56 protein-coding genes, 5 tRNA genes, 1 other RNA gene and 1 pseudogene (2 of these 63 only partly in view) are annotated in these 54808 nt (G+C 72.7%); 24 read left to right on the top strand and 39 right to left on the bottom strand.

Annotation, left to right across the window (positions count from 1 at the left end):
* The 8 genes from AB0O21_RS19585 to AB0O21_RS19550 form a co-directional block, all read right to left on the bottom strand.
* Positions 1–399: the 5' end (the start) of an RNA polymerase sigma factor SigF gene (locus AB0O21_RS19585; protein ID WP_365172434.1), read on the bottom strand. The gene continues 405 nt to the left of window position 1, outside the view; the window shows 399 of its 804 coding nt (coding positions 1–399); the start codon lies at positions 397–399; its stop codon lies off the left edge, out of view.
* A 339-nt stretch (positions 400–738) separates the two neighbouring features.
* The gene (locus AB0O21_RS19580; protein ID WP_365172386.1) at positions 739–900 is read right to left on the bottom strand and encodes a hypothetical protein; all 162 of its coding nucleotides are present in this window, start codon (positions 898–900) and stop codon (positions 739–741) included.
* Positions 901–1270: 370 nt separating this feature from the next.
* Positions 1271–1600: a hypothetical protein gene (locus AB0O21_RS19575; protein WP_365172385.1), complete on the bottom strand. Its 330-nt coding sequence runs from the start codon at positions 1598–1600 to the stop codon at positions 1271–1273.
* A gap of 175 nt (positions 1601–1775) precedes the next feature.
* A tRNA-Ser gene (locus tag AB0O21_RS19570) sits at positions 1776–1860 on the bottom strand.
* A 58-nt stretch (positions 1861–1918) separates the two neighbouring features.
* Positions 1919–2398, bottom strand: a complete 480-nt coding sequence (tadA, locus tag AB0O21_RS19565; RefSeq protein ID WP_365172433.1) for a tRNA adenosine(34) deaminase TadA — start codon at positions 2396–2398, stop codon at positions 1919–1921.
* An 8-nt stretch (positions 2399–2406) separates the two neighbouring features.
* A complete protein-coding gene (locus AB0O21_RS19560) occupies positions 2407–2955 on the bottom strand; it encodes a hypothetical protein (protein WP_365172384.1) in 549 nt (182 codons plus the stop codon).
* Between the two features lie 321 nt (positions 2956–3276).
* Positions 3277–3465 carry a hypothetical protein gene (locus AB0O21_RS19555; protein ID WP_365172383.1) on the bottom strand — a complete coding sequence of 63 codons (189 nt, stop codon included), beginning with the start codon at positions 3463–3465 and terminating at the stop codon, positions 3277–3279.
* Positions 3466–3557: 92 nt separating this feature from the next.
* Positions 3558–4499 (bottom strand): universal stress protein, encoded by a 942-nt coding sequence (locus AB0O21_RS19550; protein WP_365172382.1) that lies wholly within the window; start codon positions 4497–4499, stop codon positions 3558–3560.
* A gap of 170 nt (positions 4500–4669) precedes the next feature.
* Between AB0O21_RS19550 and upp the strand changes: the two genes are divergently transcribed.
* Positions 4670–5305 (top strand): uracil phosphoribosyltransferase, encoded by a 636-nt coding sequence (gene upp / locus AB0O21_RS19545; protein WP_329381989.1) that lies wholly within the window; start codon positions 4670–4672, stop codon positions 5303–5305.
* 13 nt (positions 5306–5318) lie between these two features.
* Here upp and AB0O21_RS19540 read toward each other — a convergent pair whose 3' ends face one another.
* Both AB0O21_RS19540 and AB0O21_RS19535 read right to left on the bottom strand, forming a co-directional pair.
* Positions 5319–5975: a LytR C-terminal domain-containing protein gene (locus AB0O21_RS19540; protein WP_365172381.1), complete on the bottom strand. Its 657-nt coding sequence runs from the start codon at positions 5973–5975 to the stop codon at positions 5319–5321.
* 107 nt (positions 5976–6082) lie between these two features.
* Positions 6083–6379: a type II toxin-antitoxin system VapB family antitoxin gene (locus AB0O21_RS19535; RefSeq protein WP_008740979.1), complete on the bottom strand. Its 297-nt coding sequence runs from the start codon at positions 6377–6379 to the stop codon at positions 6083–6085.
* 88 nt (positions 6380–6467) lie between these two features.
* Here AB0O21_RS19535 and AB0O21_RS19530 point away from each other — a divergent pair, with 88 nt between their 5' ends.
* Positions 6468–8105: a helicase HerA-like domain-containing protein gene (locus AB0O21_RS19530; protein WP_365172380.1), complete on the top strand. Its 1638-nt coding sequence runs from the start codon at positions 6468–6470 to the stop codon at positions 8103–8105.
* A 77-nt stretch (positions 8106–8182) separates the two neighbouring features.
* A complete protein-coding gene (opcA, locus tag AB0O21_RS19525) occupies positions 8183–9115 on the top strand; it encodes a glucose-6-phosphate dehydrogenase assembly protein OpcA (RefSeq protein WP_365172379.1) in 933 nt (310 codons plus the stop codon).
* Here opcA and AB0O21_RS19520 read toward each other — a convergent pair.
* On the bottom strand, positions 9064–9537 hold the full coding sequence (locus AB0O21_RS19520; RefSeq protein WP_365172378.1) for a cupin domain-containing protein: 474 nt from the start codon (positions 9535–9537) through the stop codon (positions 9064–9066). The two genes, opcA and AB0O21_RS19520, sit on opposite strands and share 52 nt — an antisense overlap.
* Positions 9538–9679: 142 nt before the next feature.
* Complete coding sequence (locus AB0O21_RS19515; protein ID WP_365172377.1) at positions 9680–10282, bottom strand: HhH-GPD-type base excision DNA repair protein; 603 nt, start codon at positions 10280–10282, stop codon at positions 9680–9682.
* 105 nt (positions 10283–10387) lie between these two features.
* Here AB0O21_RS19515 and AB0O21_RS19510 point away from each other — a divergent pair, with 105 nt between their 5' ends.
* A complete protein-coding gene (locus AB0O21_RS19510; protein ID WP_365172376.1) occupies positions 10388–11188 on the top strand; it encodes a VOC family protein in 801 nt (266 codons plus the stop codon).
* Between the two features lie 75 nt (positions 11189–11263).
* Here AB0O21_RS19510 and AB0O21_RS19505 read toward each other — a convergent pair whose 3' ends face one another.
* From AB0O21_RS19505 to AB0O21_RS19495, 3 genes are all read right to left on the bottom strand, one after another.
* Positions 11264–11491 (bottom strand): hypothetical protein, encoded by a 228-nt coding sequence (locus AB0O21_RS19505; protein WP_365172375.1) that lies wholly within the window; start codon positions 11489–11491, stop codon positions 11264–11266.
* A 95-nt stretch (positions 11492–11586) separates the two neighbouring features.
* The gene (locus AB0O21_RS19500; RefSeq protein ID WP_365172374.1) at positions 11587–12405 is read right to left on the bottom strand and encodes an inositol monophosphatase family protein; all 819 of its coding nucleotides are present in this window, start codon (positions 12403–12405) and stop codon (positions 11587–11589) included.
* Positions 12406–12451: 46 nt separating this feature from the next.
* A complete protein-coding gene (locus AB0O21_RS19495; RefSeq protein ID WP_365172373.1) occupies positions 12452–13384 on the bottom strand; it encodes a helix-turn-helix domain-containing protein in 933 nt (310 codons plus the stop codon).
* A 371-nt stretch (positions 13385–13755) separates the two neighbouring features.
* On the opposite strand from AB0O21_RS19495, the gene AB0O21_RS19490 reads away from it, so the two are divergent.
* Complete coding sequence (locus AB0O21_RS19490) at positions 13756–14229, top strand: carboxymuconolactone decarboxylase family protein (protein WP_365172372.1); 474 nt, start codon at positions 13756–13758, stop codon at positions 14227–14229.
* Positions 14230–14444: 215 nt separating this feature from the next.
* Here AB0O21_RS19490 and AB0O21_RS19485 read toward each other — a convergent pair whose 3' ends face one another.
* The 4 genes from AB0O21_RS19485 to AB0O21_RS19470 all read right to left on the bottom strand — a co-directional run bounded on the left by AB0O21_RS19485 (position 14445) and on the right by AB0O21_RS19470 (position 16099).
* Positions 14445–14723, bottom strand: coding sequence for a hypothetical protein (locus AB0O21_RS19485; RefSeq protein WP_365172371.1), 279 nt, complete (start codon positions 14721–14723; stop codon positions 14445–14447).
* Positions 14724–14800: 77 nt separating this feature from the next.
* The gene (locus tag AB0O21_RS19480; protein ID WP_365172370.1) at positions 14801–15424 is read right to left on the bottom strand and encodes a DinB family protein; all 624 of its coding nucleotides are present in this window, start codon (positions 15422–15424) and stop codon (positions 14801–14803) included.
* 14 nt (positions 15425–15438) lie between these two features.
* Positions 15439–15888, bottom strand: coding sequence for a hypothetical protein (locus AB0O21_RS19475; protein WP_365172369.1), 450 nt, complete (start codon positions 15886–15888; stop codon positions 15439–15441).
* A gap of 10 nt (positions 15889–15898) precedes the next feature.
* Positions 15899–16099, bottom strand: coding sequence for a hypothetical protein (locus AB0O21_RS19470; RefSeq protein ID WP_365172368.1), 201 nt, complete (start codon positions 16097–16099; stop codon positions 15899–15901).
* A gap of 56 nt (positions 16100–16155) precedes the next feature.
* Here AB0O21_RS19470 and AB0O21_RS19465 point away from each other — a divergent pair.
* The 4 genes and pseudogenes from AB0O21_RS19465 (at position 16156) to AB0O21_RS19450 (ending at position 18234) form a co-directional block, all read left to right on the top strand.
* Positions 16156–16997 (top strand): annotated as a pseudogene (locus AB0O21_RS19465) (helix-turn-helix transcriptional regulator).
* The gene (locus AB0O21_RS19460) at positions 16994–17188 is read left to right on the top strand and encodes a DUF397 domain-containing protein (RefSeq protein WP_365172367.1); all 195 of its coding nucleotides are present in this window, start codon (positions 16994–16996) and stop codon (positions 17186–17188) included. The pseudogene AB0O21_RS19465 and the gene AB0O21_RS19460 overlap by 4 nt, the downstream one beginning before the upstream one ends.
* A 142-nt stretch (positions 17189–17330) precedes the next feature.
* Positions 17331–17750, top strand: a complete 420-nt coding sequence (locus AB0O21_RS19455; protein WP_365172366.1) for a TOBE domain-containing protein — start codon at positions 17331–17333, stop codon at positions 17748–17750.
* A 136-nt stretch (positions 17751–17886) separates the two neighbouring features.
* Positions 17887–18234 carry a DoxX family protein gene (locus AB0O21_RS19450; protein ID WP_365172365.1) on the top strand — a complete coding sequence of 116 codons (348 nt, stop codon included), beginning with the start codon at positions 17887–17889 and terminating at the stop codon, positions 18232–18234.
* Here AB0O21_RS19450 and AB0O21_RS19445 read toward each other — a convergent pair.
* Together AB0O21_RS19445 and aspT are read right to left on the bottom strand one after the other, a co-directional pair.
* Positions 18224–18937, bottom strand: a complete 714-nt coding sequence (locus AB0O21_RS19445; protein ID WP_365172364.1) for a hypothetical protein — start codon at positions 18935–18937, stop codon at positions 18224–18226. The two genes, AB0O21_RS19450 and AB0O21_RS19445, sit on opposite strands and share 11 nt — an antisense overlap.
* A gap of 110 nt (positions 18938–19047) precedes the next feature.
* On the bottom strand, positions 19048–20754 hold the full coding sequence (aspT, locus tag AB0O21_RS19440) for an aspartate-alanine antiporter (protein ID WP_365172363.1): 1707 nt from the start codon (positions 20752–20754) through the stop codon (positions 19048–19050).
* Positions 20755–20907: 153 nt separating this feature from the next.
* On the opposite strand from aspT, the gene AB0O21_RS19435 reads away from it, so the two are divergent.
* Positions 20908–23805: an FAD-linked oxidase C-terminal domain-containing protein gene (locus tag AB0O21_RS19435; RefSeq protein ID WP_365172362.1), complete on the top strand. Its 2898-nt coding sequence runs from the start codon at positions 20908–20910 to the stop codon at positions 23803–23805.
* Here AB0O21_RS19435 and AB0O21_RS19430 read toward each other — a convergent pair.
* Genes AB0O21_RS19430 through AB0O21_RS19420 form a run of 3 tightly spaced genes read right to left on the bottom strand, consistent with a single transcriptional unit; the run spans position 23802 to position 26494 of the window.
* A complete protein-coding gene (locus AB0O21_RS19430; RefSeq protein WP_365172361.1) occupies positions 23802–24212 on the bottom strand; it encodes a MarR family transcriptional regulator in 411 nt (136 codons plus the stop codon). The two genes, AB0O21_RS19435 and AB0O21_RS19430, sit on opposite strands and share 4 nt — an antisense overlap.
* Positions 24209–25636 (bottom strand): MFS transporter, encoded by a 1428-nt coding sequence (locus AB0O21_RS19425; RefSeq protein WP_365172360.1) that lies wholly within the window; start codon positions 25634–25636, stop codon positions 24209–24211. The genes AB0O21_RS19430 and AB0O21_RS19425 overlap by 4 nt, the downstream gene beginning before the upstream one ends.
* Positions 25637–25651: 15 nt before the next feature.
* Positions 25652–26494 (bottom strand): NAD(P)H-binding protein, encoded by an 843-nt coding sequence (locus tag AB0O21_RS19420; RefSeq protein WP_365172359.1) that lies wholly within the window; start codon positions 26492–26494, stop codon positions 25652–25654.
* A 117-nt stretch (positions 26495–26611) separates the two neighbouring features.
* Between AB0O21_RS19420 and AB0O21_RS19415 the strand changes: the two genes are divergently transcribed.
* From AB0O21_RS19415 to AB0O21_RS19405, 3 genes are all read left to right on the top strand, one after another.
* Positions 26612–27094: a MarR family winged helix-turn-helix transcriptional regulator gene (locus tag AB0O21_RS19415; RefSeq protein WP_365172358.1), complete on the top strand. Its 483-nt coding sequence runs from the start codon at positions 26612–26614 to the stop codon at positions 27092–27094.
* A 113-nt stretch (positions 27095–27207) separates the two neighbouring features.
* A complete protein-coding gene (locus AB0O21_RS19410) occupies positions 27208–27366 on the top strand; it encodes a DUF5993 family protein (RefSeq protein ID WP_365172357.1) in 159 nt (52 codons plus the stop codon).
* Positions 27367–27379: 13 nt separating this feature from the next.
* Complete coding sequence (locus AB0O21_RS19405; RefSeq protein ID WP_365172356.1) at positions 27380–28021, top strand: disulfide bond formation protein B; 642 nt, start codon at positions 27380–27382, stop codon at positions 28019–28021.
* 10 nt (positions 28022–28031) lie between these two features.
* Here the strand turns inward: AB0O21_RS19405 and AB0O21_RS19400 are convergent, their stop codons facing one another.
* From AB0O21_RS19400 to AB0O21_RS19375, 6 genes are all read right to left on the bottom strand, one after another.
* Positions 28032–28802 (bottom strand): alpha/beta hydrolase, encoded by a 771-nt coding sequence (locus tag AB0O21_RS19400; RefSeq protein ID WP_365172355.1) that lies wholly within the window; start codon positions 28800–28802, stop codon positions 28032–28034.
* Between the two features lie 19 nt (positions 28803–28821).
* On the bottom strand, positions 28822–29775 hold the full coding sequence (locus AB0O21_RS19395) for a sigma-70 family RNA polymerase sigma factor (protein ID WP_365172354.1): 954 nt from the start codon (positions 29773–29775) through the stop codon (positions 28822–28824).
* A gap of 43 nt (positions 29776–29818) precedes the next feature.
* Positions 29819–33196: a molybdopterin-dependent oxidoreductase gene (locus AB0O21_RS19390; RefSeq protein ID WP_365172353.1), complete on the bottom strand. Its 3378-nt coding sequence runs from the start codon at positions 33194–33196 to the stop codon at positions 29819–29821.
* Positions 33197–33350: 154 nt separating this feature from the next.
* On the bottom strand, positions 33351–33662 hold the full coding sequence (locus AB0O21_RS19385; RefSeq protein WP_365172352.1) for an antibiotic biosynthesis monooxygenase: 312 nt from the start codon (positions 33660–33662) through the stop codon (positions 33351–33353).
* A 122-nt stretch (positions 33663–33784) separates the two neighbouring features.
* Entirely contained in the window at positions 33785–34432 is a 648-nt protein-coding gene (locus AB0O21_RS19380) for a LysE family translocator (protein WP_365172351.1), read from the bottom strand.
* The gene (locus AB0O21_RS19375) at positions 34429–35967 is read right to left on the bottom strand and encodes a DUF885 family protein (RefSeq protein WP_365172350.1); all 1539 of its coding nucleotides are present in this window, start codon (positions 35965–35967) and stop codon (positions 34429–34431) included. The genes AB0O21_RS19380 and AB0O21_RS19375 overlap by 4 nt, the downstream gene beginning before the upstream one ends.
* Positions 35968–36020: 53 nt before the next feature.
* On the opposite strand from AB0O21_RS19375, the gene AB0O21_RS19370 reads away from it, so the two are divergent.
* Positions 36021–37481 carry a PLP-dependent aminotransferase family protein gene (locus AB0O21_RS19370; protein ID WP_365172349.1) on the top strand — a complete coding sequence of 487 codons (1461 nt, stop codon included), beginning with the start codon at positions 36021–36023 and terminating at the stop codon, positions 37479–37481.
* A gap of 68 nt (positions 37482–37549) precedes the next feature.
* Here AB0O21_RS19370 and AB0O21_RS19365 read toward each other — a convergent pair.
* Positions 37550–37637 (bottom strand) — tRNA-Ser (locus AB0O21_RS19365).
* Between the two features lie 108 nt (positions 37638–37745).
* On the opposite strand from AB0O21_RS19365, the gene ffs reads away from it, so the two are divergent.
* From ffs to AB0O21_RS19335, 6 genes are all read left to right on the top strand, one after another.
* Positions 37746–37844, top strand: an RNA gene (gene ffs, locus AB0O21_RS19360) — signal recognition particle sRNA small type.
* A gap of 64 nt (positions 37845–37908) precedes the next feature.
* Entirely contained in the window at positions 37909–40173 is a 2265-nt protein-coding gene (locus AB0O21_RS19355) for a DNA polymerase III subunit gamma and tau (RefSeq protein WP_365172348.1), read from the top strand.
* Between the two features lie 60 nt (positions 40174–40233).
* Positions 40234–41487 carry a phosphoribosylamine--glycine ligase gene (purD, locus tag AB0O21_RS19350; RefSeq protein WP_365172347.1) on the top strand — a complete coding sequence of 418 codons (1254 nt, stop codon included), beginning with the start codon at positions 40234–40236 and terminating at the stop codon, positions 41485–41487.
* Positions 41488–41786: 299 nt separating this feature from the next.
* Positions 41787–43556 carry a hypothetical protein gene (locus AB0O21_RS19345; protein WP_365172346.1) on the top strand — a complete coding sequence of 590 codons (1770 nt, stop codon included), beginning with the start codon at positions 41787–41789 and terminating at the stop codon, positions 43554–43556.
* A gap of 161 nt (positions 43557–43717) precedes the next feature.
* A complete protein-coding gene (locus tag AB0O21_RS19340; protein WP_365172345.1) occupies positions 43718–45205 on the top strand; it encodes a N,N-dimethylformamidase beta subunit family domain-containing protein in 1488 nt (495 codons plus the stop codon).
* Positions 45206–45319: 114 nt separating this feature from the next.
* Positions 45320–46225 carry a phosphoribosylaminoimidazolesuccinocarboxamide synthase gene (locus tag AB0O21_RS19335; RefSeq protein WP_365172344.1) on the top strand — a complete coding sequence of 302 codons (906 nt, stop codon included), beginning with the start codon at positions 45320–45322 and terminating at the stop codon, positions 46223–46225.
* A gap of 46 nt (positions 46226–46271) precedes the next feature.
* On the opposite strand, the gene AB0O21_RS19330 is transcribed toward AB0O21_RS19335, so the two are convergent.
* From AB0O21_RS19330 to AB0O21_RS19295, 8 genes are all read right to left on the bottom strand, one after another.
* Positions 46272–46344: transfer RNA gene (locus AB0O21_RS19330), tRNA-Gly, on the bottom strand.
* Positions 46345–46367: 23 nt separating this feature from the next.
* Positions 46368–46979, bottom strand: coding sequence for a response regulator transcription factor (locus AB0O21_RS19325; RefSeq protein WP_365172343.1), 612 nt, complete (start codon positions 46977–46979; stop codon positions 46368–46370).
* The gene (locus tag AB0O21_RS19320) at positions 46976–48211 is read right to left on the bottom strand and encodes a histidine kinase (RefSeq protein ID WP_365172342.1); all 1236 of its coding nucleotides are present in this window, start codon (positions 48209–48211) and stop codon (positions 46976–46978) included. The genes AB0O21_RS19325 and AB0O21_RS19320 overlap by 4 nt, the downstream gene beginning before the upstream one ends.
* 21 nt (positions 48212–48232) lie before the next feature.
* Positions 48233–48997, bottom strand: coding sequence for an ABC transporter permease (locus AB0O21_RS19315; protein ID WP_365172341.1), 765 nt, complete (start codon positions 48995–48997; stop codon positions 48233–48235).
* Between the two features lie 14 nt (positions 48998–49011).
* Complete coding sequence (locus AB0O21_RS19310; RefSeq protein ID WP_365172340.1) at positions 49012–49932, bottom strand: ABC transporter ATP-binding protein; 921 nt, start codon at positions 49930–49932, stop codon at positions 49012–49014.
* Positions 49933–50088: 156 nt separating this feature from the next.
* Positions 50089–50161, bottom strand: a tRNA-Gly gene (locus tag AB0O21_RS19305).
* Between the two features lie 72 nt (positions 50162–50233).
* Positions 50234–50305: transfer RNA gene (locus tag AB0O21_RS19300), tRNA-Gly, on the bottom strand.
* Positions 50306–50393: 88 nt separating this feature from the next.
* Positions 50394–50711 (bottom strand): Lsr2 family protein, encoded by a 318-nt coding sequence (locus AB0O21_RS19295; RefSeq protein WP_365172339.1) that lies wholly within the window; start codon positions 50709–50711, stop codon positions 50394–50396.
* A 327-nt stretch (positions 50712–51038) separates the two neighbouring features.
* On the opposite strand from AB0O21_RS19295, the gene purS reads away from it, so the two are divergent.
* The 4 genes from purS to AB0O21_RS19275 all read left to right on the top strand — a co-directional run.
* Complete coding sequence (gene purS, locus AB0O21_RS19290; protein WP_365172338.1) at positions 51039–51284, top strand: phosphoribosylformylglycinamidine synthase subunit PurS; 246 nt, start codon at positions 51039–51041, stop codon at positions 51282–51284.
* A gap of 2 nt (positions 51285–51286) precedes the next feature.
* Positions 51287–51967 (top strand): phosphoribosylformylglycinamidine synthase subunit PurQ, encoded by a 681-nt coding sequence (purQ, locus tag AB0O21_RS19285; protein WP_361753490.1) that lies wholly within the window; start codon positions 51287–51289, stop codon positions 51965–51967.
* Positions 51964–54213 carry a phosphoribosylformylglycinamidine synthase subunit PurL gene (purL, locus tag AB0O21_RS19280; RefSeq protein ID WP_365172337.1) on the top strand — a complete coding sequence of 750 codons (2250 nt, stop codon included), beginning with the start codon at positions 51964–51966 and terminating at the stop codon, positions 54211–54213. The genes purQ and purL overlap by 4 nt, the downstream gene beginning before the upstream one ends.
* A gap of 91 nt (positions 54214–54304) precedes the next feature.
* Positions 54305–54808 carry the 5' portion of a hypothetical protein gene (locus AB0O21_RS19275; protein WP_365172336.1) on the top strand. The gene runs 72 nt beyond the window's last position, so only the first 504 of its 576 coding nucleotides appear in the window; the start codon lies at positions 54305–54307; the stop codon falls past the right edge of the window.

The following is a 54808-nucleotide window of genomic DNA, read 5'->3' as shown; positions in this document are numbered from 1 at the left end:
GGCGTTGACCTGCACCCACAGCTCGTGGAGGCGGCGCGGGACGTGCACGGTGCGGACGTTGTCGCGGAAGTACCGCTTGATCTCGCCCACGACGGTCGGCATCGCGAAGGTCGGGAACTGCACGCCGCGGTCCGGGTCGAAGCGGTCGATGGCGTTGATCAGGCCGATGGTGCCGACCTGGACCACGTCCTCCATCGGCTCGTTGCGGCTGCGGAAGCGGGCGGCCGCGTAGCGGACGAGGGGGAGGTTGGCCTCGATGAGGGCCCCGCGCACCCGGTTGTGCTCGCTGGTGCCCGGTTCCAGGCCCTTCAGCTGCCCGAAGAGGACCTGGGTGAGGGCCCGGGTGTCCGCGCCCCGGCTCTGCGTCCGCTGGGCGCCGGGTGTGGGCGCGGCCGTCACCGGGGTGGCCGCCGGCGCCGGTGCCGGGGGTTCGTCCTGCTGTGGCGGGACCTGGGGGTCCTGGTGGGCCTCCTGCGGAGGGTCCTGCTGGGGTGGCACCTGAGGCGCTGTACTGGCCGGCACGGTCACGCCACCCCTTCAGTCAACTTCAGTCAACTCATCCGTCAAAAGCGGTCATAGCATCACAAGAGATGTGCACTGTGTGCAAGCACCGTATATCGCCGTGTTGAGGGCAAGTTGGGCATATCGTGGCATTCCATCCGGCGGCGGGTACGCAAAAAGCCCCCCACCCGTAGGAGTGGGGGGCCGGAAGTCCGGAAACCGCTTCAGCGTACGGGTTCAGCGCACCAGTTCGGTCATGAACTCGCCGATACCGGAGGCGGCGTCCGATATCCCCTGGAAGCCGATCTCCACGATCTCGGCCGCCCTCTTCGGCTGGGTGATGATGACGAAGAGGACGAACACGGTCAGGGCGCTCGTGATGAGCTTCTTGGTGTCCACGGGCGCGCGGCCTCCCCAACCGGTCCTTGTGAGTCGGGTGAGTCTAACCGGTCAGGATTGGGCACTCACCTGTCCTTTAAGGACCAATGACCCGGTGGGACGGGTCCTTTGCCGCTGGGTCGGTCATCGCGTGGGGCGCATGCTTGTTGTGAGCCCACCGGTTCTGGCAGGAAATCGGTGGGTGAGGGACAGGACCTCACTGCGGGGTCCGAGCCGCAAGCTTCCCCCCTGACTGCGGCTCGGACTGGCAGGTTCCGTCCTCAACGGGGGAAGTGGCTTGTCCCCCCGATGCCACTTCCCCCGTCCCATACGTCGAAGGTCCCGACCCACCCGGTCGGGGCCTTCTTCGCGTGCGCGCCGTTCCCGCGTCCTACTCGATGGCGGTGGCCAGGTCCGTGATGGGCTGCACGGGGGCGATGACGGGTGCCAGCTGGTTCGGCAGCTCCATCAGCTGGTTGAGCTGGTTCGCGCCCTCGCTGAGCTTCGCGCCGATCTCCTGGACCGAGGCGGGCTGGGCGCCGGCCGGCATGCCGGGGGCTGCCGTGGGCAGGTCGGGGAGCGTCAGGGGGGACGCGGGGGAGCCTGCGGCCGAGGCGGCGGGAGCGGCGAGGCCCGCGGCGGCCCCCGCGAGGGCGATGGCGGCGAGCATGCGCTGGGTCTTGGTCATGCCGTGACAACGGCCGAGGGGGCGGGCGGTCACGCCGCTTGTCCTCCGGACAGGGGCCGGTGCCTCCGGGGTGCGGGCCGTGGGCGGGTGCGGCGCCGCTGCCGGGGCTCTGCCCCGGACCCCGCGCCTCAAACGCCGGCGGGGCTGGATTCGGCTGCCAGGTATACGACGAGAGCCCCACCCTTGCGGGTGGGGCTCTCGATCGGAGCGGTAGTGGAGGGATTTGAACCCCCGATGGGTTGCCCCATACTCGCTTTCGAGGCGAGCTCCTTCGGCCACTCGGACACACTACCGAGATGGATCCTAGCCTACGGAGCGGCATCATCTGAAATCGGCTTCCGCCGGGCGTGCTCAGAGGGTGCGGAAGAAGTCCGTGAGCTGCCGGGCGCACTCCTCGGCGAGGACGCCCCGGACCACCTCCGGCCGGTGGTTGAGCCTGCGGTCCCGTACGAGGTCCCACAGCGACCCCGCGGCGCCCGCCTTGTCGTCGTCCGCGCCGTAGACGACCCGGGCGACGCGCGACTGCACGAGCGCGCCCGCGCACATCACGCACGGCTCCAGGGTCACCACGAGGGTGCACCCCGGGAGCCGCCACTCGCCGAGCGCGGCGGCGGCCCGGCGCAGTGCGAGCACCTCGGCGTGCGCGGTCGGGTCGCCGGTCGCCTCGCGTTCGTTGTGGCCGGTGGCGAGGAGTGCCCCGTCGGGGCCGAGCACGACGGCGCCGACCGGCACGTCGCCGGCCGGCACCGCCCGGGCGGCCTCCTGGAGCGCGAGGCGCATGGAGTCCCGCCAGGGATCCCGTACGGGATCGGGAACGTGCGCGTCCTGCATGTGGATCACTAGCGGACGGCCTCCAGGACCTCGGTGGCGCCGAGGGACTCGGCGATCTCCGAGAGTGCGTCCCCGTCGAGGGTCATCAGCTGCTTGTTGGTCACGCCGAGGTCGTCGAGCAGCCGGGGGTCGCCCAGCGGGCCCGCCGGCGCGGGCTCGGAGCCGGTCCCGGCAGTCTGGTCCTCGTCGTCGTCCTCGTCGGTGTAGGCGGCCACGGCGTCCTCTTCGCCGTCCTCGGTGCCGTCCAGGTCGAGCTCGTCGAGTTCGTCGTCCTCCTCGTCGTTGCCCAGCAGCTCTTTGGTCAGCATCGAGCCGTAGGAGCTGCGGGCGGCCGCGGCGGCGTTCGATACGAAGTAGCGCGGGTCCTCCTCGCCGTCCACGCGGACGACGCCGAACCAGGCGTCCTCCTGCTCGATGAGGGCGACCACCGTGTCGTCGTCGACAGCGGCGGAACGGGCGAGATCGATCAGATCACTGAGGGACTCGACGTCGTCGAGTTCCATGTCGCTCGCTTCCCACCCGTCTTCGGTGCGCGCGAGCAGTGCGGCGAAGTACACCGTGACTCTCCCACTGGTCTTAGGCGTGCCGGTTGGAGGTCCCCCCGGCCGGAGGATGGGGCGGAACGGCTGTGGTGCCTGGGGTGCTGCTCTGCCGTCCGTACCCCGCCCAATCGGCATCGTGGCAGAAATGGCGGCCTGGCGAGAGGTCTTCCGCGCTTGCGTCGTGCCGTGGCGCCTCCCGGCTGGGGGTGCGGGGGGTTCGTGGCGGGGCGTGTCGGGGTGCGTGGGCGGGTGCGGCGCCGTTGCCGGGGCTCCGCCCCGGACCCCGCGCCTCAAACGTCGGCGAGGCTGGATTTTTGCCCGGCGGGGCTGGATTCCTCACCAGCGGAACGTGCGCATGCGCATCTGCTGGCGCATGCGGGCGGCGCGGGCGCGCCGGGGCTGCACGCGGTCGCGCAGGGCGCGGGCCTCCATCAGGTCGCGCAGGAACTGCGCGCGGCGCGCGCGGCGCTGTGCGGCGGTCTCCGGCGGTTCCGGCTTCTCGTCGCTCGGCTGCGTGTCGGACATCGGCCACCACCCCGGGCTGGTCGGTCGTCCCCCCCGCACCCACCTTCCCCCGAACAGCCCGTTTGATGCCACCCCTGTGCAGGTCAGGCAGGTCAGGCGTCGTCCGACAGGGCTGGTACGACGGCCACCGGGCCGAGCGCGTGCTGGAGGACCGCGTTCGCCACCGAGCCCATCAGGAGGTGCATGGGGTTGCGCCGCGGGTGGTGCCGGCCGACCACGACCAGGGCCGCCGACCGGGAGGCCGTGACCAGGCGGCCCGCCGCGTCACCGGGGACGGCGGCCTGCTCGACGGGGACGTCCGGGTACCGGGTCCGGAAGGGCGCGAGCCGCTCCGTCTGGGACCGCAGCATCTCCCGCTCGGCCGGTACGAGCTCGCCCGCGTCCGCCAGCCCCTCGGGCGGGATCACGGCGAAGGGGCTGTCCACCAGCGTGGTCGGCGAGGGCGGGATCGCGTACGCGGAGACCACCTGGACGGCGGTCCCCCGCGCGGCGGCTTCGGTGAAGGCGAAGGCCGGCACGTCGTCGGGGGTCTCGGCGGCGTGCAGGCCGAGCACCACCCGGCCTGCCGAGGCCTCCTCGTCGGCCCCCGCGGCGCGCTCCGCATGCGGGACCACGACGACCGGGCAGGGGGCCGTCGTCGCCACGGCGCGGCTGTTCGAGCCGAGCAGCAGGCTGGCGAAGCCGCCGCGTCCCCGGGAGCCCATGACCAGCATCAGGGCCTCCGTCCCGATCACCCGCAGTGCCTCGGGGACGGAGCCCTCCAGCGACTCGTACTGGACCTCCTCGGGCAGCTCGGCGCCGCCGCCGTTCAGCAGGGCCCGTATCCGCTCGCTCACGACGTCCGTGTACTCCTCGGGCTCCGAGGCGGAGTGAAGTGCGGAGCGCCGCCCCGCATACAACTGGGCGTGGTCGGGCAGGACATGTGCGATCACCAGCCCCGTCCCGTGCCGGAGGGCGGCGGCCCGTGCCCACTCCAGGGCCTTGAGACTGTGTTCGGATCCGTCGACGGCTGCGATCACCGGTGCGTTGGTCATCAGTCCAGACTGCTGGCAGCGCGGGCGGTCCGCATCCGGGCGCCGGCCGGGGTGCGGGGGCGGCGGGGTGCGGCGGGCGCGAAGGGGCGGTGTCAGCGCGTAGCCTTTTGGGTGTGGGTCGCGTCTCGCGGCCGTTTTTGCAGGTCGCAGGCCGAATTTTGGAGGATGTTGTGCGTTTGCAGGTAGTCGATCACCCCTTGGTCGCGCACAAGCTCACGACCCTGCGCGACAAGCGCACCGACTCCGCGACCTTCCGTCGGCTCGCCGACGAGCTGGTGACCCTGCTCGCGTACGAGGCCACGCGCGACGTGCGGACCGAGCAGGCCGACATCGAGACCCCGGTGGGCCCGACCACCGGCGTGAAGCTCTCCCACCCGCGTCCGCTGGTCGTGCCGATCCTGCGCGCCGGCCTCGGCATGCTCGACGGCATGGTGCGGCTGCTGCCGACGGCCGAGGTGGGCTTCCTGGGCATGGTCCGCAACGAGGAGACCCTGGAGGCCTCCACGTACGCGACGCGCATGCCGGAGGACCTCTCGGGCCGGCAGGTCTACGTGGTCGACCCGATGCTCGCCACCGGCGGCACGCTGGTCGCGGCGATCCAGGAGCTGATCAAGCGCGGCGCCGACGACGTGACGGCCGTGGTGCTGCTGGCCGCGCCGGAGGGCGTGGAGATCATGGAGCGCGAGCTGGCGGGCACGCCGGTGACGGTGGTGACGGCCGCGGTGGACGAGCGGCTCAACGAGCACGGCTACATCGTGCCGGGCCTGGGCGACGCGGGCGACCGTATGTACGGCTCGGCGGAGTAGCCTCCGGCGCGGCTCAGCACTTGGCGGCTGCGGGCGCGGGGTTCGCCAGGAGGGCGAGCGCCGCGTCCGCGGCTTCCTTCGTGTTGAGCTCCTTGAAGGCGTCGCCCAGGATCAGGTCGACGTCCTGGGTCTCGCGGGCATCGGTCTGCTGGGTGATGCCGGCCAGGTGCGTGCCGAGTACGGCGAAGACGGCCTTGTCGGTCGCCGGGGAGCTCAGCAGTATCCCGGTGCCGGGGACCTTCTTGTCGAAGTCGGCGGGGGCGTTGCCCACCTTGCCGATGACGAAGCCGCGCTTCTGCAGTTCGTCGCCGACGGCCTTGGCGAGGCCGGCCCGCGGGGTCGCGTTGTAGACGTTGACGGTGATCTCGCCGGGCTGCGGGAGGACGACCGCGGGCTTGGGCGAGGCGGCGGCGGGGGCGCCCTTGGCCGCGGCGTTGGCTGACGGGGTGGGACAGTCCTTGGCGCCCGCAGCCGTATTCCGTTTGGGGCCGTTGCCCTGGAACACGTCGATGAGCTGCAGGGCCCCGAAGCCGAGCAGGCCGAGCGCGAGGACCGAGCCGAGCACGGCCAGGACGATCCGCCGACGACTCCGCTTACGGCTCATGCGCGGGTAGGCGGCTCCCGTGACGCGGTACTTTCCGCCCATGCCGGGGGGAGTGAGCATGCTCATAAGCGCAGGGTAATGCCGCCCGGGGGCGATGCCCACTGAATGATCTGCTGATAGGTCAATCGAGACCCGAAAGGCGCAATCCGCGCGAAGCGGAAGCCCGGAGGGGGTCAGTCCATTTCGAGCACGCGCGCGTGCAGCACCTGGCGCTGCTGGAGGGCCGCGCGGACGGCGCGGTGCAGCCCGTCCTCCAGGTAGAGGTCGCCCTGCCACTTGACGACGTGGGCGAAGAGGTCGCCGTAGAAGGTGGAGTCCTCGGCGAGCAGGGTTTCCAGGTCCAGCTGTCCCTTGGTCGTCACCAGCTGGTCGAGCCGGACCGGGCGCGGCGCGACGTCCGCCCACTGCCGGGTGGTTTCCCTGCCGTGGTCGGGGTACGGCCGTCCGCTTCCGATGCGCTTGAAGATCACACGGAAAGCCTACCGGGCCGGTGCCTGCGGGCGCAGCCTCGCGACGTTGGTGCAAAAGTGTCAAACAGGGCTATTTCGGGAGTGATGCATGAGCGAGAGCACCGCCGCCGACGTCTCGGCGGACCAGGCCGAGCAGGCGGACCAGGCCGAGCAGGCGGGCCCGGCCGGAGAGATCGCCGCCGGGTACGCCTTCACGGGCCCCGCGCTCGACCTGGGGGCGCTGCTCTGGGACGGCGCCTGCCTGCCGGAACGGCAGATCCGCATCCCGCTGTCGATGCTCAACCGGCACGGTCTGGTCGCGGGCGCCACCGGCACCGGCAAGACCAAGACGCTCCAGCTGATCGCCGAGCAGCTCTCGGCGAACGGGGTCCCCGTCTTCCTCGCGGACATCAAGGGGGACGTCTCGGGGATCTCCGCGCCGGGCGCGGCGGGCGAGAAGGTCGCCGAACGGGCCCGGGACGTGGGCCAGACGTGGGAGCCCACCGGATATCCCAGCGAGTTCTACTCGCTCGGCGGCATCGGCCCCGGCATCCCGGTCCGCTCCACCGTCACCGGCTTCGGGCCGGTCCTGATGTCGAAGGTGCTCCAGCTCAACCAGACGCAGGAGCAGTCGCTCGGCCTGATCTTCCACTACGCCGACTCCAAGGGCCTGGAGCTGATCGACCTCAAGGACCTGCGGGCCGTCGTCGCCTTCCTCGTCTCCGACAAGGGGAAGGCCGAGCTCAAGGGCATCGGCGGGCTGTCCACCGTGACCGCCGGGGTGATCCTTCGGGCGCTGACCGCCTTCGAGCAGCAGGGCGCGTCGGAGTTCTTCGGCGAGCCCGAGTTCGACACCAGCGAGTTCCTGCGCACGGCCGCCGACGGGCGCGGAACGGTGTCCGTACTGGAGCTCCCCGCGGTCCAGGACAAGCCGCAGATCTTCTCCACCTTCCTGATGTGGCTGCTGGCCGACCTCTACAACGACCTGCCGGAGGTCGGCGACCTGGAGAAGCCCAAGCTCGTTTTTTTCTTCGACGAGGCCCACCTGCTCTTCAACGACGCCTCGAAGGCCTTCCTCGCAGCCATCACCCAGACCGTCCGCCTCATCCGCTCCAAGGGCGTCGGCGTCTTCTTCGTGACCCAGACCCCCAAGGACGTGCCGGCCGACGTGCTCGCCCAGCTCGGCAACCGGGTGCAGCACGCGCTGCGCGCCTTCACGCCCGACGACGCGAAGGCGCTGAAGGCGACCGTGAAGACCTTCCCCAACTCCGCGTACGACCTGGAGGAACTGCTCACCGGACTCGGCACCGGCGAGGCCGTCATCACCGTGCTCAGCGAGAAGGGCGCCCCCACCCCCGTCGCCGCGACCCGGCTGCGCGCCCCGCAGTCGCTGATGGCGCCGATCGAGGCGGGAGCGCTGGAGCAGGCCGTGAAGTCCTCGCTGCTGTACGCGCGTTACGCGGAGCCGGTGGACCGTGAATCGGCGTACGAGAAGATCACGGCCGAACAGGCCGCCGCCGAGGCGGAGGCGGAGGCGGCAGCGGCGGCCGCCGAGGCGGAGAAGCAGGCCAAGGAGGCCGAGAAGGAGGCGGCGCGGGCCGCCCGCAACGCACCCAAGCCGGATCCCTCGCTGGCCGAACAGGTGGTGGGGAGCGGGCTGTTCCGCTCGCTGGCCCGGTCGATCGGGACCCAGCTCGGCCGGGAGATCTCCCGCTCGATCTTCGGGACGGCCCGGCGGCGCAGGTGAGCGTCCGGGCCGCGGTTCGAGGCGGAGTCGAGCGAACCGATTGCCGCTACCCGGGGTCGCGCTGACAGACTCTCCGCATGCGGACCGAACTCACCGACACCACGTCCAGCAAGGTCAACCGGGCCCTGCTCGAAGCCCGCCGAGCCATAGGCAGCCCCACCATGGGGCTGGTGCTGACCCTCGTCGTCGTCACCGACGAGGAGAACGCGTACGACGCCGTGCGCGCGGCCTCCGAGGCCTCCCGGGAGCACCCGTGCCGCATCATCGCGGTGATCAAGCGGGTCTCGCGCGGCCCGCTCACGCTCCGGGCCACCCGGATGGACGCCGAGCTGCGGGTCGGCACCGACGCCGGGACCGGGGAGATCGTGCTGCTGCGCCTGCACGGTGCGCTGACCGAGCACACCGCCTCCGTCGTGCTGCCGCTGCTCGTGCCGGACGCGCCCGTCGTGGCGTGGTGGCCGGCCGACGCCCCCGCCGACCTGGCCGGGGACCCGCTGGGCGCGCTCGCGCAGCGCCGGATCACCGACGCGGCGGCCGCCGCGGACCCGGTCGCCGTGCTCGACGAGCGGGCCGCCGGCTACCACCCCGGCGACACGGACCTGGCCTGGACCCGGCTGACCCAGTGGCGGGCGCTGCTCGCCGCCGCCCTCGACCAGAAGCCGCTGCCGGTGACGGGCGCGACGGTGGAGAGCGAGGCCGGCAACGTGAGCGCCGAGCTGCTGGCGCGCTGGCTGGAGGACCGGCTCGGAGTGCCCGTGGACCGGGTGGACAGCCCCGGCCCGGTGATCACCCGGGTCAGCCTGGGGACCACGGGCGGCGAGATCCGGGTGGAGCGCCCGGCGGGCGCGCTGGCGACGCTGGTCCTGCCGGGGAGCGTGGACCGCAAGGTGGCCCTGAAGATCCGCAGCAACGCCGAACTGATCTCGGAGGAGCTGCGCCGCCTCGACGCCGACGTGGTCTACGGCTCCGCGCTGCGGCGGCGGCCGCTCCAGGCGGCGCTCTCGGCGTAGTGGTTGTCGTAGGTCGCCGAGCTGTCCTTGATGTCCTGGACGGTGGCCTCGCCCGCGTTGACCCGGCCGAGGAGCCGGTAGTAGTCGAAGCGGCCCATGCCGGGGGTGAAGCCGACGAACACGCTCGCGGTGTGGCCGGGGGCGGGGGCGAAGGCGTGCTTGACGCCCGCCGGGATCGCGATGAAGTCGCCGGCGCCGAGGGTCTGGACCTCGTCGCCGACGAGTATGTCGAGCCGGCCCTCGGTGACGTGGAAGAACTCGGTGGCCTTGGTGTGGAAGTGCACCGGGGCCCCGGCGGCGCCCTCGTCGAAGGTGGCGGTGTTGCAGGTGAGCTCGGTGGTGTCGGTGAGCAGCGTGATGAGGCTGCCGGGGGCGTCCTGGATGGCTTCGGCGGTGGCGGCGCGGACCGGGATCTCTGTCATGTCCCCCAATCTACGGGCCGGATAGACCGGAATCAGGGGTCAATCGAGGGCGTGTCGCGCCGGTCAATTCTGGCGCGCGGGCAGGCTCGTGGCCGCGCGCCGGGCCGGTCCGCCGGGCCGGGACCGGACAGCGCCCCCGTGTTCAGGACTGGCCGGAGGCCTTGGCGGCCTTGGCGGCGGCCTTCATCTCCTGTTTGTGCGCCCGCACCTTCGCCAGCGACTCCGGGCCCGTGATGTCCGCGGCCGAGCGGTAGACGTTCGCCTGGCCGTACCCGCCCGCTGCCTCCCGCCAGCCCTTCGGCCGCACCCCGAGCCGCTTGCCCAGCAGGGCGAGGAAGATCTGCGCCTTCTGCTCCCCGAAGCCGGGCAGCGCCTGGAGCCGCTTCAGCAGTTCCCCGCCGGTTCCCGCGTCGGCCCAGACGGCCGCGGCGTCCCCCTCGTAGTGCTCGACGAGGTACGCGCAGAGCTGCTGGATCCGCTTCGCCATCGACCCCGGGTAGCGGTGCACGGCCGGCTTCTCGGAGAGCAGCGCGGCGAAGGCCTCGGGGTCGTACGCGGCGATCGCGTGCGCGTCCAGATCGTCGGCGCCGAGCCGCTGGGCGATCGTCCACGGCCCCGAGAACGCCCACTCCATCGGCACCTGCTGGTCCAGCAGCATCCCGACCAGCGCGGCGAGCGGGCTGCGGCCGAGCAGCGCGTCGGCCTCGGGCTGCTGGGCCAGCCGGATGGTGATGTCGTTGTCCATGGCTCCAGGGTCGCGCGCGCGGGCGCTTCCCGCGCGGTTGTCAGACCCCGCGCCTAGCGTGGTGCGTGCAGTCAAACAGTCGCAGAGCCAAGGAGTCGATCGATCATGGTTGAGTTCACCGAAGGCGCACCGTGCTGGGTGGACGCGATGTTCGCCGATGTGGAGGGCGCCAAGTCCTTCTACGGCGATGTACTGGGCTGGACCTTCGGCGAGGCCAGCAGCGAGTACGGCAATTACACGCAGGCCTACTCCGACGGCAAGGCCGTGGCCGCCGTCGTCCCGCCGATGCCGGGGGCCGATGCCCCCTCGCAGTGGTGTCTGTACTTCGCCTCGCCCGACGCGGCGGCCACCGCCGAGAAGATCACGTCGGCGGGCGGCGAGGTGCTGATGGGCCCGATGCAGGTCGGCACCTTCGGCACGATGGTGATCGCGAAGGAGCCGAGCGGAGCCGTCTTCGGCGTGTGGCAGCCGGGCGACCACAAGGGCTTCGAGAAGGTGGCCGAGAACGGCGCGTTCGCCTGGGCGGAGGTCTTCACCCGGGAGGCGGGCAAGACGGACGCGTTCCTGCCGAAGGTGTTCCCGTACGGCGTCCAGCAGATGGATCCGGGCGAGGAGGGCATGGACTACAAGGTCTTCAGCGTCGGCGGCCCCGAGAACCCGGCGCTGGGCCGGATGCCGATGGGCGACGAGTTCCCGCCCGAGGTCCCCTCCTACATCCAGGTCTACTTCGCCGTCCCGAACTGCGACGAGGCGGTCGCGAAGGCCCAGGCGCTCGGCGGGAAGCTGCACTTCGGCCCGATGGACAGCCCCTTCGGGCGGTTCGCCGCCGTGGCCGACCCGCAGGGGGCGTCCTTCGCGGTGATCGACGTGGGGACGACGGTCGGCGAGATGCCGAAGTTCGAGTGACCGCATGCCCGTGCCCCTGCCGGGGATACACGCCAGGGGCACGGGGGTGTGGGGGGACGGGGGTCTGCGGGGGCGTCAGCGGTAGACGTGGTGCACGACGGTCGGCCCGTAGACGAACCAGCCCGGGTCGGCGGGCTGGACCAGGAGCGGGGCGGGCCAGAGCGGGGCGGGGGCGAGCAGGACGTACCCGAACGGGGGCAGCGGGTACGAGCTGCTCTGCGGAGCGGCGGCCTGGGCGGGGGCGCAGGCGAGGAGGGCGGTGCTGAAGGCGAGTGCCGCGGCGGCGGCGATGTTCTTGATCACGGGTGGAGGAATATCGGCCGGGGGGTCGTGCCGAACAGGTTTCTGAGCCCGTATTCACCCGTATGCCGGAGTTGTTTCACCGCAGAAACGAACCCTCAGCCGAGGCCGAGGCCGAGGTCGAGGCCGCGGATCAGCGACATCAGCAGCTCGTGGGTCTCGGCATCGGCGGCCGCCACGAGTCCGCGGCCCGCCCGCCCCAGCGGGGCGCCGTCGATCCCGGTGACCACGCAGCCGGCGGCCCGGCACAGCGCGATGCCCGCGGCGAAGTGCACGCTCCCGGACAGGTCCCCGCCGTCGGTGACGTACGCGGCGCGCTTGCCCGCGGCGACCCACGCCAGCGCCAGCGTCGTGGAGACGACCCGCGGCCGGAACCGCTCGACGAACACGGGGTGGGCGAGCAGGTCCACGGCCCGGAAGCCGGGGGCGCCGGGGAACGGCGGATCCAGGTTGACGTCCACCAGCCGGGTGGCGGAGGTGGGCGCCAGCCGGGCATCGGCGGCCCCTTCGCGGCGCACCCGGGCGGTTTCCCCGTCGGTGAAGAAGACCTCGCCGCCGAACGGGTCGGCGACGGCTGCCGCCCCCTCGCGCAGCGCCACGTTGACGGCCACCAGCATGTTGCCGACGGCGTAGTTGAGCGTGCCGCACAGGGGGTCCACGAGCCACTGCCGAGCCGCCCCGGCGGAACCCCGCTGCCCGCCCTCCTCGCCGAGCACCGCGTCATCGGGGCGGGCGGCACGGATGACGCCGAGGATCGTCCGCTCGGCCTCGACATCGGCGGTGGTGGCGAAGTCCCCGGCGCCCTTGTCGATGCGGTCGAGGCGGTGGCCGTACATGCCGCGCACCACGTCCGCGCCGGCCCGCGCGGCGGCTATCGCGACTTCGGAGTCGTCAAGATCCGCGTATGAGTTGATCACGCCGCACCCTACTTCGGACGACGGACCGGCAACAGACCGGCAATGGTCAAGCAGCGTCGGCCGGTTGGGCAGGCCCGCAGTCCCCGCACGTGCCGCGGGTCGGGCTGCGGAAGGCGCGGTCGCACGTCTCGCAGGTCTGGAACGGATCCGGCGGTACGTGGGCCTGCCCGCGGTAGGCCGGCCCGAGCAGCGGGGGGAGTTGGACCGCGAGCCGGTGGGCGATCAGCCCGGCCGGATTACGGGGGCGCGGGGGAATGTTCGACGTCAGCGCGGTGATCACCGCGTCCGAGGACGCGCCGCGCTCCAGCCAGGCCTCGACGCCGGGGGCGAGGCGCTGGATGTCCCGCTCGCCGAGCAGCAGCCGGTGGTCGGTGCGGCGCAGCCGCCCGAGCAGGTCGGTCGCGGCGCGGTGGCGGGCGGGGGAGACGTCGGTGGGCGTCGGTACCGGGACCGGTGCGGGGGCCGAGGGTGCGGCTTCGGCCCGGGGCTCGGGCTCGGGTTCGGGCTCGGGTTCGGGTTCGGGTTCGGGTTCGGGCTCGGGTTCGGGTTCCAGTACGGGGGCCGCGGGCGGGGGCTCCGTACGGGGGCGGGGGCGCGGCGCGGGCGGCGTGGGCGTCGGCCGGGGCCCGGGCTCGGGCACGGCCCCCGGGCGGTTGTAGGACACCGTTCGGGTGATGATGCGCCCGCCGGGCAGATGTTCCTGCGTTCGGCTGAGGTAGCCGGCGTACTCCAGCTCGCGCAGGGCGGAGGCGATCCGGATCTCACCCTCGGTGAAGCGCCTGGCCAGGTCCTTGATGCCGACCCGTGTCCCGCCGGGCACCGACTGGATGTACAGGGCGAGCCCGATCGCGGTGAGCGACAACTCACGGTGCTGGGCGAGGTGGTTGCCGACGACGGTGAAGTGCGACGTGTGCTTGACGTGGGCGTGGCGTACACCGGACGGGAAGACCGGGCGCGCGTTAAAGTGCTCAGAAGCCATGGGAAGCCTGTTACTTCCTCGTTGGTCAGGCCCTCGTTCGGGATTGCCGTCCCGGCGGGGGCCGTCTCATGTCTGGGGTTGGTCGGGCTGAGCATATGCCAGGCAACCGGCGCCAAATCCAGCCGAGTTGGCACATGTCACCCGTGTGAGTGACCGGCCGATTCCGGGAGGCTGGAGGGGTATGGCTGGGTTCTTTCTCTCGGTATTGCGGAGCAAAAGAGAAATCGCGGATCGCCGCATCGTGGCGGCCCACGGTCCGGTGGACCGCTCCGCTCGAACGTGAGACCCAGGTCACATTTTGATGTGTCACAGCCTGACGAGCCGCGGTGTCTTAAGGGTCGTAGCCACCGAGAACGGCATTGGAGAAGACCATGGGTCCCCGACTGAACATCTTCGGCAACGCGACCGCGGGCAAGCTGATGAAGCACTTCATCGCGGCGGGCACGGCGATCAAGGGCTCCACGCTGCCGGCCGCGACGCAGGAGCTGGTGGCGCTGCGCGCGAGCCAGATCAACGGGTGCGGTATGTGCATCGACATGCACACCAAGGACGCGACCGCCGCCGGTGAGACCGCGGTACGCCTCCACCTGGTCGCGGCCTGGCGGGAGGCAACGGTGTTCACCGAGGCCGAGCGCGCCGCGCTGGAGCTGACGGAGCAGGGCACCCGCATCGCGGACGGCGCCGGAGGCGTCCCGGACGAGGTGTGGGAGAAGGCGGCCAAGCACTACGACGAGGACCAGCTGGTCGCCCTGGTCGTCCTGATCTCCATGATGAACACCTTCAACCGCATGAACGTCATGCTTCAGATGCCCGCCGGCGACTACCAGCCGGGCCAGTTCCACTAGCGGCGAGCGTTCACGCGGAGATTCGCCGTCACCAGATGAGGACCCCTCCCCCGGTGGCTTCCAGGGCCCGCCGGGGGCCGCCGGCGGGCTCCCAGCCTGAGAGCCGATGGTGATCCCCACACGGTCGTACGCCAGCGCTCCCCATCAGCGAGGTTCGCCCGTCGGGCGGGTCTTCCAGCAGGTCCCAGCTTCCGTCGGCGTTCCTTGGGTGCACGCTAAATCCAGCCGAGAGCCTGGCTGACGGCGAAGGGGACCGGGACCAGCGCAGCCATGCCGAGCCATCTGTGAGGTCGATCGCCCTCTTGTCGTGGCATGAGGACGTCCACCACCAGAACCATCCCCAGGACGAGCACGCCGCTGAGCACGGCAACGTACGTCATGACGGTTGCGGTTTCGGACGCTTCCTTGTCGCAGCCGATGCCACCGCCGCAGTCCACCAGGGGGTACTCCGTCATGAGCCACCGGATGCACAAGCCCGGGATGATCGCGACCACACCGATCAGGAGATTCGCCAGCCCCGGCGCCCACCAGCGACTGCCGGGCCGCCCCGGGCCGTTGGGAAGACCGGGACTCAGGGCTGTCCCCCGCGGGAGCGGTGCAGGTCGCGGAGGAGGGCGATCTCCGAACCGTGGTGGAGGAGTTCCTGGTTGACCCACCAGGCGATCTCGATGAACGGCTCCTCCGCGTCGCTGCCGTGCGGGTAGGTGCAGTACCCGACGGTGTCCAGCGCGGCCTCGTCGACGCTCAGCAGCGCTTTCCGCCAGGCGGTGGCGGCGGTGTCGAAGCCGGGCACCGCGCCCGCGACGTCACCCTCGACGCGGTAGTCGTTCCGGGTCCTGGAGCGGGTGCCGGCCGTGTGGTCGGCGCGCAGGGTCAGCATCTCGGTGAGGTGGCTGAGGCGCCACGCGATCGTGGTGAACGGCGGCGGCCAGGGGTGCGGGTACGTCGCGGCGTCGCGCCCCCAGTCGCCGGCGCCGGCGAGGAGGGTGGCCCGCGGGCCGGGCCCGTCCGCCCGGCGGCGTACGGACCAGCAGTCCGCGACCGGCTCCCAGAGGTACTCCTCGTCCGTCATGGGGCCGACCTTGGTGTCCGAGCCGTCGCCGCTGTCCATGACGGGCCCGCTCATACGGTCGGCGAGGCGCGTGCGGGCGAAGTCGAACTGGTCGAGGAGCGGGGCCAGGCGGGGTGGGATCACGGGGATGGTTCCTGTCAGACGTCGAAGGGCTGGAAGTGCACGAGGGCGGTGTTGCCGTCGCCCTCGTACTGCACGGTGATGTCGATCGCCTCCGCGCCGCCGACGGCGGGCGGTTTCAACTCGACGTGGGCGCAGGCGTCGAGGGTTTCGGGGTAGCAGTGGTCCGAGGTGAGGGTCGTGCCCGGGTAGGCCGTGGCCAGCCAGGTGTCGAGGTCGGTCCGGGTGATGCGGAATTCGACGTCGTAGGTCGTGTCGAGCCAGGTCATCACCTCGCACCTCGCGTCGTGCGCGCCGGCCGGCAGCCCGGGCTGGTCCGCGTAGTGCATGGCCTGCGTGCAGGAGGCGGGCTTGCGGGTGTCGAGGGGGTCGTCGTCCGTCAGGTCGTCGACGACCTTCCAGGCGAGCCACGTCATGCCCGCCAGAGGTATGGCCAGCACGGAGGCGAGTACCCAGGCCGGTTTCATGCCCGCGAGGTTAACCGCTGATCAGTTCGGCCCATACGGATTTTCGGGGGGCGGGCCCGGGGCAGGTGCCCCACTCTTCGGCGAGGGCCTCGACGATCAGCAGCCCGTGGCGCGGCTCGCCGGGGAAGCGGTGGCCCCGGGAGTCGGACACCTCGATCCGGATGCGGTGGGCGTTGGTGACGCTGAGAAGCTGCCGGGCCGCGCTGTCCAAGGGTTGTCCAACCCGGTCGGGACTGTCTGACGTGCGTCGGCGGGTACGGAGGGCGCATGAGCCTGGAAGAGCACAGCTGGTCGGTGGACCCGGAGGACGAACAGGGCGCGGCCGTGGTCGCCGCGCTCGGCCGCCAGATGCGGGCGCGGCGGGAGGCGCTGGGGGTGAAGGTCGCGGAGCTCGCGGCGCGGATCGGGTACGGGGAGGACCTGATCTACAAGGTGGAGGCGGGGAAGCGGATCGCGAAGCCGGAGTATTTGGACGGCGTGGACCGTGCGTTGCAGGCCGGGGGCCTGATCAGGGCGATGCGGGAGGACCTGACGCGGGTCCGCTACCCGAAGAAGTCCGGGACCTGGCGAAGCTGGAGGCCAGTGCCATCGAGATGTACGCATACCGCACGCACAACATTCATGGGCTGCTCCAGACGGAGGGCCACGCGCGTGCTCTGTTCGAGATGCAGCAGCCCGCGTACACGGAGGAAGAGGTGGAGCGGGGTGTTGCGGGCCGGATGGCACGGCACTCCGTCTTCGGCCTGGATTCCGCCCCGACGATCAGCATCGTTCAGGAAGAGGGGACGCTCCGTCGGCGGATCGGGGACACAATGGTGTGGCGTCAGCAGCTCGAACGGATCCTGGATCTCATGAGGTTGAGGCACTTGGTAGTCCAGGTGATGCCGCTGAAGTGTGAGTCCCATGCCGGAATGACTGGCGGTATCGAGTTGCTGAAGTTCGCGGACGGTACGGCGGCAGGGCGCTCCGAAGGTGCGTTCAACGGGCGCCCCGTTTCCGACCCCAAGCAGCTCCAGATACTGGAGTTGCGGTATGGGATGATCCGGTCCCAGGCCCTGACGCCACGGGAATCTCGGGTCTTCATTGAGAGCTTGCTGGGAGAGACATGATCCGTGCGTCTGAGCTGGACTGGTTCAAGAGCAGCTACAGCGACAGCAGTGACATCAACGACTGCGTCGAGGTGGCGACCACTCCCGGCGTGGTCCACGTCCGGGACTCCAAGAACATCCCCGGCCCGCAGCTCGCGGTCAGCGGCACCGCTTGGGTCGGCTTCGTCGCGTACGCCTCTGACCAGGGATAACGGGAGTTACCAGCCGACCGGGTGGTTCCGGTTGGCGGATGCGACGGGTTGAACGCGAGCCAAGGTGAGGGGTCTTACGGTCGATCTCGTGTGGTTCCCGCCGGTTCCGCACGAAGTCACTACGTAAGAGGTCGAACCACTCATGAGCCTGAGCATCCGCAACCAGATCGCCGGCACCGTCACCGCCATCACCGCAGGTGAGGCCATGGCGACGGTCAAGGTCCGGCTGGACGGCGGTCAGGACATCACCGCCGCCATCACCGCCGACGCCGTCAAGGACCTCGGCCTGGCCGAGGGGGACGCCGTCAAGGCGCTCGTCAAGGCCACCGAAGTCGCCCTCGCCACCGGGCCGGTGGACGGGATCTCCATTCGGAACCAGATCGCCGGGACCGTCGCCGACGTGGCCGTCGGGCCCGCCATGGCCTCCGTCAAGGTGGACGTGGACGGGGGCGGGCTGACCGCCGCCATCACCGCCGATGCCGTCGAGGCGCTGGGCCTGGCCGCCGGGTCCTCCGTCGTCGCGCTGATCAAGGCGACCGAGGTCTCGCTCTCCAACGCCTGACGTCGCCGGGAGCTCCGAAAAGAATTTTCGGCGGGCCTGTCACACGCGCGTCCCGCGGCGGGTCAGTGGAGTGAAGCAGGCGGGAAACCTGACCGGGGCGAGGATCGCACCGGCGCCCGTCTCCAGGGGAGCTCAGATGTCCACCATTGCAATCGTCTTCGCTCTGGTCGGCGCGTTGATGGTCGGATTCTCGGCGTACTCGGTCTTCACCAAGGCCGAGTTCGTGGTCGGGCCGCTGGCCGAGTACGGGGTTCCGGAGTCGATCTGGACGTTCCTGGGTGTCGCGAAGGCGGCCGGTGCGGTGGGTCTGGTGGTCGGCGTTTTCGTCCCGCTGATCGGCGTTGCCGCGGCGATCGGCATCGCCCTCTACTTCGCGGGGGCCGTGATCACGACGTTCCGGGCGAAGGCGTACGCGCACGCCGTCTTCCCGATCATGTACGCGGCCCCCGCGGTCGTTGCCCTGTCGCTCGGGTTCAGCGGCTGAGCGCCGCCGGCTGGTCCACGGCCGGTTCGTCCGCCGCGCGGAAGGGTGCGAAACCTCGGTTGCTCTTGCAGCCGAGGTTTTCGTACGTGTTGACCTTGGTCACCGGGTCGGTGGCGACCAGGCGGATCTTGCAGGCCTCCTTGATGAACCGGCCCTCGACCCCGCCGGGGAAGTCGATCTCCTTGTTCCACAGGTACGGCGACTCGTACTTGTTGGCCCAGGCGGTGGAGTTCACGTCGATGCCGCCCGGGGCCTCGATCTCGTAGACCCAGCCCGTCTTGGCGCTGCCGTACGTCGCGAACTTCTCGGCCACCCACTTCTCGCAGCTCGTGCTGAGGTGCGCGCTGGTCTGGCCGCCGCCCTTGACGATGTACTCGGCGAGCGGGGTCAACTGGTCGCCGCGCGGGGTGAACCCGGTCTGGAAGAGCTCCTCGACGTTCTCCCGGGTGTCGCCGCGCCACAGGGTGTTGTCGTCCGCGCGCCAGTGCCAGTTCTCGGACTTCGCGGCGGCCTCGACGGCGTAGGCGATGAACGGGTTGGTGGTGGTGCTGAACCAGTCCCACGCGTCGAACTCGGTGACCGGCCCGCAGGGACCGGTGTCGGGCGCCGGGGCGGGCCGCGACGGCGCGGCCGCGGCGGGGCCGATGGCGGCGGCGGAGGCGAGCGAGGCGGCGGCGAGGACCTGCAGAGCGGCCTTCAGCATGGTGAGAGCCCATCAGTTGATCAACATGACGGGCCCTTTTATAGCGAGATGTCGCAGTACGGATCGAGTCCGGCGGCGGGTGATCACCCGGACGAGTGGCCGCCTGGTGGTTAGCGGCGGAGCAGGACGATCACCGAGCCCCACATCGTCAGCAGGACGTTGCCCAGCGCGTACGGGACCGTCGTGCCCAGGGCGGGGATCTGGCTGCGGGCGCGTTCCGAGAGGGCGCCGAGGGCGGCGGTGGTGGTCTGGGCGCCGGCGAGCGCGCCGAGCAGGATCGGCAGCGGCAGGCGCTGCACGAAGTGCCCGTACAGGAAGCCGGCCAGCAGTGGGACGGTGGTGACCAGCGCGCCCCAGACCAGCAGCGGCCAGCCGGCCTCGCGCAGGCCGGGGACGAAGCTGGGGCCCGCGTTGAGCCCGACGATCGCGACGAAGACGCACAGGCCGAGGGTGCCCATGAGCCACTGCGCGGCGGAGGGGAGGTTCCCGTACGTGGGGTACTTGCTGCGGATCCAGCCGAAGACCAGGCCCATCAGGAGGGCTCCGGTGGAGGTGGACAGCGAGAGCGGGGCGCCCGCCGCGTGCAGGGCGGGGATGCCGAGCAGGCCGCCGAGGAAGAGGCCCAGCGCGATCCACACCATGTCGGTGGCGAAGCTCGTCGGCACCGGCTTGCCGAGCTGCTCGGCCGCCGCTTCGACCCGGTGGTGGGGCCCGGTCAGGACGAGGGTGTCGCCGCGCTCGACGGTGTTGTCGAGGCGGACCCGCAGGTCGGCGCCGCCCCGCCAGTGGCCCTCGATGAACACCCCCGGCATGAACTCCTCGTGGCGCAGGGTGCGGATGGTGCGCCCGGTGTCCTCGCCGCGCCGCCCCGTGACGACCACGTGGAGGGACTCCGTGCGGTAGCCGAGCAGTTCGACGTCGTCGGTCTCCATGCCGATGTGGCTGCGCGCGTCGTACGCGACGAGGTCCCCGCGGACCGCGCTGACGGCCAGGGTGTCGCCGAGCTCGATGCGGGTGGCGGGGTCGTGCTCCAGGATCCGGCCCCCGCGGCGCACCCGGGTGATGTAGAGGCGGCGCCCGGCGGCCTTCTGCTCGGCCTCGAACTGGCCGATCGTGCGGCCCGCGAAGCGCTCCACGTCCACGTCGTAGGCGCGCAGCACGTGCTGGTAGTAGCCCTCCCCGGCGTCGGGGTCGTCCTCGGCGGCCTCCAGGTCGGCGGCGAGCACCGCGCTGTCGGCGGCGAGGTCCCGGCGGACCAGGCGCGGCAGCACCGACGCGAGGAGCAGCGCGGGCAGGACCGTACCGAGGGGATAGGTGACGGCGTAGGCGACGGCCACCAGGTGGGACTCGTCCTTGGCCTGGTCGGGGGTGAGTCCGGGCAGCTGGGAGATGGCGTCGGAGGCGACGCCGATGACGGCCGACTGGGTGAGCCCGCCGCCGAGCAGGCCGGCCGAGAGCCCGGGTCCGTAACCGGCGAGGGTGGCGAAGACCCAGGCGGTGGCGAGCCCGCTGACGCAGACGATCACGGCGAGGAGGACCTGCGGGAGGCCGTCCTTGCGCAGGGCGCGGAAGAACTGCGGGCCGACGTCGTAGCCGAGGGCGAAGAGGAACATCAGGAAGAAGACGGCCTTGATCGGGCCGTCGATCTCCACCTTGACCTGGGAGCCGATGGCGAGCCCGGCGACGAGGCAGCCGGTGACGGCGCCGAGGGTGAAGGAGCGGTAGCGCAGCCGCCCGAGCAGGAAGCCGGCGGCGATCGTCAGGAAGACCAGCAGCTCGGGATAGGGGCGGAAGATGTTGTCCCTGAGCCAGTCCACGTCCAGTCAGCCTTCCGCCGCCTCCCGTCGCCGCTTGGGGAAACGCTAGGCGCGGCGGGGTCGGGCCGCACGTCGGGAGCCGGCATTGGCGACCATGGGGGCACACCCGGGGCACGCCCCCGCCCGACAGCGCGCACAGGAGCGAAGAGCACCGTGACGACGAGGTTCCAGGCCCCCGAGGGCCACGACGCGGCAGCCGTGACCCGGGCCCTGGCCGAAGGGGACTGCGGGGAGGTCGCCGGGGACGCGGGCCGGCGGGCCCAGTATTCGGCCGACGCGTCCAACTACCGGCAGGTCCCGCTGTGCGTGGTGTTCCCGCGCGAGCGGCGGCACGTCCTGAACGCGCTCGCGGTGTGCCGTCGGCTGAAGGTGCCGGTCACCGCGCGCGGCGCGGGCACCAGCACCTCCGGGCAGGCGGTCGGCGCGGGGGTGGTCCTCGACTTCTCCCGGTACTTCAACCGGCTGATCGCACTGGACCCGGCCGCGCGCACCGCGACCGTGGAGCCGGGCATCGTCCTCGACGACCTCCAGCGGGCCGCCGCCGGGCACGGCCTGATCTTCGGCCCCGACCCGTCCACCCACAGCCGCTGCACCCTCGGCGGCATGATCGGCAACAACGCGTGCGGTACGCATTCCCTCGCGTGGGGCCGCACCGCCGACAACGTGGCCGAGCTCGAAGTGGTCACCTACCGGGGCACCGTCGTCCGCCTCGGCGCGATGACCCGCGAGGAGGCCGAGGCGGCGGCCGCGGCGGACGACGACCGCGGCCGGCTGATCGGGGCGCTGTACCGGCTCGCACGGGCCAACCTGGAGACCCTCCGCACCGAACTGGGCCGCTTCCCCAGGCAGGTGTCGGGCTACGCCCTGGAGCACCTGCTGCCCGAGCACCGCTTCGACCTCGCGAAGGCCTTCGTCGGCAGCGAGGGCACCCTGGCCGTGGTGCTCTCGGCGACGGTCCGCCTCATCACCCCGCCGCCCGCCCGGACCCTGGTCGTCCTCGGCTTCGAGGACGCGTACGCGGCCGCCGACGCGGTGGTCCCGCTGCTGGAGCACCGGCCGCTGGCGCTGGAGGGGCTCGACCAGGCGCTGACCGACGTGATCACCCGGCCGGAGACCCGGGCGGCCGCCGACAGCCTGCCCGCAGGGCGGGCCTGGATCTTCGCCGAGCTGGGCGGCGAGCCCGGGGAGCTGCCCGGGCGGGCCCGGGCGCTGACCGCGGCTGCCCGGGCGGCGGCCGGGTTCACCGGCGCCGAGACGGTCGGCGACCCGGGGCGGGCGCGCCGGTTGTGGCGGATCCGGGAGGACGGGGCGGGCCTCGCGACCCGGCAGCCCGACGGGTCGGAGGCCTGGCCGGGGTGGGAGGACTCGGCGGTCCCGCCCGCGCGCCTGGGCTCGTACCTGCGGGCGCTGGGGCCGCTGATGGCGCGGCACGGGCTGAAGGGGGCCCTGTACGGGCACTTCGGCGAGGGCTGCCTGCACGTACGGATCGACTTCGACTTCGGGACGGCCGGGGGCACCGCCGTCTTCCGGGCCTTCCTGACCGACGCGGCCCGGCTGGTCGCCGAGCACGGCGGCTCCCTGTCGGGCGAGCACGGGGACGGGCGGGCCCGCTCCGAGCTGCTGCCGCTCATGTACGGGCCCCGGGTCATGGAGCTGTTCGCCGCCTACAAGGACGCCTGGGACCCGGACGGCGGGCTGAACCCGGGGATCATCGTCCGGCCGGTGCCCGTGGACGGGGACCTGCGGGTGAGCCCGCCGCGCGGGGAGCTCCCGCTGTCGACGGTCTTCGCCTACGCGGGCGACGGCGGCGACTTCGCCAGGGCCACCCGCCGCTGCGTCGGCGTGGGCAGGTGCCGCGACGCCGAACCCGGCGGGGAGGTGATGTGCCCCAGCTACCGGGTCACGCGCGACGAGAAGGACTCCACCCGGGGGCGGGCGCGGCTGCTGTACGAGATGACGCAGGGCGGGGTGATCGGCGACGGGTGGCGCTCGAAGGAGGTCCGGGACGTCCTCGACCTGTGCCTGTCCTGCAAGGGGTGCAGCGTGGACTGCCCGGTCGGGGTGGACGTGGCCACGTACAAGTCGGAGTTCCTGCACCACCACTACAAGGGGCGGCTGCGGCCCGTCTCCCACTACACGATGGGCCGGCTGCCGGCGCTGCTGCGGTGGACGGCCCGGCTGCGGCTGACGGGGGCCGTCAACGCGGTGGCCTCCTCGCCGCTCGCGCCGCTGGTCAAACGGGCCGGGGGGATCGCGCCGCAGCGGGAGCTGCCGCGGCTCGCGGAGCGGACCTTCCTCGCCTGGTTCCGGGAGCGGGAGCCCCGGGGCGACGGCCGGCGGGGGCCGGTCGTGCTGTGGGTGGACTCCTTCAACAACCACTTCACGCCCGAGGTGCTCAGGGCCGCGGTGGCCGTCCTGGAGGCCGCCGGATTCGCGGTGCGGGTCCCGGACGGCACCCAGTGCTGCGGGCTGACCTGGATCACCACCGGTCAGCTCGACACGGCCCGCCGCGTCGCCCGGCGCACCACGGCGGCGCTGGCACCGGCGGTCCGGGCGGGCGTGCCCGTCGTCGGACTGGAGCCCAGCTGCACGGCGGCGCTCCGCACCGACCTGCCCGAACTCCTCGGCGGGGACGGGGAGGTGAGGGCGGTGGCGGCCGCCACGCTCACCCTCGCGGAGCTCCTCGGGGCCCGGGCGGCCGACTGGGAGCCGCCGCGGATCGGGGCGAAAGCCATCAGCCAGACCCACTGCCACCAGCACGCGACCTCCGGATTCGGGGCGGACGCGGCGCTGCTGGCCCGGATGGGGGTCGACAACACGGTGCTGAAGTCGGGCTGTTGCGGCCTGGCGGGCAACTTCGGCTTCGAGCGGGCCCATTACGAGGTGTCCGTGGCGGCCGGCGAGCAGGTGCTGCTGCCCGCCGTACGGGCCGCCGCGCCCGGGACGGTCGTCCTCGCGGACGGGTTCAGCTGCCGCACGCAGATCCGGCAGGGCACGGGCCGGGAGGGCACCCACCTCGCGCAGCTGATCGCCGGCGCGCTGGAGCATTAGGCGGGCGGGCCCTCCAGGTTGAGGGCGATGCGCTCCAGCACGCTGACGGCGGTGCGGTACTCCTCATCGGAGACGCCCCGCGTCGACAGGGCGCGGAAGGCGTCGATGCGTACGGAGACCTCGGCGACGCGGACGCGGCCGTCCTCGGTGAGGGCCAGGCGGCCCGGCGCGGGGCGGGCGGCCCAGCCGCCGGCCAGGACCGTTCCGACGGCCGCGGTGAGGGCGTCGGCGTCGGCGTTGGCGGCGAGGAGCTCCCGTACGGAGGCGTCGGTGGCCTCCGGGTCGTCCGCGACGGCGTTTATGACCTGCCAGGCGAGCCGGGTGAGGCCGAAGCCGGCGAGGGTGGCGTTCATGCGGGTGGTGATGGCCTGGTCGGTGCGGTTCAGCCAGTAGCCGATGGGCTTCATGCGGGGCTCCCGGTCGGGGTGTTGGCGGGCAGCAGGCGGACGAGGGCGCAGCACAGCACGGTGGCCGCGGCCACGACGGCCAGGCTGTGGACGGCGGCGGAAGCGCTGCCGCCGGAGGTGTGGAAGTACACGGTGGTGATGGCGGCGGCGCCGATGCTGTTGGCGAGCTGGGTGACGGCGGACAGCGAACCGCTCGCGCTGCCGGACTCCTTCGGGTCGATGCCGCCGAGGGTGACCTCGTAGACCGTGCCGAAACAGGTGCCGAGGCCGAGGCCGGTGGTGAAGACCGGGAGGGCGAGCGTCCACCCGGTCGGGGTGGTGGCCAGGACCAGCGCGATCAGCGCCAGGGTGCCGGCCAGGGTGAGCAGCAGGCCGGCGAGGACGAGGGTGCGGCCGAGGCGTTCCCTGAGGCGGTGCGCCGCGATCGAGGCGACGATGATGCCGGCGGCGATGGGGGCGAGGCCGAGGGAGGCGCCGGTGGGGGTGCGGTGCAGCCCGTCCTGGAGGAAGAGGGACAGGACGAAGAGCAGGCCCGCGACCGCCGCGTAGAAGACGAGGCCGAGGAGCAGGCCGGAGGTGAAGGCGCGGCTGCGCAGCAGCGACGGTTCGATGAGCGGGGCGGCGGCGGTGCGCTGGCGCCGGCAGAAGAGGGCGAAGAACGCGGCTCCGGCGGCGAGGCAGAGCAGGGGGAGCGCCGTCCAGCCGTGGGCGGAGCCGTCGATGAGCCCGTAGACGAGTCCGAGCATGGTGGCGGCGAGCAGCGCGGAGCCGGGGCCGTCGACGGTGACCGCGCGGTCGCCGGAGTCGCGGGGCAGGAGGCGCAGGGCGAGGAGGATCGCGAGGCCGCCGAGCGCGATGTTGATCAGGAACATGGACCGCCAGCCGAAGTGGTCGACCAGGAATCCGGCGAGGACCGGGCCGCTGATCGCCGACAGGCCGAGGCAGGGGGCGAAGACCCCGAAGGCCTTGCCGATCTCCTCGCGGGGGAAGACGGCGCCGAGGATGCCGAAGCCCTGCGGGATGACCAGGGCCCCGAAGGCCCCTTGGAGGAGCCGGAAGCAGATGAGGGAGGCGGGGCCGGTGGCCAGGCCGCAGGCGACGGAGGCCAGGGTGAAGCCGGTGAGGCCGGTCAGGAAGAGCCGGCGGCGCCCGTACTTGTCGCCGAGCCGGCCGCCGACCACCAGCAGGACGCCCATGGCCAGGGCGTAGGCGGCGCCGAGCCACTGGACGAGGGCTTCCCCGCCGCCCAGGTCGGCGGCGATGGTCGGGGCGGCGATGTTGGTGATCGTCGCGTCGAGGAGGTCGAGGACCGCGGCGAAGAGGACGACGGCGAGGACGGCCCAGCGGCGGCGGTCGCGGGTGGCGGTGTGAGGGGCGGTGTCAGGGGCGGCGGGGGCGGAAGCAGGGGCTGAGGCCCTGGACATGGGATCCCTTGGAGGTCAGTGCCCGGTGAAGGCGGCGGAGTTCTCCCGGGCCCACTGGCGGAAGGTGCGCGCGGGGCGGCCGAGGAGGGTGTCGGTGGTGTCGGCGACGGCGGCGGGGCCGTGGTTGGCGGCCTCCCACAGGTCGAGGAGGGAGCCGGCCATGTGCGCGGGCATGTGGGCGCCCATCTGCTGCTCGGCCTCGGCGCGGGTGATGTGCACGACGGGGATCTCGCGGCCGACGGCCTCGGAGAGGACGGCGAGCTGCTCGCGGAAGGTGAGCGAGGCCGGCCCGGTGAGGGTGACGGTGCGGCCGGTGAGGGAGTCGCCGGTCAGTGCTTCGACGGCGATGTCGGCGATGTCCTCGGGGTGGATGGGCGCGATGTGCGCGTCGGGGTAGGCGAGCTGGACCGGCTGGGCCTGGCCGATGGACCAGGCCCAGCCGAGGGAGTTGCTGGCGAAGGCGTCCGGGCGCAGGAAGGTGCAGGTGAGGGCGGAGTCGGCGAGGGCGCGCTCGACCTTGAGGCTGTGGCTCGCGAGGGGGTCGTTCTCGGCGTCCGGGCCGCCCACGGAGGACGAGGAGAGCAGGACGACGTGCTCGACGCCGGCGGCCTCGGCGGCCTTGACCAGCTCGTGGATGCCGGCGGGCTGCGGGTAGAGGAAGACCTGGCGGACACCGCGGAGCGCGGCTTCGAACGTCTCGGGCCGGTCGAGCACGAGCTCGACGGCCTCGACACCGTCCGGGACGGTCAGCTCGGCGGGGTCGGCGCTGGCGGCGCGGACGGTGAGGCCGGCGGAGTGGAGGCGGGCGATGACGGCCTGGCCGACCTTGCCGCGGGCGCCGGTGATGAGGACGGTCACGGGAATCTCCTTCGTTCGGGTCATTCGCTGTCTGCGTACATATGCATGCTGGCATGCACACGTTTTCATGTCAACACATGTCTTCGGGTGTTCATGTATGTGGGTAGGCTGGGGTCCATGACGAAGCAGACGAAGCACGAGCCGGAAACGGCGGAAGAACTGCTGGACGCCGTCGGCCCGGCGTTCGGGAAGCTGCGGCGCTCCTCGCTCCTGGAGGTCGAGAACCCGATCTCCCAGAAGGACCTCAGCCGCACCCTGGTCCTCAACGTGGTCCTGGAGGCCGAGGGCGCCGACGAGGCCCGGGAGGTCACCGTCGGCGGAGTGGCCGAACACCTGGGCGCCGACCCCTCAGTGGCCAGCCGCATGGTGTCCGACTGCATCTCCGCCGGCTACCTGGTGCGCGCCGCCTCCCAGCAGGACGGCCGCCGCACGGTCCTCCACCTCAGCGACGAGGGCAAGGAGCTGATGGCCCGGTTCCGCCGCCACCAGCGCGCGGCCTTCGAGTACGTCACCGCGGACTGGTCGGAGCCGGAGCGCCTGGACTTCGCCCGCCTCATGCTGAAGTACGTCGCCTCGCAGGAGGCGCTCCGCCGACGCTGATCGCTGTCGGGCCATAGAGCCGCTCTATGGACCCATCGACCGGATGCCGCTACCGGCCCCCGGTCCCCTGCCCGAGGGTGGAAGAGCAATCCCCCCAATGAAGCAGGGACACCATGTACACCATCCTCTTCGTCTTGATCGCCGCATGCGTGTGGGCGGTGGTGCGCGGCCGGCCGCGCAGGTCACAGCTGTCGCTGTGGGCGGGGACCCTGGCGCTCACCACGCTCGCGTTCCTCCCCCACCTCGACCGCGCCTTCGGCCTGAGCTTCTGAGGAGGAGCCGACCATGACCAGCACCACCACCCCCGTCCCCGCCCCCGCCCCCGTGGCCGTGGCCGGGCTGTCCCACCGCCTCGGCCTCTGGTTCGCCCACGCGTACGTCCTGGGCATGTGCGCCACCATCGGCGGCGCGTACGTCTTCCAGTTCGGGCTGTGGGAGTACCCCTGCCCCATGTGCCTGCTGCAGCGCATGTTCATGCTGCTCAGCGCCGTCGGCCCCGCCATGATCGTGGCCCGCTCCCGCAAGGGCCCCGTGACCACCGCCGAGTTCGCCTCGGGCTGGGGCGTCGCCATCGTCTCGGCGCTGATCGGCAGCACCGTCTCCGGTGCGCAGGTCCTGATGCACATCGTGCCCCCGGACCCCGGCTACGCCGGCGCCCTGTTCGGCCTGCACCTCTACACCTGGGCCGCGATCACCTTCGGCCTCGCCGTGCTGGCCGGCGCCGTGAACCTGGCCCTGACCCACTCGGCCCAGCCCCTCGACGCCGCCCAGACCTCCCCCGCCCTGCGCCGGGCGGCCGGATTCACCCTCGCCGTGCTCGTCTTCTTCGCGGTGAGCAACCTGCTGGCCTGCTTCTTCCTGCAGGGCTTCCACTGGCAGATGCCCGGTGACCCCACCGGCTACCAGCTCTTCGCCGACTTCCTCTGAGGCCGGCGGGTCAGACGGCCGGTGCCCTCCTGACGGCGGCGACGGTGGGCACCGGCTCCTTGGTGAGGAAGTCGACGACCAGCCGGTTGACCAGCTCGGGCTTCTCCTGCGTGAGGAAGTGGGAGGTGCCCGGCACCACGGCCAGTTCCGCGTCCGGCAGGGCCAGGAACATCTCGACCGAGTGGTTCAGCGTCACCAGGTCGTCGTCCGAGAACATCACCAGGGTGCGGGCGGTCACCGCACCCAGCTGCTCGGCCCGCAGGTCGGGTTCCCCGGCCGCCATCTCGCCGATCTTGGCGGCGACCACCTTGAAGTGCTCCTCGCCGTCCGGCGAGACCTCGCCGTAGGCCGGGCCGAGGAACTGCGCGATGGCGTCCACGTCCCACTCCATGTCCGGCACCGCCTCACCGGACTTGTTGAAGCCGCCGCTGATCAGCACCAGCCGCTTCACCAGCTCCGGCCGCTCCATCGCGACCAGCATCGCGGTGACCGCCACGTCGCTGTGCCCGACCAGATCCGCCGGCCCGCCGACCACCGTCTCCAAGAACGCGATGGTGTCCTCGGCCATCAGCCCGTACGTGATCGGCCCCGCCACGTCCGGGGTGTGCCCGTGCCCGCGCCGCTCCGGCGTGTACACGCGGAAGTGCCCGGCCAGCGCCGGCAGGTTCGGCTCGAAGAACCGCGCGTCCACCAGCCCGCCGTGCATCAGCACCAGCGGCTCGCCCGCACCGTGCTCCTCGTACCAGGTCTTGACCGCGCCGAGCTGAACGTACGTCCCCATCGTGAATCTCCTCGTCTCGTTACCGACCATCAACCCGCGCGGGGAGCCCGAAGATCGGGAACAGCCGCTCCGTGTCGCGGAAGAAGCTGATACCGGTGATCCGATCGTCGTGCACCTCGATCACCTGGAGCGCCCAGGGATCGAACCCCGTCCCGTCGGCGCTGGGGCGGTACTGCCCGAAAGCGGGTGAGCCGTTCGCCACGGCCGGGACCAGCCGGGATCCCCGGCAGCCGATGGCCGGCCCCGTCAGCCAGGCCCGGATGTCGCCGGCGCCGCGCATCCACATCGCGTACGGGGGCAGGGACAGCGTGGCGTCGACGTGGAGCAGCATGTTCAGCTCCTCCATGTCGAAGCGGGAGAAGGCCGCGGCGTACCGCTCGGCGAGGGCCAGTTGGACGGTGCCCGCCGGCGCGGCAGCCGGTTCGCCGGCCTCCGTGCGACGGGCGGCGAGCGTGGCGCGGGCGCGCTGGAGCGCGCTGTTGACGGAGGCCGCCGTGGAGCCGTGCAGGTCGGCTACCTCGGCGGCCGAGAAGCCGAGGACCTCGCGCAGGATCAGGGTCGCCCGCTGCTTGGGCGGCAGGTGTTGCAGTGCGGCGACGAAGGCCAGCCGCACGGACTCGTCGGCCACCGCCAGCTCGGCGGGGTCCCCCGGGTACGGCTCGATCCACACGCCGGCCTCCAGCGCGGCCCCCGGCGAGGTGGCCCCGCTGGTCGGACCGCACAGGTCCATGGGCCGGGCCCGCCGCTTCCCGGCGGCCAGCGCGTCCAGGCAGACGTTGGTGGCGATCCGGTAGACCCACGACCGCAGTGACGACCGCTCCTCGAAGCGGTCGAGGCTCCGCCAGGCCCGGATCATCGTCTCCTGCACGGCGTCGTCCGCCTCGAACACCGACCCGAGCATCCGGTAGCAGTACCCGGTCAGCTCCCGCCGGTAGCCCTCCAGCCGGGCCGCAGCATCCTCGTGGTCTTCCATCTCCGCACCCTAGAGGAAGTGATCACATCGGGCAGCAGCCGGATCAGGCGTCGAGGACGAGGTCGGATGCCGGGACGGACTGGCAGGTCAGGACCTCGGTGTCGGGGAGGTCCGGGGGCGGTGTGACCAGGTGGGCGGCCTCGCCCGCGAGGACCGTGCAGGCGCAGCTTTCGCACTGGCCGACGCGGCAGCCGCTGGGCAGCCCGACGCCCGCCCGCTCGCCGAGGGAGAGGAGCGTGCCGTCCTGTTCGCGCCAGGTGACCTCGCGGCCGGAGCGGGCGAAGCGCACCGTGAACGCGGCGCCGTCCGGGACGCGGACCTCGCGCCGCTCGGCCAGGAACCGCTCGCTGAAGATCTCGAAGGGCGGCACGCCCCGGGCCTTCAGCCCCTCGGTGAGCGAGGCGAGCATCGGTTCGGGGCCGCAGAGGTAGAAGCGGGCGCGGCGGGCGATCAGGTCGGGGGCGATGTCGTCGGCCGTGATGAAGCCGCGGCGGTCGTACTCGCGGCCGGGCGCGTCTCCCCCGCCCGGCGCGGCGTAGTGGTCGATGATCCGCAACGCCCGGATGCGGCCCTGGAGTTCCCGCAGCCGGTCCTTGAAGGGATGGTCGGCGGAGCCGCCGGTGCCGTGGTGCAGGACGACCTCGGGGACCGTGCCGCCCGCCGCGGCGAGGGTCTCCAGGTAGCCGAGGAACGGCGTGATGCCGATGCCCCCGGCGAGCAGCACCACCGGGGCGTCGGTGTGCGTCGGGATGCAGAAGACCCCGCGCGGGGCGGTCAGGAGCAGCCGGTCGCCGACCGCGAGCTCCTCGTGGACGTACGTGGACAAGGCGCCGCCGGGGACGTGCCGTACGGCCAGGTGGTAGGCGGCGCGCCCGGGTTCGACGGCGGAGCCGGTGAGCGAGTAGCCGCGGGCGTCCGGCCGCTGCGGCGCGCGTACGGTCACGTGCTGGCCGGGACGGTGGTCGGGCAGCGGGCCGCCGTCGGCGGGCTCGAGGCGCAGGGTGCGCACGCCGCGGCCCTCGGCGGCCAGGGCGGTGACGGTGAACGGGCGGGTGCCGGTCCAGGTGCCGTCGTCCGGCGCCGGACGGACCTCGCACACCGCGGAGCGCAGCGGCACGGAGCCGCTCAGCGGGTCCGCGTCCTCGTGGCCGACGAGCCGGTTGAAGTTGCTGCCGCCGGGGCCGAGCGGGTCGGCGCCGGGCAGCGCCAGGTCGGCGGCCCCCTGCCACCAGCCGTACTCGCCGACCACGACCGACGGGTGCAGCGAGTCGTCGAAGCGGGCCCGCAGGCGGATGGCCCCCTTGGGGGTGGACAGCTCCACCCACTGCCCCTCGGCGATGCCGCGTGCGGCGGCCGCCCGCGGGCTCATGTCCACGGACGGGTCGGTGGCGCGACGGCGCAGCGAGCCGATGCCGCGGTGCTGGCTGTGGACGAAGGAGCCGTGCTTGGCGCAGGTCAGGACCAGGGGGAACGCGGAGTCGGTGGCGGCGGGGTCGCGGTGTTCGGGGACGGCCGGGTAGCCGTGTTCCAGCAGCCGCTCCGAGTACAGCTCGACGCGGCGGGTCGGCGTGCCGAACCCGGCGACCGTGCCGTCGCCGCCCGTGGCGGCGGCGTACTTGCGGTAGGCGAGCGGGCGCGGCACCCGCACCCCGCCGGGGCGCTCGCGCAGTTCCCGTACGGTCAGGCCGAGCGGCTCCAGCTGCCAGTTCCAGGCGGCCTCGACGTCCCCGTCGAAGAACAGCCCGCCCATGCCGAGGCGGCGGGCGAGGTCGAAGACCACCTCCGTGTCGGAGCGCGACGAGCCCTGCGGCTCGACCAGCCGCGGCCGCAGCTGGACCTGCTCCTGGGCGCGGTGGCCGGTCTCGAAGCCGAAGCGCAGGGCCTCGTGCTCGTAGGCGCTGTTGACCGGCAGGACGATGTCCGCACTGGCGCTGGTCGGGTTCGCGAACAGGTCCAGGTGCACCTGGAAGTCCAGCCGCCGTAGCGCCCGCGCCACCCGGTCCGAATCGGGCTGCGCCACCACGAGGTTCGACCCGAAGCCGATCAACGCCCGTACCGGATAGGGCTGGTGGTCCTCGATGGCCCGGCACAGGTCGCCGGCGTTCACGTAGCCGGAGGCGGGCGGCCCGAGCGGGTGCTTGTCCAGGCCGAGGGCCTTGGCCCGCTGCCCGGGCGCGAACTGGTCGAAGGAGGAAGCCGCGTTGTAGGGCGGCGGGGGTACGACGTGGTTGCCGCCCCGGGTGTCGTACGAGCCGGTCAGCGCGTACAGCGTGGCCAGCGCGCGCTCGGTCTGGGCCGCGTTCGCGCTCTGCCCGACGCCGGTCCAGCCGTAGTACGCCACCGAGCGCGCGGCCCCGATCTCCTCGGCCAGCGCCCGTATCTCCCGTTCGGGTATCCACGTGGTGCGCGCCACCCGCTCGGCCGGCCACGCCGCGCAGGCCTCCGCGTACCGCCGGAAGGCCGGCACGCAGGCGACGCCCTCGCCCGTGCGGGTCACCACCCGGTGCTCCCCGGCCAGCGCGAACCGCTCGGGCCGCTCCGCGGCCCGGCCGGTGTCGTACACCTCGGGCAGCCCGGCCTCCTCGTCCCATACGACGTACCCCGCGGCGCCCGGGGCGAGCTCGGCGGCCCGCAGGAACCGCCCGGTGCCGGTGCGCACGAGCAGCGGGGCGTTGGTCCAGGACCGGACGAACCGCTCGTCGTAGGCCCCGCTCTCGATCAGCAGGTTCGCCAGCCCCAGGGCGAGCGCCGCGTCCGTGCCCGGCCGCACCCGCAGCCAGTGGTCGGCGCGCAGCGCGCTGGTGGAGCGGCGCGGGTCCACGACCGCCAGCTTCATGCCGGCCGCCTGGGCGGCGGAGACGGCGGCGGACTGCGCCAGCCAGGTCTTGGCCGGGTTGAACCCCCACAGCAGCGCGAGGTCGGCGTGCGCGTAGTCGGGGGGCGGGAGCGGCGAGCCGAAGGTGAAGGCGTGCGCGAAGTCCTTGTGCCAGTTGCAGAGCTCCGCGCTGTACACGGTGTTCGGACTGCCGAAGTGGCGGATGAACCGCTCGATCCACTCGGTCGCGTCCGACACCATCGTCCCCGACGGGGTGGCCACCGCGAAGGCCACCGCCTCGGGTCCGCTCTCCTCGGCGATCGCCCCGATCCGCCGGGCGATCTCGCCCATCGCCTCGTCCCAGGAGACCGGCACCCAGCCCGGGTCGGGATCCGACTTGGGGTTCGTCCGCCGCAGCGGGGTGGTCAGCCGGCGGGTGCTGTGCGCGATCTCGGGCGCGGACCGGCCCTTCGGGCACATCGCGGCCCCGGTGGGATGCTCCGGGTCCGGGCGGACGCCGGTGAGGCGGCCTTCCTCGACGGTGTAGACCGCTCCGCACCGTGACTTGCACAGGGTGCAGAACCCGCGCTTCTCCTCGACGGCCACTGGGTACCTCCCGACGCCCGCGGCCCGGCGGCCGCCACCTTCCATTGGACGCCTTCGGGTGGACCGCCGGGGCCGCCACTCGTCCCCGGCCGCCGGGGCCAAGGACCCGCCGGGGGCGGGACGGCCACCGACTACGGCGATGCGGGCGGGGAGGTCATGCGGTGGCTCCTTCGGGCGTGGTCCCCACGGGGACGCTCGGGTGAACTTCGCGCTCGATGCGCGGGAGGATGTCGGGCAGGTAGATGTCCTGGATGGCGGACTGTTCGCCGTGCGCCTCCCAGTGGGCCCGGCTGGCCCAGCGCTCCACGAGGACGAAGCGGCCCGCGTCCTCGTGAGACTGGTACGCCTCCCAGCTCACGCAGCCGTCCTCGGCGAGGCAGACCGGGCGCATCCGGGCCAGCGCGTCGGCGACCGGGGCGATGTCGGCCGGCTCCGGTACGCGGACGATGACGATGAGGTCGAACATCACTGCTCCTGTGCTGTCGTACGGGCGAAGGCGTCGTTCACGCATGCAGCAACAGCCGGGCACAGCCCGCCTATTTCACGGCCCGGACCGCTGACGCGGTCCGGGCCTCCGGCGTGAGGGCTTCAGACGAACACCAGGGCGGCCAGCCCGAGGTAGACGCCCCCGGTGAGGCGCGACAGCCGGCGGGCGCCGCGCGGTGTCCCGCGGAGCCGGCCGGTGAGGGCCGCGCCGATGAGGGCGTAGCAGAGGTCCAGCGCCAGGGCGATGGACAGGAAGACCAGACCGAGTACGAGCATGCGTGCCCGGGTGCCGGAAGGGGGCAGGCCAGCGGGCAGGAACTGCGGGAGGAACGCCAGGAAGAAGAGGACGACCTTCGGGTTGAACAGGTTGACCAGGACGGCGTCGCGGTACACGCGCAGCAGCCGGCGCCGGGCAGGACGCCCGGCGGCACTGGCGGCACTGGCGGCACCGGCAGCGCCGGCAGCGGGGGCCGGGCGGTGGAACAGGGCGCGTGCGCCCAGGTAGGCGAGGTAGCCGGCGCCCGCGTGGCGCAGGACGGTGAAGGCGAGCGGGTGGTCGGCGATGAGCGCCGCCAGTCCGCAGACCGCGGCGACGACGTGGAGGAGCGTGCCGGTCTCCACGCCGAGGGCGGAGACGACGCCGGCCCGCAGTCCGTCCTGCACGCTGCGGGTGACGATGTAGACCAGGTTGGGCCCGGGCACCGCGACCAGGAGCAGTGAGGCGAGGGCGAAGGCGGCGAGTGAGGTCATCCGCGCTCCAGAGCGGTGGGGAGCAGTCCGAGGGGCGGGGCGCCGAGGTCGAACAGGGCGCCGTGGAAGCGGCGGAGCGAGAAGCCGCCGCCCCAGCGTGCCCTGGCCTGCTCGCGCAGGTCGGCGATGGCGAACTTGCCCCAGGTGTAACGGCCGTAACCGGGGTCGAACAGCCCGCGCTCGGCCTCGTGCAGGGCCGCGGGGCCGGCCAGCGAGACGTCCTCGGTGAACCGCGCCGCGGCGTCCGGGACGGTCATGGCCCCGGTGTGCAGCCCGATGGCACAGGCGAAGCGGGTGACCCTGCGCAGCGCGTCCTGGGCCACCGCGACGGCGACGCGCGGATCGCCGTCGCGGAAGCCCTCTTCCAGGGCCAGCTCCTCGCAGTAGTGCGCCCAGCCCTCGATGAAGGCCTCGGAGTGGAGCGTGCGGCGGACCTCGGAGGGCGCCCGGCGCAGCGCCCTGCCGTGGCTGGCGTGCCCGGGGGCCACCTCGTGGATCGCCATGTTGGGCATCAGCGTCCGGTTGAAGCCGGTCGACAGCCACTGCTCGCTCTCGGCCGCGCTCCAGCCGCTGCCCGGGAGGGTGATGCGGAACCTGCTGGGCGCGTCGGACTCGTGCGGCGCGGCCGCGAACAGGCCGGCGAGCGCCGTGCGGCGGGATTCCGGCATCGGCTCGACGGCGACCTCGACGTCGTGGTGGGGCACCAGATCGTGCCGGGCGGTCCAGGCGACCGTCTCGTCGACGAGCGCCGCGAACTCGGCCGGCAGGCCGGCGGCATCGGGGTGGTCGGCTTGGAGGGCCCTCATCGTGTCGGCGGGCAGGGCCCGGGGGTCGATGCGGCGGAGCGACGCGTCGAGCAGGGCGCGCAGGCGGTCCCGTTCGGCGTCCACCCGGGCGGACAGCGCGGTGAGATCGACGGCGCAGGCCTCCGTCGCGCCGAGCAGCCGGGCCAGCGCCGGGCCGCCGAGCGCCGCTGACGGAGGGCCCTCGGCGGCGGCCCGCTCCAGGTGGGAGACGAGCCGGGCGTGCGCCCGGCCGGCGGCGGTGTGGACGGGGCCGCCCCGGGGGTCGAGGGAGGCGGCCAGCCCGCGGGCCAGCGGCAGCGTGGCGTCGGCCAGCGGCGCCGGCACGCGGTCCAGTGCCCCGATCGCGGCGTCCACGGCGTCCGGCCAGCGGCCCAGGTGCGCCGACCGGGCGGCCTCCCGCTCGGGCCGGGGCGCGTAGGGGCGGTCGTAGCCGGACAGGTCCAGGTTCTCGATGTGCCACAGGGGGTTGCTCCGGTGCAGTTCGAGCTCGCCGAAGCGGACCCGGAGGGCTTCCTCCGCGGCCGTCGTGTGCGCCTCGTCGTGCGGGTCCGGGTACGGCCCGGTGCCGGCGGGGCCGCCGAGGGCGGCGAGGCCGCGGCGCACTCCGTCCGGAGAAAGGTCCTGGACGGCTCCGTCGTACTCGTGCCGCCCCGCGCCGTCGCGCGCGGCGAAGACGGAGAGGTCGCAGATGGCTGCCAGGCGGGGGTCAAGGGGTGTTGCGGATGTCATGTCGTTAGCCTCGGGCGACAGCGGCTCGTACTCCCGTGCCAATGGAGGGGAAAGTGGACCGGAACCGTGATGCGTCCGAGCCGGCCGGGCTGATCGACCTGCTGGGCGACTGGAGTTCGGCCGAGGGGCCGCTGTACCGGCGGCTCACCGAGGCGCTCGTCCGGGCGGTACGGTCCGGGGACCTGCGCACCGGCGACCTCCTGCCGTCCGAGCGGCGGCTCGCCGACGCGCTCTCGGTCAGCCGGGCGACGGTGGTCGCCGCCTACGACGCACTGCGCGGGTCGGGCCTGGCCGAGACCCGCCGGGGCAGCGGCACCCGGGTGTCGGGAGGAACCGCCGCCCACCGGGTTCCGGCGGACGGGCGGGTGCGCGGCGGCCAGGCCACCGCGGTGATCCAGCGGCTGGTGGCGCAGCCGCCGAACCTCATCTCGTTGGGGCAGGCCGCCGAGGCCGGAGGCCCGGACCTGGCCGAGGCACTGCTCCACCTGGTCCGCGAGGACCTACCCGGGCTGCTCACCGACGCCGGCTACCACCCGGCCGGACTCCCCGCGCTGCGGGCGGCGATCGCCGCCCACCACACCGCGCACGGGCTGCCGACCGAGCCCGAAGAGGTGGTGGTGACCACCGGCGCCACGCAGGCCGTCACCCTGAGCACCCGACTGCTCCTCGGCCGCGGGTCGACCGCGGTCGTGGAATCCCCCGGGTGGCCGGGCTGCCTGGACGTCCTGCGAGCGGCCGGCTCGCGGCTGGTCGGCGTCGGACTCGACTCCGACGGCATCCGGATCGACGGGCTCGCCGCCGCGCTCGCCGAGCACCGGCCCGCACTGCTCTACGTCATGCCGACCTACCACAACCCCACCGGCACCCTGATGTCCGCCGGGCGCCGTCGCCGGGTGGCGGAGCTCGCCGCCGAGCACGGCGTCACCGTCCTCGAGGACAGCGCCCACGCGGCGGCCCTCGCCCCGGGGCAGGCTCCGCCGCCGATCGCCGCGAACCCCGCCGGAGCGACCGTGCTGACGGTGGGTTCGCTGGCCAAGGCCGTGTGGGGCGGCCTGCGGATCGGCTGGATCCGCGCGCCGCGGGACACCGTGGACCGCCTGGCCCGCCTCAAGGCGCTCGACGACCTCGGCAGCCCGGTCCTCGACCAGGCCCTCGCCGCCCGCCTGCTCCCCGCCCTCCCGGCCCTGGCGCCCGAACGGGACCGCATCCTGCGCGAGCGGCTGGCCACGATGACCCGGCTGCTGGCCGAACGGCTCCCGGACTGGCGGTGGCGGGAACCGCACGGCGGCTCGGTCCTGTGGATCCGGCTGCCTCCCGGCACGGACGCCCGGATCTACGCGCAGGTGGCACTGCGGCACGGCGCCGAGGTCATCCCGGGCGCGACGATGGACCCGACCGGCGCCCACGACCACTACATCCGCGTCCCGCACTCCTTCGCCCCCGAGACGTCCGCGGAACTGGCCGACCGCCTCACGGCAGCCTGGGCGTCACTGCCCCGAGGCGGCGCCCGCTGAAGCGGCAAACGCCGAAGGGCCGGAAACGCCGAAGGGCCGGACCGCTGATGCGGTCCGGCCCTTCGGGCTGGCGGAGGATACGAGATTCGAACTCGTGAGGGGTTGCCCCCAACACGCTTTCCAAGCGTGCGCCCTAGGCCACTAGGCGAATCCTCCGCCGCAAACAATACAAGACGTTGAGGGGTGCTCGCGAACGTGATCGTCGGGCGGTGGGGCAGGTCGGGGTCCGGGTCGATTCCAGGGGGGTCCATCCGCTAGGGTGGGCTCAGCCCCTCACGTGGCGCTATCTCACCCAACTCCCCCAGGGCCGGAAGGCAGCAAGGGTAAGTGGGCTCTGGCGGGTGCGTGGGGGGCGCTTTGCGTTCCGGGGGGTCTTCGAGGCGTCGGTGGGCCGCCGTTGTCGGTGGGCCCGGATAACCTCGTAAGCGTGTCGTCCCTTGCGCTGTACCGCCGCTATCGCCCCGAGTCGTTCGCCGAGGTCATCGGGCAGGAGCATGTCACTGCCCCGCTGATGCAGGCCCTGCGGAACAACCGGGTCAATCACGCGTACCTGTTCAGCGGGCCGCGCGGCTGTGGAAAGACGACCAGCGCGCGGATCCTGGCCCGGTGCCTGAACTGTGAGCAGGGTCCCACTCCGGAGCCGTGCGGCGAGTGCCAGTCCTGCCGCGACCTCGCGCGGAACGGGCCGGGGTCCATCGACGTCATCGAGATCGACGCCGCCTCGCACGGTGGTGTGGACGATGCCCGTGACCTGCGGGAAAAGGCCTTCTTCGGGCCGGCGGGCAGCCGGTACAAGATCTACATCATCGATGAGGCCCACATGGTCACCTCGGCGGGCTTCAACGCCCTGCTGAAGGTGGTCGAGGAGCCGCCGGAGCACCTCAAGTTCATCTTCGCGACCACGGAGCCCGAGAAGGTCATCGGGACGATCCGCTCCAGGACGCACCACTATCCCTTCCGGCTGGTCCCGCCCGGGACTCTGCGGGACTACCTGGGCGAGGTCTGCGGCCGCGAGGGCGCGCAGGTGGAGGACGGCGTGCTGCCGCTCGTCGTGCGGGCCGGCGCCGGATCCGTGCGTGACTCGATGTCCGTCATGGACCAGCTGCTGGCCGGTGCGGGCGAGGAAGGTGTGACCTATGCCATGGCCACCTCGCTCCTCGGGTACACGGAGGGGTCGCTGCTCGACTCCGTCATCGACGCCTTCGCCGCCGGGGACGGGGCAGCCGCCTTCGAGGTCGTGGACCGGGTGGTGGAGGGCGGGAACGACCCGCGGCGCTTCGTCGCCGACCTGCTGGAGCGGCTGCGCGACCTCGTGATCCTGGCCGCCGTGCCCGACGCCGGGGAGAAGGGGCTGATCGACGCCCCCGCCGACGTCGTGGAGCGGATGCAGGCCCAGGCGTCCGTCTTCGGCGCCGCCGAGCTGTCGCGCGCCGCCGACCTGGTCAACACCGGGCTCACCGAGATGCGGGGCGCGACCTCGCCGCGCCTCCAGCTGGAACTGATCTGCGCCCGCGTGCTGCTGCCGGCCGCCTTCGACGACGAGCGGTCCCTCCAGGCCCGGCTCGACCGGCTGGAGCGCAGCGGGGGCGCGGCCGCCTTCGCCGCCGTACCGCCGCCCGCCGGTCCGGCCGCCGTGCCGCCCGCCATGGGCTACGTGCCCGGGCCCGAGACGCACGCCATGGCGCCCGTCGGGCCGGGGGGCGGCGTCGCCGCCGCGCGTGCCGCCGTACGGGCTCCCGAGCCCGCCCCCGAGCCGGTACGGGCGCCCGAGCCCGAGCCCGCGGCTGCTCCCGCTCCCGCCGCCGCGTCCGCGCCTGCCCCCGCCGCCGGTGCCTGGCCGGGCGCCGCCACTCCCGGCCAGGGCGCCCCGGCCGCTGCCGCCGCCCCGGGTGCCTGGCCCGGCGCCGCGCAGCCCGGCGGCGCCCCCGGCCAGGCCGCCGCCCCGGCTCCCGGTGCCTGGCCCGGTGCCGCCCAGCCCGGTGCCCCCGCCGCCGGGGCCTGGCCGAGCGCGGCCGCGCCCGGCCAGGGGATCCCCGCCGCGGCGCCCGCTCCGGCCCCCGCTCCCGCGCAGCCGGCCCCCGCGCAGGCGGCCCCGCCGTCCCCCGGGATGGCCGCCGGAGCCGGCCAGGTCCAGGCGATGTGGCCGAGCGTCCTGGAGGCCGTCAAGAACCGCCGCCGCTTCACCTGGATCCTGCTCAGCCAGAACGCCCAGGTCACCGGCTTCGACGGGACGACCCTTCAGCTCGGCTTCCCCAACGTCGGAGCCCGCGACAACTTCGCGAGCAGCGGCAGCGAGGACGTGCTCAAGTCGGTCCTGGCCGAGCAGTTCCAGGTCAACTGGAAGATCGACGCCGTGGTGGGCGGCGGAGGCGGCGGCCAGCCCGCGCCCCAGTCCCCGTACTCGGCCCCGCCCGCGCCCGCCTACCACCCGCCGGCGGCCCCGGCGGCGGCCCACGCCCAGCCCCAGGCCCCCGCCCAGGCCTCGGCCCCGCAGCAGCCCCCGTACCAGCCGCCCCAGCAGTCCGCCCCCGCGCAGCAGCCTCCCGCGCAGCAGGCGCCCCCGCCGGTCGCCCCCGAGGACGACTTCGCGGAGGACGACGACCCCGACCTCGTCGAGAGCGCGCTGACCGGACACGACCTGATCGTGCGCGAGCTCGGAGCCACCGTTGTGGAGGAATACACGAACGAGTAGGGGGGTCTCATTGGGTGGCCGCACGAAAGCGGATCCGGAGCGCGGGCTACGCTTCATGGCGTGAAGGTCCTCGTCATCGGCGGCGGCGCCCGCGAACACGCCCTGTGCCGCTCTCTGTCCCTCGACCCCGACGTCTCCGCGCTGTACTGCGCCCCCGGTAACGCGGGGATCGCGGATGTGGCCGAGCTGCGGGACGTCGACCCCCTCGACGGCGACGCCGTCACGCGCCTCGCCACCGAGCTCGGCGCCGGCCTGGTCGTCGTCGGCCCGGAGGCGCCGCTGGTCGCCGGGGTCGGCTCCGCCGTCCGCGCGGCCGGCATCCCCGTCTTCGGCCCGTCCGCCGAGGCCGCGCAGCTCGAAGGCTCCAAGGCCTTCGCCAAGGACGTGATGGCCGCGGCCGGCGTCCCGACCGCGCGCAGCTACGTGTGCAGCACCCCGGACGAGGTGGACGCCGCCCTCGACGCCTTCGGCGCCCCGTACGTCGTCAAGGACGACGGCCTCGCGGCCGGCAAGGGCGTCGTGGTCACCGAGGACCTGGCCGCCGCCCGCGAGCACGCCCTCGCCTGCGAGCGCGTGGTCATCGAGGAGTACCTCGACGGCCCAGAGGTCTCCCTCTTCGCCATCACCGACGGCGTCACCGTCCTCCCGCTCCAGCCCGCGCAGGACTTCAAGCGCGCGCTCGACGGCGACGAGGGCCCGAACACCGGCGGCATGGGCGCGTACTCCCCGCTGCCCTGGGCGGACCCGAAGCTGGTCGACGAGGTCATGGACAGCGTGCTCCAGCCGACCGTCGACGAGCTCCGCCGCCGCGGCACCCCGTTCTCCGGCCTGCTGTACGCGGGCCTCGCGATCACCAGCCGCGGGGTACGGGTCATCGAGTTCAACGCCCGCTTCGGGGACCCCGAGACCCAGGTGGTGCTGGCCCGGCTGCGCACCCCGCTCGCGAGCGTGCTGCTGAACGCCGCCAACGGCACCCTGGCCGCCGAGCCGCCGCTCAGCTGGCGCGAGGACGCCGCCGTCACGGTGGTCATCGCCTCCCACAACTACCCGGACACCCCCCGCACCGGGGACCCGATCGAGGGCCTCGCCGAGGTGGCGGCCGAGGACGGCCCCGACGCGTACGTGCTGCACGCCGGCACCCGCCGCGAGGGCGACGCGGTCGTCAGCGCGGGCGGCCGCGTCCTGTCGGTGACGGCGACCGGTTCCGATCTGGCGGAGGCCCGCGAGAAGGCGTATAAGGCCGTCGCGCGGATCCGGCTGGACGGCTCGCAGCACCGTACGGACATTGCCGCCAAGGCGGCCCAGACCGGCTGAACCCCCGGCTGACCAGCGGCTACACGGCCCCGCGGGCCCGGTGCGCACATCCTGCGCCCGGGCCCGCGGGCGCGTTCGCGTACGAGTGCATCCAGCCGCGTTCGAACGCACCCAGCTTTACCCAAAGCCATTCCATCGGGTGATCTCACCCGGTCTGCCTGACGCCCGGCCACACCCCAACTAGGGTGCGATGCCAAGCATTCCGGCACTTGGCCCACCGGCATTGCGATGTCAGTGGCGGGTGTCACAGTGGGGGAGTGAGCAACGCCGCCGCAGGGCAGAGGGGGTGAGGTCCGGCCGTGTCCGGAACCGGTTCGAACGTGGAAGTGGGCGCGCCGTCCGCGCGGTCCCGCGCCTTGGCCGTGCTGCGCCTGCGCAGCAGGGCCCTGGCCCTCGGGCTGCTGCCCGCCGCCCTCGCGGTGGTGCTCGTGAGCGCCCGGATGACGGGCCGGCTGGCCGGTGACCCGTGGCCCGTGGTGACGCTCGTCGTCTGCGCGGTCGCCGCGCTCGTGTTGTTCGTCGGCGGGGTCTTCGCCGCGGTGGTGCTGAAGGCGACCCCCGCCGTGACGCCCACGGTGCCGCTCTCGGAGGAGTCCGCTCCCGACCTCTACCGGCTCGTGCGGGACCTGGCCGACCGGATGGACGTCCCGGCGCCCTCCGCGATAGCCCTGACCCCGGACTGCGACAGCTGGCTGGAGGACCGGTCGCATGCGGCCCACCGCCGCGACGCCACTCGCACATCCGCCGGCATAGCCGACGCCACATCTGCCGGCACAGCCGGACCTACCGGCCCGGAGACCGAGCCGGGCGCCGCCCCCGTGCTGGTGATCGGCTCGCCGTTCCTGTGGTGGATGCGGGTCGCCGAGCTACGGGCCGTCCTCGCCCCGGTCGTCGCCGGTACGGGACCTTCCGCGCACCCCGACATAGCCGACGCCCGCGGCTTCGTCCGCGGCCTCGACGCCGCGGTGGACGTGGGCAACCGGCGCGGCCTCGGCTGGATCGCCGCACCGGCCAGGCTGCTGCTGCGGCTGTGCCGGGTGGACGCCGCCGAGATGGAGCGCGGGGTGGCCGCGGCCGCCTCCGAGCGTGCACAGGCTGTGGACTACGGGCTGCGCATCGTCGCCCAGGAGCAGGTCGGCCTCGCCTACGCGGGCTGGGACCGGCTGCTGACGCGGGTCGCGCTGCCCGCCTGGCGGATGGGCCGCTGGCCGGCGCACCTCGACGCCGGGGTGGTCTCCGCGCTGACCGAGCTGTCCCGTCGCGACCGGCTGGCCGACGGGTTCACCTCGCGGCTCGGCGAGCGCCCCGCCTGCGACCTGCTGGAGCGCCCCGGGGTGGTCGACGAGGCGGCCTCGCTGCTGGCCGCGCGGCTCTTCCACGGCGGTCCGGCCGAGGCCGGGCCGGACTGGTCCCCCGTGGACTGGGCGGCGTATCCGGAGGAGGTCGTGGACCGCAAATGGCGCGCGGAGGCCGCCCGCCTGCACGCCGCGCTCGACGCCCTGGCCGTCCCGGAGGGTCTGTCGGCCGGCTTCCCCGGAGCGGCGGCACCCACCCCCGTCACGGCATCCGGCTCCCGGGCCCCCGGATCCCAGGCTTCCGAGTCCCGGGGTCCCGCCCCTGTGGACGGCTTCGCCGGGCCCACCCTGGAGCGCGTGCTCGACCACCTCACCGATCCCACGGGCGCCGGCGCGGCCGGCGAGGCTCTGGCCGGGCGGCTCAGCGCGGACCTGGCCCGCGAGGAGCGGGCCGCCGGCGCCGCGCACCCCGCGGCCGCGAAGGCGCACGGCGTGGACTCCGTACCGCTGTTCCCGCTGCAGCCGCCGCGCAGCGGACGGGACCTGCTGGCCGACCACGTCAGTGCGATGGTGTGCTGCGCCGCCGTGGACTCGGCGGGCGCCGCGCCCGGCCTGGACTGGCTGGACGGGCCGGTGCTGCTCGTCGGCGGCGCCCGCCGCTCCGACCTGGCACCCCTCGTGCTCTGCCTGGTCGAGGACGGGGACCCGGAGCCGCTGCGGGACTGGCTCGCCGAGCTCGGCGTACGCCCCGAGAAGCCCGTCCGCCTCGTCTGACGCACTCCCCCCGGCGGGCTACGGATCGCACGCACAACCGGATCCGAATGTTCCGGTCACGTCAATTCGCGACGAACGGTGACGAACTGAGTGCGTTATGTGATGTGCTGGGACCGGCTTGATACATGCCCGTTCGGGGGAGCGAGGGAGGGGAGCGGTTTATGGGTACGGACCAGATCCGGCGTTGGGAGTCAGGTGCGCTCGCGCACGCGGTGACCGACCCCTTCGGACAGGGCCCCCTGCCCTGGTTCCGAGGGAGCGAGCTCTACTTCGACGACACCGGCCAGGTCGTCCCCTGGTACGTGGACCCGGCCGCCGCGGCCGCCGGCACCGGCCAGGTCCCCCGAGCCCGCGGCGCGGGCGGCCCCCGCACCGCCGACGACGTGCACCGCCAGATCAAGGGCTTCTCCTCCACCGGCGCCGTGGCCCCCGGCGAGGCCATCGACTTCCACATCACCGTCGACCCGCCCCAGCAGTTCTCGGTCGACGTCTACCGGATCGGCCACTACGGCGGCGACGGCGCCTCCAAGATCACCACCAGCCCCCGGCTCTCCGGCATCGTCCAGCCGGCCCCCCTCACCGCCGACCGGACCGTCTCCTGCCACCACTGGTGGCTGTCGTGGCGGCTCCAGGTGCCCTCCTACTGGGCCGTCGGCGCCTATGTGGCCGTCCTGACCACCGCCGACGGCTACCGCTCCCACATCCCCTTCACGGTCCGCGACGACCACCCCGCGGACCTGCTCCTCCTGCTCCCCGACATCACCTGGCAGGCCTACAACCTCTACCCGGAGGACGGCCGCACCGGCGCCAGCCTCTACCACGCCTGGGACGAGGAGGGCCGCCTCCTCGGCGAGCAGGACGCGGCCGTCACCGTGTCCTTCGACCGCCCCTACGCGGGCGCGGGCCTGCCCCTGCACGTCGGCCACGCCTACGACTTCATCCGCTGGGCCGAGCGCTACGGCTACGACCTCGCCTACGCCGACACCCGCGACCTGCACGCCGGCCGCGTCGACCCCGCCCGCTACCGCGGCCTGGTCTTCCCCGGCCACGACGAGTACTGGTCGGGCCCCATGCGCCGCACCGTCGAGCGCGCCCGCGACAACGGCACCTCGCTCGTCTTCCTCTCCGCCAACACCATGTACTGGCAGGTCGGGCTCTCGCCGTCGCCCTCCGGGGTCGACGACCGGCTCCTCACGTGCCGAAAACGCCGCGGCCCCGGCCGCCCCAGCCTCTGGCGCGAAGTAGACCGCCCGGAGCAGCAGTTGCTCGGCATCCAGTACGCGGGGCGGGTCCCCGAGCCCGCGCCCCTGATCGTGCGCAACGCCTCGCACTGGCTCTGGGACTCCACCGGCGCCGCGGAGAACGACGAACTGCCCGGCCTGGTCGCCGGCGAGGCCGACCGGTACTTCCCGCGCACCCAGCTGCCCGAGCACCAGGACCGCATCCTGCTCGCGCACTCCCCGTACCTCGACACCGAGGGCCACCGCCGCCACCAGGAGACCTCCCTCTACCGGGCCCCCAGCGGCGCCCTGGTCTTCGCCTCCGGCACCTTCGCCTGGTCCCCGGCCCTGGACCGCCCCGGCCACGTCGACGAGCGGGTGCAGCGGGCCACCGCGAACCTCCTCGACCGCATCTGCAAGAGGGACTGAGCAGCCGGTGCGGTGACCGGCAAGGTTCACCGGGTCGCGGCACCCCCTGGCCGGAGCGCGGGTCCCGGTAGGCCAGAATGGTCCCGCGCTCGTACAGAACCACAGGGAGACCCCGTGTCCGGATTCGTCGAAAAGCCCGAGCCGGTTCAGGTGCCCGGCCTCGTCCACCTCCACACCGGGAAGGTGCGCGAGCTCTACCGCGACGAGGACGGCCGTCTCGTCATGGTCGCCAGCGACCGGCTGTCCGCCTTCGACTGGGTGCTGCCGACCGAGATCCCGGACAAGGGACGGGTGCTCACGCAGCTGTCCCTGTGGTGGTTCGACCAGCTCGCGGACCTCGTCCCGAACCACGTCATCTCCACCGAGCTGCCCGCCGGCGCCCCCGCCGACTGGGCCGGCCGCACCCTGATCTGCAAGAACCTCGACATGATCCCGGTCGAGTGCGTGGCCCGCGGCTACCTCACCGGCTCCGGCCTCGCCGAGTACGTCGAGACCCGTACGGTCTGCGGCCTCGCCCTCCCCGAGGGCCTCGTGGACGGCTCCGAGCTGCCCGCCCCGATCTTCACCCCGGCCGCCAAGGCCGAGGTCGGCGAGCACGACGAGAACGTCTCGTACGAGGAGGTCGCGCGCACCGCCGGCTCCGAGACGGCCGCGCTGCTGCGCCAGGCCACCCTGGCCGTCTACGGCCGCGCCCGGGACATCGCCCGCGAGCGGGGGATCATCCTGGCCGACACCAAGTTCGAGTTCGGCTTCGACCCGGCGGACGGCACCCTCGTCGCCGCCGACGAGGTCCTGACCCCGGACTCCTCGCGCTTCTGGCCGGCCGACCAGTGGGAGCCGGGCCGCTCGCAGCCCTCGTTCGACAAGCAGTACGTCCGCGACTGGCTGGCCTCCGACGCCTCCGGCTGGGACCCGAAGAGCGAACTGCCGCCGCCGGCCCTCCCGACGCAGGTCGTCGCGCAGACCCGCGCCAAGTACATCGAGGCGTACGAGCGCCTGACCGGCCAGACCTGGTCCTGAGAAACGAAGAAGGCCCCGATCGGTGATCGGGGCCTTCTTCGTTCTGAGCGGACAACGCGACTCGAACGCGCGACATCCACCTTGGCAAGGTGGTGCTCTACCAACTGAGCTATGTCCGCACTGCGCCGTAGCGCGAGAGCAACTATACCCAACCCCGCTCGCGTGCGAGACGCACTGCCGTGTGTCGGTTCTCGGCGCCCAGTTTCGTGGCCGCCGAGGACAGGTAGTTCCGCACGGTCCCCTGGGACAGCGAGGCCCGCTCCGCGATCTCCGCGATGGGCGCCCCGTCCGCCGCGAACTCCAGCACCTCGGCCTCCCGGGCGGTCAGCGGAGAGTCCCCCGCGCTGATCGCGTCGGCCGCCAACTCCGGGTCCACGTAACGCCCTCCGCCGTGCACGGTCCGGATCAGCTCGGCCAGCCGCTGCGCCGAGACCGTCTTCGGGGTGAAGGCCCGGACCCCCGCCGCGAGGGCCCGCTTCAGGTGCCCCGGACGGCCGTGACTGGTCACGATCATGACCTTGCAGTCGGGGAGTTCGGCCCGCAGCGATGTGGCGACGCTCACACCGTCGGCCCCCGGCATCTGCAGGTCGAGCACCGCCACGTCCGGCCGGTGCGCCTGCGCCATCGCGAGCGCCTCGGGCCCCGAGGCGGCCTCCGCGACCACCAGCAGGTCGTCCTCCAGCGACAGCAGCGCCGCCAGCGCGCCGCGGATCAGGTGCTCGTCGTCGGCGAGCAGTACGCGTACGGGGCTCACGCCCGCACCTCCAGTCGTTCGGTCCGCGTTCCGGGGATCTCGGCGTGCAGCCGGAACCGGCCGCCGTCCACCGGCCCCGCCCGCAGGGTTCCGTCGAGGGCCGCGAGCCGCTCGCGCAGCCCGGCCAGCCCCGACCCCGGCGGCCCCGCGGGCGCGTCGGGCGCCCCGTCGTTCTCCACCACCAGCGTCACGGGGCCCTGCGCGGGAGCGGTGAGCCGGATCAGGCAGCTCTGCGCGTCCCCGTGCCGCAGCACGTTCGTCGTCGCCTCCCGCACCACCCAGCCGAGGGCGGACTGCACGTCGGCGGGGAGCGGCCGGGCGGCCTCGAAGTCGACCCGGCAGTCCATTCCGGCCGCCGCCAGCACGCCGCGAGCGCCCTCCAGCTCCACCGAGAGGTCCGCCTCGCGGTAGCCCCGTACGACGTCCCGTACCTCGCGCTGCGATTCCCGCGCGATCCGCTGCACCTCGATCATCTGGTCCACCGCCTCGGGCCGTTCGCGCCGGGCCAGTTGCACCGCCAGCTCGCTCTTGAGGGCGATCACCGCCAGGTTCCGGCCCATCACGTCGTGCAGGTCCCGCCCGAACCGCAACCGCTCCTCGGCCACCGCGAGCCGGGCCTGGACCTCCCGCGTCCGGTCGAGCTCGTAGACGGTGCGCAACAGCCATCCGGAGAACCCGCAGGTGAAGCTGAGGAAGGCGCAGGACACCAGGACCGCGACGAAGTACCCGATGACCTCGTTCAGATCCAGTCCCAGCGCGGCGACGACCACCGTCGTCCCGGCGGCCGCGACCGGGGGAACGTACTTCATGTGCCGGACCTTCTCCATGCCGAGTACGAGGGATCCGCAGCCGAAGCAGCTCACCCCCACCACCAGTCCCGGCGCGGCGGACTCGTCGAGCGCGCCGAACCGGCGCAGGAAGAGGAAGAGCAGGACGGCTGCGGCGGTGAGGGCCGTCACCAGTGCCGCGAAGCCGACAGGCCTCTCGCGGCGGCCGGAGACGAAGTCCAGGGCCCTGGAGTACAGGAAACCGACGATGACGGAGTGGGCGCAGACCACCAGGAAGGCCGTGAGCGCCAGTGGCCCGGGGGTGTCGTTGTCCTGGCCCGCGAAGGCGGCCAGCCCGAAGGACACGATCTCCAGGAGCACGAAGAAGTGGAAGGACCAGCGCGTGTACAGCTCGACCTTCCCCGCACTGCTGCGGTTCTTCCACCATCCGGTCAGCTTCGCCACGGTCCGGTCCCCCAACTCGCTCTAGCGGCGCGGTTCCCACCGGAACCACCGCTGGACAGCAAACACGGTGATCACGATCCAGGCCAGCGAGGTGACGGCGCTCCCCAGCAGGTCACCGCCCGTCGCGCCGCCGCTCCAGCCGGCCCGCACCAGCTCCATCACCCCGCTCAGCGGCAGCAGTTCGCACACCGAGGCCACGGCGTCCGGCATGGACTCCACCGGCACGAAGAGCCCCGAGCCGAGCACGGTGACGAGGAACAGCGGCATCGTGGTGAGGCCCGCGCTCTCCACGTTCCGGGTGAAGGAGCTGGTCACCGCCGCCATTCCGGCCAGGATCACGGTGCCGGTGAGGACGGCCGCCGCGAGCAGCAGCGGGTTCGCGGGCATCCGCACGTCCAGGGCGGCCGCCCCGGCCACCGTGAGCACGGCGATCTGGCCGAGCGCCAGCACGGCGGCCGGCAGGGCGGTACCGGCCAGGATCTCCAGGTCGTTCGCCTCGCCGGTGCGCAGCCGCTTGAGGACGAGCTCCTCGCGCCGTGCCACGTAGGCGGAGACGAGGCTCATGTAGACGACGAGGGCCAGCACCATGCCGATCCCGCCGGTCAGGGTGGCCTCGCCCACGGCCGTCGCCCCGTCCATGTCGGCCAGGGAGGAGCGCAGGACGAAGACCATCAGCAGCGGCAGCACCAGGGCCATGCTCAGCGTGGCCCGGTTGCGCACGAGCAGGGTGAGCTCGCTGCGGCCGAGTGCCGCGAGGCGGCCGGGGTTCAAGGGCATCGTGCTCATCGGGCTGATGGTGCTCATCGGGCTCCCGCCTTCTCACGTCGGTTCTGCGCGATCTCCAGGAAGGCCTCCTCCAGGGAGGCGGACCGGGCGTCGAGCCCGGCGAGCTCCACGCCGGATTCGCGGGCCCAGCCCAGCAGTTCGGCGAGGTCGGCCTGGAGCCGGTCGGTGCGGATCTCCACCTGCTGCCCGTCGGCCGCCGCGTGCAGCGCGAGCGGCAGCCGGGCCGCGGACACCCCGGCCGGCAGGGTGAAGCGGATCCGGGAGGGCCGCGTCGCGGTCACCTCGGCCGGGCGGCCGGACAGGACGATCTCCCCCTCGTGCAGGATCGCCAGCCGGTCCGCGAGCTCCTCGGCCTCCTCCAGGTAGTGCGTGGTCAGCAGCACCGTGGTGCCCTGCTCGCGCAGTTCCCGTACCAACGCCCAGGTGTCCCGGCGCCCTTCGGGGTCCATGCCGGTGGTGGGCTCGTCCAGGAACAGCACCTCGGGCCGTCCCAGCAGGGCCGTCGCCAGGTCGAGCCGCCGCCGCTCGCCCCCGGACAGCTGCTTGACCCGTACGGAGGCACGTGCGGCCAGCCCGACCAGCTCGAGCACCTCCGCCGCCGGCCGGGCCCCCGTGGTGATCCCGCCCCACATCCGCAGGGTCTCGGCGACCGAGAGGTCGGAGGGGAAGCCGCCCTCCTGGAGCATGACCCCGGTGCGCGGGCGGACCTCGGCCCGCCGCGCGTACGGGTCGAGCCCGAAGACGCGGACCTGCCCGCCGCTCGGCGCGGCCAGCCCCTCCAGCAGCTCGACGGTGGAGGTCTTGCCCGCGCCGTTGGTGCCGAGCAGGGCGAAGACCTCGCCCCGGGCCACGGAGAGGGAGACGCCCCGCACGGCCTCGAAGCCTCCGGCGTAGCCGCGGCGCAGGTCTTGCGCGTCGATCACGGTGTCAGTCATGACTCAAGACTCGCGGCGCCCCGGCCGGGTCGGCAGTGCGCGCTGTCATCGCCCGGGATGACATTTGTCAGATGCCCGCGGGCACGCACGGGGCGGAACCTGAGAGGGAATACGAAGAAGGCCCCGATCACGAGGATCGGGGCCTTCTGCATACAGAGCGGACGACGCGACTCGAACGCGCGACATCCACCTTGGCAAGGTGGTGCTCTACCAACTGAGCTACGTCCGCATGCAGTGCACTGCCGGAGCAGTACGAGCATCACTCTACCCGATGCACCGAGGTGATCGGAAAGCGATACAGAGCGGGTGACAGGGATCGCACACTGCGCCTTCCCCCTGGAAGGAGGATGTTCTGCTACTGAACTACACCCGCACGACCTTCGGGGCTTGACCTTTCGGCCTGGCCCCTCGGCGTGATCCAGACTCTAGCCGACCCATGGGGGTGGATGGCAAATCGGCCCTCAGTGGGCTGCGTTGTAGGCCTCGTAGATCTTCTTCGGGATGCGCCCGCGCGGCGGCACCTCGAACTGGTTGGACCGGGCCCAGGCCCGGACGACCGCCGGGTCGGGGGCGACGGACGTGTGCTTGAACACCTTCCCCGAGCGGGACTGCCGGCGGCCGGCGGCCACGAAGGGGGCCAGGCCCTTCCGCAGTTTCTTTGCGTTCGCCGCATTGAGGTCGATCTCGTAGGACTTTCCGTCCAGAGCGAACACGACCGTCTCCGCCGCTTCTCCGCCATCGATGTCATCGGAGAGCGTGACCACTACGCGCTGCGCCACGGATATCGGTCCCTTCGGTGCGACGCCGCCACGCGCTGACGTGCGGCGATGTCGCCTGTGTGGATGTTTCGGGCCAATGCGTCTTTGAACCGGAATCCCGGGTGATTCCTTTGTACCCCGATTCCCATTGCATTGCGAAGCCCAGTTAATTCTCTCCGCGTGTCCCGCCGCAATGCCGGGCAGGTGTTTTTCCGGGGGATTTTGCGAAGCGTTGGTGAAGCCGAAACTGGCCGGTGATCATGTCCTCCCGATATCTACCCGCGTAGAAATTTTGGCCGGGTACGCTGAGGGAACCGCCTTGCACCAACCACCTCATCGGGAGTGCCAGTGGCACGCGTCGTAGTCGACGTCATGCTCAAGCCGGAGATCCTCGACCCCCAGGGCCAGGCGGTGCAGCGTGCACTGCCGCGCCTGGGCTTCGCGGGGATCGCCGACGTCCGCCAGGGGAAGCGTTTCGAACTGGAGGTGGAGGGACCGGTCGACCAGGCCGCCCTCGACCGCATCCACAAGATGGCCGAAACGTTCCTCGCCAACACCGTCATCGAAGACTTCACCGTGAAGGTCGAGGCCTGACGGTGACCACTCGCATCGGTGTCGTCACGTTCCCCGGAACGCTCGACGACCGTGACTCGCTGCGCGCCGTCCGCCTCGCGGGGGCCGAGCCGGTCTCGCTCTGGCACCGCGACAAGGACCTGCACCAGGTCGACGCGGTCGTCCTCGCGGGCGGCTTCTCCTACGGGGACTACCTGCGCGCCGGGGCCATCTCCCGCTTCTCGCCGGTGATGGAGACCATCATCGAGCAGGCCAAGGGCGGCATGCCCGTCCTCGGCATCTGCAACGGCTTCCAGGTCCTCACCGAGGCCCACCTGCTGCCGGGGGCGATGCTCCGCAACAACCACCTGCACTTCATCTGCCGCGACCAGAAACTGCGGGTGGAGAACGCGGAGACCGCGTGGACCGGCGACTACACCGCCGGCCAGGAGATCTCCGTACCGCTCAAGAACATGGACGGCCGGTACGTCGCCGACGAGCGCGTGCTCGACGAACTGGAGGCCGAAGGCCGAGTGGCCTTCCGGTACCTCGACGTCAACCCCAACGGCTCGCTGCGCGACATCGCCGGCATCACCAACGCCGCGGGCAACGTCGTCGGCCTCATGCCCCACCCCGAGCACGCGGTCGAGCCGCTCATCGGGACGGGCCGCACCGACGGCCTCCCGTTCTTCACGTCGGTCCTGAAGAAGCTGGTCAGCGCATGAGCCTCGACACCGTCAAGCACGCCACCGGGACCCCGGACGCCGCCCAGCCGTGGAAGGAACTCGGCCTCAAGGAGGACGAGTACGCCCGGATCCGGGAGATCCTCGGCCGCCGGCCCACCGGCGCCGAGCTCGCCATGTACTCCGTCATGTGGTCCGAGCACTGCTCGTACAAGAGCAGCAAGGTCCACCTGAAGCAGTTCAGCGAGAAGAAGCCCCAGTCCGACGCCATGCTCGTGGGCATCGGCGAGAACGCCGGCGTCGTCGACGTCGGCCAGGGCTACGCGGTCACCTTCAAGGTCGAGTCGCACAACCACCCGTCGTACATCGAGCCCTACCAGGGCGCGGCCACCGGCATCGGCGGCATCGTCCGCGACATCCTCGCGATGGGCGCCCGCCCGGTCGCGGTCGTGGACCCGCTGCGCTTCGGCGCCGCCGACCACCCCGACACCAAGCGCGTCCTGCCGGGCGTCGTCGCGGGCATCGGCGGCTACGGCAACTGCCTGGGCCTGCCCAACATCGGCGGCGAGGTCGTCTTCGACGAGTGCTACCAGGGCAACCCCCTCGTGAACGCCGGCTGCATCGGCGTGATGAAGCACGAGGACATCCACCTCGCCAAGGCCGCGGGCCCCGGCAACAAGGTCATCCTCTACGGCGCCCGCACCGGCGGCGACGGCATCGGCGGCGTCTCGGTCCTCGCGTCCGAGACCTTCGACGACACGAAGCCCACCAAGCGCCCCGCCGTCCAGGTCGGCGACCCCTTCCAGGAGAAGCTCCTCATCGAGTGCACCCTGGAGATCTTCAAGGAGAAGCTGGTCGCGGGCATCCAGGACCTCGGCGGCGCCGGGCTCTCCTGCGCGACCTCCGAGCTCGCCTCCGCCGGCACCGGCGGCATGCGGGTCGAGCTGGACACCGTGCCGCTGCGCGACGCGACGCTCTCGCCCGAGGAAATCCTCATGAGCGAGTCGCAGGAGCGCATGTGCGCGATCGTCGAGCCGCAGCACGTCGACCGCTTCATGGAGATCTGCGAGAAGTGGGACGTCATCGCCACCGTCATCGGTGAGGTGACCGAGGGCGACCACCTGGAGATCTTCTGGCACGGCGAGCTCATCGTGGACGTGCCCCCGGGCACCGTCGCCCACGAGGGCCCGACCTACCAGCGCCCCTACGCGCGCCCCTCCTGGCAGGACGCGCTGCAGGCGGACGACGCGGGCAAGCTGCCGCGGCCGGGGAACTCCGAGGAGCTGCGCGCGCAGGTCCTGGCCCTGGTCGCCTCCCCGAACCAGGCCTCCAAGTCCTGGGTCACGGACCAGTACGACCGCTTCGTGCAGGGCAACACCGTGCTGTCGCAGCCCGAGGACGCGGGCATGATCCGCATCGACGAGGAGTCCAACCTCGGCGTGGCCATGGCCACCGACGGCAACGGCCGCTACGCGAAGCTCGACCCGTACACGGGCGCGCAGCTGGCGCTGGCCGAGTCCTACCGCAACGTGGCCGCGACCGGCGCCAAGCCCCTCGCGATCTCCGACTGCCTGAACTTCGGCTCCCCCGAGGACCCGGACGTCATGTGGCAGTTCGCGGAGGCCTGCCGCGGTCTGGCGGACGGCTGCCTGGAGCTGGGCACCCCGGTGACCGGCGGCAACGTCTCGCTCTACAACCAGACCGGTGACGTCGCCATCCACCCGACCCCGGTCGTGGCGGTCCTCGGCGTGATCGACGACGTCAACCGCCGTACGCCGATGGCGTTCTCGGAGACCGGCCAGCTGCTGTACCTGCTGGGCGACACGGCCGAGGAGTTCGGCGGCTCGGCCTGGTCGCAGGTCGTCCACGACCACCTGGGCGGCATGCCGCCGAAGGTGGACCTGGGCCGCGAGAAGCTGCTCGGCGAGATCCTGATCTCCGCCTCGCGCGACGGCATGATCGACGCCGCGCACGACCTGTCGGACGGCGGCGTCATCCAGGCGCTCACCGAGTCCTGCCTCAAGGGCGGCAACGGCGCGCGCGTGGTGGTCCCCGAGGACCTGGACGCCTTCACCTTCCTCTTCTCCGAGTCCGCGGGCCGCGCCATCGTGTCCGTCCCGCGCAGCGAGGAGCTCCGCTTCACCGACATGTGCGGCGCGCGGGGCCTGCCGGCCGCGCGCATCGGCGTGGTGGACGGCGAGGAGATCGAGATCCAGGGCGAGTTCACGATTCCGCTCGCGGAGCTGCGTACCGCCCACGAGGGGACGATCCCGGCGCTGCTCGCCTGATCACCGCTCTTCGCGACGCCCCCGCCCGGAAGTTTCCGGGCGGGGGCGTCGGCTTTCCGGCATCATGCCCGTACTGACGGACGGGGGACGCATGTCGGAGAAGAGGGGCCGAAGGCTCGGTACGGGCGGGGTGTTGGCGGTCGTGGCCGCCGTGGGCGTGGGCGGCTGGTTCCTGTACGACTGGAACCTGACCCGCCTGGACCGTGCGGACAGCCGGGCGCAGATCATCGAGGCCTGCCAGAGCCTGGTGGACCCGGAACGGGTGATGCGCCTGGGCCGCCCCGCGGACAAGGTCGACGCCGGCGAGCGGGGGGACCGCCTGTGCGTGCTGCGCCGGGCGGGCGTGTTCGAGGGCCAGGAGGACATGTACGAGTACTTCTCGCTCGCCCTGAACAGCTCCTCGGGCCCCGTCACCGGTGAGGGGGCGTTCGAGTGGGACGGCGGGCGCAATGTGACGGTGACGGCGAAGTGCGCCACGCCGGTCGAGGGCACCGGGGTGACGTCCGTCCGGACCACGGCCACCTCCCTGTATGAGCGCACGGACTTCGTCGCCCCCGGGGAACTGGCCGCGCTGGCCCGGGAGGCAGCCCTGCGC

The sequence above is a fragment of the Streptomyces sp. NPDC091371 genome, from assembly GCF_040684275.1.
In the GTDB taxonomy this organism is placed as follows: Bacteria; Actinomycetota; Actinomycetes; order Streptomycetales; family Streptomycetaceae; genus Streptomyces.
This window is presented reverse-complemented; position numbering and strand designations above follow the sequence as displayed.

What these genes read in the sequence shown, in the direction of transcription:
- AB0O21_RS19380 (WP_365172351.1), bottom strand. Translation starts at nt 34,432, where the DNA reads ATGACCTCACTCGCCGCCTTCGCCCTCGCCTCACTGCTCCTGGTCGCG.
- AB0O21_RS19510 (WP_365172376.1), top strand. Translation starts at nt 10,388, where the DNA reads ATGGTTGAGTTCACCGAAGGCGCACCGTGCTGGGTGGACGCGATGTTC.
- AB0O21_RS19395 (WP_365172354.1), bottom strand. Translation starts at nt 29,775, where the DNA reads ATGGAAGACCACGAGGATGCTGCGGCCCGGCTGGAGGGCTACCGGCGG.
- AB0O21_RS19410 (WP_365172357.1), top strand. Translation starts at nt 27,208, where the DNA reads ATGTACACCATCCTCTTCGTCTTGATCGCCGCATGCGTGTGGGCGGTG.
- opcA (WP_365172379.1), top strand. Translation starts at nt 8,183, where the DNA reads ATGCGGACCGAACTCACCGACACCACGTCCAGCAAGGTCAACCGGGCC.
- AB0O21_RS19405 (WP_365172356.1), top strand. Translation starts at nt 27,380, where the DNA reads ATGACCAGCACCACCACCCCCGTCCCCGCCCCCGCCCCCGTGGCCGTG.
- AB0O21_RS19340 (WP_365172345.1), top strand. Translation starts at nt 43,718, where the DNA reads ATGGGTACGGACCAGATCCGGCGTTGGGAGTCAGGTGCGCTCGCGCAC.
- AB0O21_RS19430 (WP_365172361.1), bottom strand. Translation starts at nt 24,212, where the DNA reads ATGAAGCCCATCGGCTACTGGCTGAACCGCACCGACCAGGCCATCACC.
- AB0O21_RS19310 (WP_365172340.1), bottom strand. Translation starts at nt 49,932, where the DNA reads ATGACTGACACCGTGATCGACGCGCAAGACCTGCGCCGCGGCTACGCC.
- AB0O21_RS19475 (WP_365172369.1), bottom strand. Translation starts at nt 15,888, where the DNA reads ATGAAACCGGCCTGGGTACTCGCCTCCGTGCTGGCCATACCTCTGGCG.
- AB0O21_RS19540 (WP_365172381.1), bottom strand. Translation starts at nt 5,975, where the DNA reads ATGAGCATGCTCACTCCCCCCGGCATGGGCGGAAAGTACCGCGTCACG.
- AB0O21_RS19445 (WP_365172364.1), bottom strand. Translation starts at nt 18,937, where the DNA reads ATGCTGAAGGCCGCTCTGCAGGTCCTCGCCGCCGCCTCGCTCGCCTCC.
- AB0O21_RS19385 (WP_365172352.1), bottom strand. Translation starts at nt 33,662, where the DNA reads ATGTTCGACCTCATCGTCATCGTCCGCGTACCGGAGCCGGCCGACATC.
- AB0O21_RS19495 (WP_365172373.1), bottom strand. Translation starts at nt 13,384, where the DNA reads ATGGCTTCTGAGCACTTTAACGCGCGCCCGGTCTTCCCGTCCGGTGTA.
- AB0O21_RS19490 (WP_365172372.1), top strand. Translation starts at nt 13,756, where the DNA reads ATGGGTCCCCGACTGAACATCTTCGGCAACGCGACCGCGGGCAAGCTG.
- AB0O21_RS19530 (WP_365172380.1), top strand. Translation starts at nt 6,468, where the DNA reads ATGAGCGAGAGCACCGCCGCCGACGTCTCGGCGGACCAGGCCGAGCAG.
- AB0O21_RS19555 (WP_365172383.1), bottom strand. Translation starts at nt 3,465, where the DNA reads ATGTCCGACACGCAGCCGAGCGACGAGAAGCCGGAACCGCCGGAGACC.
- purL (WP_365172337.1), top strand. Translation starts at nt 51,964, where the DNA reads ATGAGCCTCGACACCGTCAAGCACGCCACCGGGACCCCGGACGCCGCC.
- AB0O21_RS19515 (WP_365172377.1), bottom strand. Translation starts at nt 10,282, where the DNA reads ATGGACAACGACATCACCATCCGGCTGGCCCAGCAGCCCGAGGCCGAC.
- AB0O21_RS19520 (WP_365172378.1), bottom strand. Translation starts at nt 9,537, where the DNA reads ATGACAGAGATCCCGGTCCGCGCCGCCACCGCCGAAGCCATCCAGGAC.
- AB0O21_RS19455 (WP_365172366.1), top strand. Translation starts at nt 17,331, where the DNA reads ATGAGCCTGAGCATCCGCAACCAGATCGCCGGCACCGTCACCGCCATC.
- tadA (WP_365172433.1), bottom strand. Translation starts at nt 2,398, where the DNA reads ATGCAGGACGCGCACGTTCCCGATCCCGTACGGGATCCCTGGCGGGAC.
- AB0O21_RS19550 (WP_365172382.1), bottom strand. Translation starts at nt 4,499, where the DNA reads ATGACCAACGCACCGGTGATCGCAGCCGTCGACGGATCCGAACACAGT.
- AB0O21_RS19460 (WP_365172367.1), top strand. Translation starts at nt 16,994, where the DNA reads ATGATCCGTGCGTCTGAGCTGGACTGGTTCAAGAGCAGCTACAGCGAC.
- AB0O21_RS19315 (WP_365172341.1), bottom strand. Translation starts at nt 48,997, where the DNA reads ATGAGCACGATGCCCTTGAACCCCGGCCGCCTCGCGGCACTCGGCCGC.
- AB0O21_RS19450 (WP_365172365.1), top strand. Translation starts at nt 17,887, where the DNA reads ATGTCCACCATTGCAATCGTCTTCGCTCTGGTCGGCGCGTTGATGGTC.
- AB0O21_RS19425 (WP_365172360.1), bottom strand. Translation starts at nt 25,636, where the DNA reads ATGTCCAGGGCCTCAGCCCCTGCTTCCGCCCCCGCCGCCCCTGACACC.
- AB0O21_RS19400 (WP_365172355.1), bottom strand. Translation starts at nt 28,802, where the DNA reads ATGGGGACGTACGTTCAGCTCGGCGCGGTCAAGACCTGGTACGAGGAG.
- AB0O21_RS19415 (WP_365172358.1), top strand. Translation starts at nt 26,612, where the DNA reads ATGACGAAGCAGACGAAGCACGAGCCGGAAACGGCGGAAGAACTGCTG.
- AB0O21_RS19375 (WP_365172350.1), bottom strand. Translation starts at nt 35,967, where the DNA reads ATGACATCCGCAACACCCCTTGACCCCCGCCTGGCAGCCATCTGCGAC.